This window comes from Ruegeria sp. AB10, assembly GCF_056542745.1.
Genome location: NZ_JBQGAI010000003.1, coordinates 1 through 57,671, shown reverse-complemented (window position 1 = coordinate 57,671; position 57,671 = coordinate 1). Strand labels below are relative to the sequence as shown.

Annotated in this window: 50 protein-coding genes and 1 tRNA gene (1 of these 51 running past the window's edge); 29 read left to right on the top strand and 22 right to left on the bottom strand. The window is 59.4% G+C overall.

Going from position 1 to position 57,671, the window contains the following annotated elements; translation table 11 throughout:
• Positions 1–204, bottom strand: partial view of a glycine C-acetyltransferase gene (locus ACR0NT_RS07650; RefSeq protein ID WP_170674334.1) — the beginning only. It extends 984 nt beyond the left edge of the window; the window shows 204 of its 1,188 coding nt (coding positions 1–204); the start codon lies at positions 202–204; its stop codon lies beyond the left edge, outside the window.
• Positions 205–312: 108 nt separating this feature from the next.
• Entirely contained in the window at positions 313–876 is a 564-nt protein-coding gene (locus tag ACR0NT_RS07645) for an XRE family transcriptional regulator (protein WP_170447314.1), read from the bottom strand.
• A gap of 117 nt (positions 877–993) precedes the next feature.
• Between ACR0NT_RS07645 and ACR0NT_RS07640 the strand changes: the two genes are divergently transcribed.
• Complete coding sequence (locus ACR0NT_RS07640) at positions 994–2,169, top strand: acetyl-CoA C-acyltransferase family protein (protein WP_170674333.1); 1,176 nt, start codon at positions 994–996, stop codon at positions 2,167–2,169.
• Positions 2,170–2,268: 99 nt separating this feature from the next.
• On the opposite strand, the gene ubiB is transcribed toward ACR0NT_RS07640, so the two are convergent.
• Entirely contained in the window at positions 2,269–3,798 is a 1,530-nt protein-coding gene (ubiB, locus tag ACR0NT_RS07635) for a 2-polyprenylphenol 6-hydroxylase (protein WP_170447310.1), read from the bottom strand.
• Positions 3,799–3,801: 3 nt separating this feature from the next.
• The gene (gene ubiE / locus ACR0NT_RS07630; protein ID WP_170447308.1) at positions 3,802–4,554 is read right to left on the bottom strand and encodes a bifunctional demethylmenaquinone methyltransferase/2-methoxy-6-polyprenyl-1,4-benzoquinol methylase UbiE; all 753 of its coding nucleotides are present in this window, start codon (positions 4,552–4,554) and stop codon (positions 3,802–3,804) included.
• Positions 4,555–4,721: 167 nt separating this feature from the next.
• Here ubiE and ACR0NT_RS07625 point away from each other — a divergent pair, with 167 nt between their 5' ends.
• The 7 genes from ACR0NT_RS07625 to recF all read left to right on the top strand — a co-directional run bounded on the left by ACR0NT_RS07625 (position 4,722) and on the right by recF (position 12,000).
• The gene (locus ACR0NT_RS07625; RefSeq protein ID WP_170447306.1) at positions 4,722–5,402 is read left to right on the top strand and encodes a hypothetical protein; all 681 of its coding nucleotides are present in this window, start codon (positions 4,722–4,724) and stop codon (positions 5,400–5,402) included.
• Positions 5,360–6,211 (top strand): bifunctional DNA-formamidopyrimidine glycosylase/DNA-(apurinic or apyrimidinic site) lyase, encoded by an 852-nt coding sequence (mutM, locus tag ACR0NT_RS07620; protein WP_170447304.1) that lies wholly within the window; start codon positions 5,360–5,362, stop codon positions 6,209–6,211. Before ACR0NT_RS07625 ends, mutM begins: the two co-directional genes overlap by 43 nt.
• Positions 6,212–6,277: 66 nt before the next feature.
• Positions 6,278–7,054, top strand: coding sequence for an enoyl-CoA hydratase (locus ACR0NT_RS07615; protein ID WP_170447301.1), 777 nt, complete (start codon positions 6,278–6,280; stop codon positions 7,052–7,054).
• Between the two features lie 227 nt (positions 7,055–7,281).
• Complete coding sequence (rpsT, locus tag ACR0NT_RS07610) at positions 7,282–7,545, top strand: 30S ribosomal protein S20 (RefSeq protein ID WP_058282200.1); 264 nt, start codon at positions 7,282–7,284, stop codon at positions 7,543–7,545.
• A 558-nt stretch (positions 7,546–8,103) separates the two neighbouring features.
• The gene (dnaA, locus tag ACR0NT_RS07605) at positions 8,104–9,495 is read left to right on the top strand and encodes a chromosomal replication initiator protein DnaA (RefSeq protein ID WP_170447300.1); all 1,392 of its coding nucleotides are present in this window, start codon (positions 8,104–8,106) and stop codon (positions 9,493–9,495) included.
• A 226-nt stretch (positions 9,496–9,721) separates the two neighbouring features.
• Positions 9,722–10,843, top strand: coding sequence for a DNA polymerase III subunit beta (gene dnaN, locus ACR0NT_RS07600; protein WP_170447298.1), 1,122 nt, complete (start codon positions 9,722–9,724; stop codon positions 10,841–10,843).
• A 59-nt stretch (positions 10,844–10,902) separates the two neighbouring features.
• On the top strand, positions 10,903–12,000 hold the full coding sequence (gene recF / locus ACR0NT_RS07595; RefSeq protein WP_170674331.1) for a DNA replication/repair protein RecF: 1,098 nt from the start codon (positions 10,903–10,905) through the stop codon (positions 11,998–12,000).
• On the opposite strand, the gene ACR0NT_RS07590 is transcribed toward recF, so the two are convergent.
• Entirely contained in the window at positions 11,997–12,563 is a 567-nt protein-coding gene (locus ACR0NT_RS07590) for a carboxymuconolactone decarboxylase family protein (protein ID WP_170674329.1), read from the bottom strand. The two genes, recF and ACR0NT_RS07590, sit on opposite strands and share 4 nt — an antisense overlap.
• A gap of 100 nt (positions 12,564–12,663) precedes the next feature.
• Here ACR0NT_RS07590 and ACR0NT_RS07585 point away from each other — a divergent pair, with 100 nt between their 5' ends.
• The 3 genes from ACR0NT_RS07585 (at position 12,664) to ACR0NT_RS07575 (ending at position 17,126) form a co-directional block, all read left to right on the top strand.
• Positions 12,664–13,236, top strand: a complete 573-nt coding sequence (locus tag ACR0NT_RS07585) for a TetR/AcrR family transcriptional regulator (protein ID WP_170674327.1) — start codon at positions 12,664–12,666, stop codon at positions 13,234–13,236.
• 102 nt (positions 13,237–13,338) lie between these two features.
• Entirely contained in the window at positions 13,339–15,756 is a 2,418-nt protein-coding gene (gene gyrB, locus ACR0NT_RS07580; protein WP_170674325.1) for a DNA topoisomerase (ATP-hydrolyzing) subunit B, read from the top strand.
• Between the two features lie 239 nt (positions 15,757–15,995).
• Positions 15,996–17,126, top strand: a complete 1,131-nt coding sequence (locus ACR0NT_RS07575; protein ID WP_170447288.1) for a hypothetical protein — start codon at positions 15,996–15,998, stop codon at positions 17,124–17,126.
• A gap of 660 nt (positions 17,127–17,786) precedes the next feature.
• On the opposite strand, the gene ACR0NT_RS07570 is transcribed toward ACR0NT_RS07575, so the two are convergent.
• From ACR0NT_RS07570 to ACR0NT_RS07550, 5 genes are all read right to left on the bottom strand, one after another.
• Positions 17,787–18,245 (bottom strand): hypothetical protein, encoded by a 459-nt coding sequence (locus tag ACR0NT_RS07570; protein WP_170674322.1) that lies wholly within the window; start codon positions 18,243–18,245, stop codon positions 17,787–17,789.
• Entirely contained in the window at positions 18,246–18,713 is a 468-nt protein-coding gene (locus ACR0NT_RS07565) for a hypothetical protein (protein WP_170674320.1), read from the bottom strand.
• Between the two features lie 31 nt (positions 18,714–18,744).
• Positions 18,745–20,979, bottom strand: a complete 2,235-nt coding sequence (locus tag ACR0NT_RS07560) for a hypothetical protein (protein WP_170674318.1) — start codon at positions 20,977–20,979, stop codon at positions 18,745–18,747.
• A gap of 268 nt (positions 20,980–21,247) precedes the next feature.
• Positions 21,248–22,321 (bottom strand): hypothetical protein, encoded by a 1,074-nt coding sequence (locus tag ACR0NT_RS07555; protein WP_170447278.1) that lies wholly within the window; start codon positions 22,319–22,321, stop codon positions 21,248–21,250.
• A 382-nt stretch (positions 22,322–22,703) separates the two neighbouring features.
• Positions 22,704–24,338: a hypothetical protein gene (locus ACR0NT_RS07550; RefSeq protein WP_170674316.1), complete on the bottom strand. Its 1,635-nt coding sequence runs from the start codon at positions 24,336–24,338 to the stop codon at positions 22,704–22,706.
• Between the two features lie 863 nt (positions 24,339–25,201).
• Between ACR0NT_RS07550 and nadA the strand changes: the two genes are divergently transcribed.
• The 12 genes from nadA to ACR0NT_RS07490 all read left to right on the top strand — a co-directional run bounded on the left by nadA (position 25,202) and on the right by ACR0NT_RS07490 (position 41,597).
• The gene (nadA, locus tag ACR0NT_RS07545) at positions 25,202–26,254 is read left to right on the top strand and encodes a quinolinate synthase NadA (RefSeq protein WP_170447274.1); all 1,053 of its coding nucleotides are present in this window, start codon (positions 25,202–25,204) and stop codon (positions 26,252–26,254) included.
• Between the two features lie 8 nt (positions 26,255–26,262).
• Positions 26,263–27,828 (top strand): L-aspartate oxidase, encoded by a 1,566-nt coding sequence (locus tag ACR0NT_RS07540; protein WP_170674315.1) that lies wholly within the window; start codon positions 26,263–26,265, stop codon positions 27,826–27,828.
• Positions 27,825–28,673 (top strand): carboxylating nicotinate-nucleotide diphosphorylase, encoded by an 849-nt coding sequence (gene nadC, locus ACR0NT_RS07535; RefSeq protein ID WP_170674313.1) that lies wholly within the window; start codon positions 27,825–27,827, stop codon positions 28,671–28,673. Before ACR0NT_RS07540 ends, nadC begins: the two co-directional genes overlap by 4 nt.
• Positions 28,674–28,758: 85 nt before the next feature.
• The gene (locus ACR0NT_RS07530) at positions 28,759–31,011 is read left to right on the top strand and encodes an ATP-binding protein (RefSeq protein WP_170674311.1); all 2,253 of its coding nucleotides are present in this window, start codon (positions 28,759–28,761) and stop codon (positions 31,009–31,011) included.
• A 101-nt stretch (positions 31,012–31,112) separates the two neighbouring features.
• A complete protein-coding gene (locus tag ACR0NT_RS07525; protein WP_170674478.1) occupies positions 31,113–32,216 on the top strand; it encodes a cytochrome c peroxidase in 1,104 nt (367 codons plus the stop codon).
• Positions 32,217–32,227: 11 nt separating this feature from the next.
• A complete protein-coding gene (locus tag ACR0NT_RS07520) occupies positions 32,228–33,415 on the top strand; it encodes a cytochrome c peroxidase (RefSeq protein ID WP_170674309.1) in 1,188 nt (395 codons plus the stop codon).
• A gap of 5 nt (positions 33,416–33,420) precedes the next feature.
• The gene (locus tag ACR0NT_RS07515) at positions 33,421–33,990 is read left to right on the top strand and encodes an arsenate reductase (azurin) small subunit (RefSeq protein ID WP_170447264.1); all 570 of its coding nucleotides are present in this window, start codon (positions 33,421–33,423) and stop codon (positions 33,988–33,990) included.
• A 14-nt stretch (positions 33,991–34,004) separates the two neighbouring features.
• Positions 34,005–36,686: an arsenate reductase (azurin) large subunit gene (locus ACR0NT_RS07510; protein WP_170674307.1), complete on the top strand. Its 2,682-nt coding sequence runs from the start codon at positions 34,005–34,007 to the stop codon at positions 36,684–36,686.
• 144 nt (positions 36,687–36,830) lie between these two features.
• Positions 36,831–39,038: a HEAT repeat domain-containing protein gene (locus tag ACR0NT_RS07505; protein ID WP_170674305.1), complete on the top strand. Its 2,208-nt coding sequence runs from the start codon at positions 36,831–36,833 to the stop codon at positions 39,036–39,038.
• Between the two features lie 15 nt (positions 39,039–39,053).
• Complete coding sequence (locus ACR0NT_RS07500) at positions 39,054–39,539, top strand: plastocyanin/azurin family copper-binding protein (RefSeq protein ID WP_170447258.1); 486 nt, start codon at positions 39,054–39,056, stop codon at positions 39,537–39,539.
• Positions 39,532–40,776, top strand: coding sequence for a molybdopterin molybdotransferase MoeA (locus tag ACR0NT_RS07495; RefSeq protein WP_170447256.1), 1,245 nt, complete (start codon positions 39,532–39,534; stop codon positions 40,774–40,776). Before ACR0NT_RS07500 ends, ACR0NT_RS07495 begins: the two co-directional genes overlap by 8 nt.
• A gap of 95 nt (positions 40,777–40,871) precedes the next feature.
• A complete protein-coding gene (locus ACR0NT_RS07490; protein WP_170674303.1) occupies positions 40,872–41,597 on the top strand; it encodes a response regulator in 726 nt (241 codons plus the stop codon).
• Here the strand turns inward: ACR0NT_RS07490 and ACR0NT_RS07485 are convergent.
• The 3 genes from ACR0NT_RS07485 to ACR0NT_RS07475 all read right to left on the bottom strand — a co-directional run bounded on the left by ACR0NT_RS07485 (position 41,594) and on the right by ACR0NT_RS07475 (position 43,799).
• Positions 41,594–42,112, bottom strand: coding sequence for a GNAT family N-acetyltransferase (locus tag ACR0NT_RS07485; RefSeq protein WP_170674301.1), 519 nt, complete (start codon positions 42,110–42,112; stop codon positions 41,594–41,596). The genes ACR0NT_RS07490 and ACR0NT_RS07485 overlap by 4 nt on opposite strands.
• Entirely contained in the window at positions 42,109–42,663 is a 555-nt protein-coding gene (locus ACR0NT_RS07480) for a helix-turn-helix transcriptional regulator (RefSeq protein ID WP_170674299.1), read from the bottom strand. The genes ACR0NT_RS07485 and ACR0NT_RS07480 overlap by 4 nt, the downstream gene beginning before the upstream one ends.
• A 119-nt stretch (positions 42,664–42,782) precedes the next feature.
• The gene (locus ACR0NT_RS07475) at positions 42,783–43,799 is read right to left on the bottom strand and encodes a Fe(3+) ABC transporter substrate-binding protein (protein WP_170447248.1); all 1,017 of its coding nucleotides are present in this window, start codon (positions 43,797–43,799) and stop codon (positions 42,783–42,785) included.
• A 760-nt stretch (positions 43,800–44,559) separates the two neighbouring features.
• Between ACR0NT_RS07475 and ACR0NT_RS07470 the strand changes: the two genes are divergently transcribed.
• Positions 44,560–44,808, top strand: a complete 249-nt coding sequence (locus ACR0NT_RS07470; protein WP_170447246.1) for a hypothetical protein — start codon at positions 44,560–44,562, stop codon at positions 44,806–44,808.
• Between the two features lie 59 nt (positions 44,809–44,867).
• On the opposite strand, the gene ACR0NT_RS07465 is transcribed toward ACR0NT_RS07470, so the two are convergent.
• The 4 genes from ACR0NT_RS07465 to ACR0NT_RS07450 form a co-directional block, all read right to left on the bottom strand.
• Positions 44,868–45,080 carry a hypothetical protein gene (locus ACR0NT_RS07465; RefSeq protein ID WP_170674297.1) on the bottom strand — a complete coding sequence of 71 codons (213 nt, stop codon included), beginning with the start codon at positions 45,078–45,080 and terminating at the stop codon, positions 44,868–44,870.
• Between the two features lie 25 nt (positions 45,081–45,105).
• Complete coding sequence (locus tag ACR0NT_RS07460) at positions 45,106–45,399, bottom strand: hypothetical protein (protein ID WP_170447244.1); 294 nt, start codon at positions 45,397–45,399, stop codon at positions 45,106–45,108.
• A 398-nt stretch (positions 45,400–45,797) separates the two neighbouring features.
• A complete protein-coding gene (gene ykgO, locus ACR0NT_RS07455) occupies positions 45,798–45,923 on the bottom strand; it encodes a type B 50S ribosomal protein L36 (protein ID WP_008755722.1) in 126 nt (41 codons plus the stop codon).
• Positions 45,924–46,013: 90 nt separating this feature from the next.
• Positions 46,014–46,088, bottom strand: a tRNA-Val gene (locus ACR0NT_RS07450).
• A gap of 150 nt (positions 46,089–46,238) precedes the next feature.
• Between ACR0NT_RS07450 and ACR0NT_RS07445 the strand changes: the two genes are divergently transcribed.
• Positions 46,239–47,099, top strand: coding sequence for an N-formylglutamate amidohydrolase (locus tag ACR0NT_RS07445; protein ID WP_170674295.1), 861 nt, complete (start codon positions 46,239–46,241; stop codon positions 47,097–47,099).
• A gap of 2 nt (positions 47,100–47,101) precedes the next feature.
• Here the strand turns inward: ACR0NT_RS07445 and ACR0NT_RS07440 are convergent, their stop codons facing one another.
• Positions 47,102–48,355, bottom strand: coding sequence for a DNA polymerase IV (locus ACR0NT_RS07440; RefSeq protein WP_170674293.1), 1,254 nt, complete (start codon positions 48,353–48,355; stop codon positions 47,102–47,104).
• 359 nt (positions 48,356–48,714) lie between these two features.
• Positions 48,715–49,431: an orotidine-5'-phosphate decarboxylase gene (pyrF, locus tag ACR0NT_RS07435; RefSeq protein WP_170447239.1), complete on the bottom strand. Its 717-nt coding sequence runs from the start codon at positions 49,429–49,431 to the stop codon at positions 48,715–48,717.
• Positions 49,432–49,583: 152 nt separating this feature from the next.
• Here pyrF and ACR0NT_RS07430 point away from each other — a divergent pair, with 152 nt between their 5' ends.
• Positions 49,584–49,904 (top strand): hypothetical protein, encoded by a 321-nt coding sequence (locus tag ACR0NT_RS07430; protein WP_170447237.1) that lies wholly within the window; start codon positions 49,584–49,586, stop codon positions 49,902–49,904.
• A 126-nt stretch (positions 49,905–50,030) separates the two neighbouring features.
• The gene (gene clpB / locus ACR0NT_RS07425; RefSeq protein WP_170674291.1) at positions 50,031–52,649 is read left to right on the top strand and encodes an ATP-dependent chaperone ClpB; all 2,619 of its coding nucleotides are present in this window, start codon (positions 50,031–50,033) and stop codon (positions 52,647–52,649) included.
• 46 nt (positions 52,650–52,695) lie between these two features.
• Here clpB and ACR0NT_RS07420 read toward each other — a convergent pair whose 3' ends face one another.
• From ACR0NT_RS07420 to ACR0NT_RS07410, 3 genes are all read right to left on the bottom strand, one after another.
• On the bottom strand, positions 52,696–53,616 hold the full coding sequence (locus ACR0NT_RS07420; RefSeq protein ID WP_480442839.1) for an alpha/beta hydrolase: 921 nt from the start codon (positions 53,614–53,616) through the stop codon (positions 52,696–52,698).
• Positions 53,617–53,676: 60 nt separating this feature from the next.
• The gene (locus ACR0NT_RS07415) at positions 53,677–54,492 is read right to left on the bottom strand and encodes a cyclase family protein (protein ID WP_170674287.1); all 816 of its coding nucleotides are present in this window, start codon (positions 54,490–54,492) and stop codon (positions 53,677–53,679) included.
• A 155-nt stretch (positions 54,493–54,647) separates the two neighbouring features.
• Positions 54,648–55,610, bottom strand: a complete 963-nt coding sequence (locus ACR0NT_RS07410) for a hypothetical protein (protein WP_170674285.1) — start codon at positions 55,608–55,610, stop codon at positions 54,648–54,650.
• A 246-nt stretch (positions 55,611–55,856) separates the two neighbouring features.
• On the opposite strand from ACR0NT_RS07410, the gene msrP reads away from it, so the two are divergent.
• Both msrP and msrQ read left to right on the top strand, forming a co-directional pair.
• The gene (gene msrP / locus ACR0NT_RS07405) at positions 55,857–56,759 is read left to right on the top strand and encodes a protein-methionine-sulfoxide reductase catalytic subunit MsrP (protein ID WP_170674283.1); all 903 of its coding nucleotides are present in this window, start codon (positions 55,857–55,859) and stop codon (positions 56,757–56,759) included.
• A 4-nt stretch (positions 56,760–56,763) separates the two neighbouring features.
• Positions 56,764–57,378, top strand: coding sequence for a protein-methionine-sulfoxide reductase heme-binding subunit MsrQ (gene msrQ / locus ACR0NT_RS07400; protein ID WP_170447225.1), 615 nt, complete (start codon positions 56,764–56,766; stop codon positions 57,376–57,378).
• Positions 57,379–57,671: the final 293 nt, after the last annotated feature.

The window sequence follows — 57,671 nt, the reverse complement described above, 5'->3', positions numbered from 1 at the left end:
CATTGCGCCCTTGGCGGCGTCGATCAGCGCCGGGTGATCGGCCAGGCCCAGGTAGTTGTTGGCGCACAGGTTGATCACCTGCTTGTCGCCGACCGTAATCTCACTGCCCTGAGGCGAGGTGATCATTCGTTCGCGTTTATACAGACCCTCGGATTCGATCTGCGCGAGGGTGTCCGTGATATGGGACAGGAATGCATCTGCCATGGCGGTCTCCGTTTATGTGAGTCGCGTGTCTAACATAACGGATGTAGTTCCCAAATGGGGGAAATACAATATAAAAGATGAAAATCCGTAAAAACGGATGATTTGATTTCAGGCGTTCTTGACGATCAGGAACACGCGCGCCGGGCTGTCGGCCACAATCGAATGGGCCACATCCGCCGCATAGCGGGCCGTATCGCCCTGTTTCAGATCGCGGGACGCAGTGCCCGAGGTCACGCGGACTGCGCCCTCCAACACCGTCAGTTGTTCCCTTGCGCCGCGCGCGTGGGGCTGGCTCGTCAGGGCACCGCCCGCGTCGAATTCGATGTCGTAGACCTCGTGCCCGCCGGCCTCTTCGGGCGGGGAGAGGATACGGATGCGGCAGTTCTGGCCCATATTGTCGATGCTGGGCACCTCGGCCTTGCGCAGCACTTCGATTTGGTCGGCGGTGTTGGCCTCTTCCAGCAGACCCGCGAAATCCACCTGCAGGGCGCGGGTCAGGTTCCACAGGGTCGAGATGGTCGGGCTGCTTTCGCCGCGTTCGATCTGGCTGACCATCGAGCGGGACACCCCGCTGAGATTGGCCACGGCTTCAAGCGACAGGCCCTTGGCCCGGCGCGCCTCTTTCAGGCGGGCGGGCAGGCGTGTCAGGATATCGTCAGTGTTGTCCGTCATGACGGAATTTCATGCGCCTTGCGGGGATGGATGTCAATTCCAACCGTGACGGGACGTCTCATAGGACAGGTCCATGCTGCAGGTGCATACTGCTGCCGAATCCCGGAGGAGACTGACATGACCGATATCGTATTGCTGGACGGTGCCCGCACCGCAATTGGAACCTTTGGCGGCGCGCTGGCATCGACCGCGCCCATCGACCTGGCGACCGTTGCCACAGAGGCCGCGCTGGAGCGGTCGGGTGTCGACGGTGCGCAGATCGGGCATGTGGTGTTTGGTCACGTGATCAATACCGAGCCGCGCGACATGTACCTGTCGCGCGTTGCCGCGATGCAGGCGGGGATACCGAACGGGACGCCTGCGATGAATGTGAACCGGCTGTGTGGATCGGGTGCGCAGGCGATTGTTTCGGCGGTGCAGTCCCTGATGCTGGGCGACGCCGAGTTTGCCGTGGCAGGCGGGGCCGAGAGCATGTCGCGCAGCCCATACATCGTGCCGCAGGCGCGGTGGGGGGCGAAGATGGGCGATGTGTCCTCGTTGGACATGATGCTGGGCGCGCTGAACTGCCCCTTTGGCACCGGCCATATGGGCGTGACGGCTGAGAATGTCGCTGATGAGCATCAGATCAGCCGCACACAGATGGACGAGTTTGCGATCACCAGCCAGACCCGCGCAGCGGCGGCGATCGAGGCGGGGTATTTCGACAGCCAGATCGCGCCGGTTCAGGTCAAGGTCAAGCGGGACATGGTGGATTTCAAGGTCGATGAACACCCCAAGGCCACCACGGCCGAGGCGTTGGCCGGGTTGCGGCCGGTGTTCAAGAAAGACGGTCGTGTGACGGCGGGCAATGCTTCGGGCATCAATGACGGCGCGGCTGCGATGGTTCTTGCCACGGCGGAGGCGGCCGAGAAAGCCGGGTTGAAACCCAAAGCGCGCATTCTGGGTTATGCCCATGCCGGTGTGCGCCCCGAGGTGATGGGCATCGGGCCGGTTCCGGCAGTGCGGAACCTGATGGACAAGACCGGCCTGTCGGTGGACGATTTCGATGTGATCGAAAGCAACGAGGCATTCGCGGCGCAGGCTCTGGCGGTGAATCGGGAGCTTGGGCTGGACGCATCGAAGGTGAACCCAAATGGTGGGGCGATTGCGCTGGGCCATCCGGTCGGGGCGACCGGTGCGATCATCACGCTGAAGGCGCTGTACGAACTGGAGCGCACAGGTGGATCCAAAGGGCTGATCACCATGTGTATCGGTGGCGGGCAGGGGATTGCTATCGCCATCGAACGGCTCTGAGCCGAAGCCGGGGCAGGGGGGGCTGTCTGCCCCCCATCGCGCCTTTGGCGCGATTCCCCACGAGGATATTTTTGGACAGATGAAGCGGGCGGGATGGCTTTAGCTGAGCGCGTTGAGCAGCAGAACCAGCGCGGCGCCAACTGCGGCACCGATACCGGCAGGCAGAGCCGCAGACCAAAGAGGTGAAGTCTGAGGATCATCCTTCTGGGTCTGGGCGATCAGGGCGTTTTCGACCAACCCCGGCAGGCGGGGGCCGAAGCGGGCCAGAACCCAGGCGGTTTTGCCGAAATCACGCAGGGCGGCACGCGGGCCGATGGATTGCTTGATGTAATCCTCGACCACGGGGCGGGCGACCTCCCAGATGTTCGTGTGTGGGTCAAGTGAGCGTGCGACGCCCTCGACCACCACCATCGTACGTTGCAGCAGGATCAGTTCCGTCCGGGTTTCCATGCCGAACCGTTCGGTGACCTCGAACAGGTAGTTCAGCAGGCGCCCCATCGAGATATTCGAAGCGTCCATACCGAAGATCGGCTCGCCCACGGCGCGCAGGGCGCGGGCGAATTCGTCGACATCCCTGTCGGCAGGGACGTAGCCGGCCTCGAAATGCACCTCGGCCACGCGTTTGTAGTCGCGGCGGATGAAGCCGAAGAGGATCTCGGCATAGACCCGGCGGGTGTATTCGTCGATATGGCCCATGATGCCATAGTCATAGGCGATGATATCGCCATTGGCGGCGACCTTCAGATTGCCCTGGTGCATGTCGGCGTGGAAGTAGCCGTCGCGCAGCGCGTGCAGCAGGAACAGGCGCAGGACGCGCTCGGCCAGATCGCGGCGGTTGTGTCCGGCGGCATCAAGCGCGTCGTTTTCACCCAGCGGAATGCCGTCAGCCCAGCTGAGCGTCATCACCCGGCGGGCAGACAGGGACCAGACCACAGGAGGCAGCCAGAACCCCGCGTCATCCTTGGTGTTGGCGGCGTATTCCGAGGCGGCGGCGCTTTCCAGCCGCAGGTCCAGCTCGCCGCGCACGACGCCATCGAAATGTTCGATCACGTCCATCGGACGCAGGCGGCGCGCGCCGGGGGCGAACAGCTGGACGATGCGGGCGGCGAAATAGAAAGCGTCCACATCCTTGCGGAACGCGCGTTCGATACCGGGGCGCAGAACCTTGACGGCGACATCCTCTCCGGTGCTGCTCAGCTTGGCCTTGTGGACCTGCGCAATCGAGGCCGCGGCGATGGGTTCGCTGAACTCCGAGAACACCTCCTCCACCGGCTGGCCCAGTTCCTTGGACACTTCGGCCATGGCCTCGGCGCGCGAAAAGGGCGGCAGCTTGTCTTGCAGCACGCGCAACTGGGCGGCCAGTTCATTGCCGACCACGTCCGGTCGGGTCGAGAGCACCTGACCGAACTTGATATAGGCCGGGCCCAGCGCCGTCAGCGCCCGCGTCGCGGGCGGCATTTCGGGGTCACCCTTGTAGCCCAGCCACTGAAACGGTTTGCCCAGGGCATGGGCCACGAAACGCAGGGCGCGGGGGGCCTCGAAGGCGTCCAGTACCACGTTCATGGCGCCTGTGCGTTCCAGCGTGGCGCCTGTGCGGATCAGGCGGATGATGTTGTGAGGGCCTCGCATGGATCAGATCTTCCAGCCGGAGTGCAGCGCGGCGATACCCATGCTGAGGTTACGGTATTTGGCGTTTTCGAACCCGGCGGTACGGACCATGTTCAGGAAGGTCTCCTGATCGGGGAACTTGCGGATCGATTCCACCAGATATTGATAGCTGTCGTAATCGTTGGCGATCAGCTTGCCCATACGCGGGATGACGTTGAAACTGTAAAGGTCATATAGTTTTTGCAGCCCATCATTGGGCAGCTGGCTGAATTCCAGCACCATCAGGCGGCCACCGGGTTTCAGCACGCGGAACGCTTCGTTCAGGGCCTCTTGCGGGCGGGTCACGTTCCGGATGCCGAATGAGATCGTGTAGACGTCGAACGTATTGTCCTCGAACGGCAGGGACATCGCGTCGCCCACCACCCAGTTCAGGCTGTCGGACATCTGATCGGCCTCGGCGCGCTGGCGGCCTTCGACCAGCATCGGCTCGGTCAGGTCCAGTACGGTGGCATGGCCATAGCCCGCGCGTTTGAGGAAGCGAAACGAGATATCGCCCGTGCCGCCGGCCACATCCAGAAGGCGCTGACCGGGGCGCGGGGCCAGCCAATCCATCATCGCGTCTTTCCAGACCCGGTGAATGCCCATCGACATGACATCGTTCATCACGTCGTATTTCGAGGCGACCGAGTTGAACACGCCCTGCACACGCCCGGCCTTGTCAGCCTCGCGCACGGTTTCGAACCCGAAATGTGTGGTCTTGTCGCTGTTGTCGGACATGAAAGGACGCCTTTGCCTGAGTTGCTCATCCTTATAGGCCGCGCAGCCGGGAAGACAATCGCGCGAAAAGGTAGCAGGGGGCGGCGAATTGACAGATGCGCCACAGATTTTCCTTAGTCGCCGCGTAAAACCACAGGCGGGTATTTATAAGGACCGGAGATTTCCTGTTGGCAAGCATTCTGACAGCCTTGTTGCCCGTCCTTCTGGTGCTTGTGTTTTTCGGATGGCGGATCAAAGCGGTCTTTCGCACCATCCGGCGCGTGTACCGCGCCGAAGGGCTGGGCGACAAACTGGACGCCGTGGCCCGCCATTTTCCCAATGATCCTGTGGACGAGGCGATCTCGCGTGCGGGCAGTGAACGGCCTGCGCAGCAGTCGCTGACGCGACTGACCTTTCGCACCACTCCGGGTTTGCTGGTCCTGATTGCGATTGCGCTGTTCAATGCGCTCAACATCTGCTTTTTCCAGCCCGAGCTGATGCCCGATGACAAGGTTTTCCCGGGTTTGGAGGCGGAAACAATACTATGGATCAAGCTGTCGCTGGTCGGGCTTGTCGTCTACACCCTGATCTATCATCTGGTGAACACGGTGACGATCGATGGGGCCGAATTGGTCACGACGGGTTGGCTGTTTCAACGGCGCTATTATGATTTGTCCGGGCTGACTAAAATCAGCCTCAGACATCACGGGACCTACGTGCTGCGTTTTTCAGATGGGAAGACGGCGCGGATTTTGAAATATGTCACCGGACATGATGAAATGGTGCAGGCATTTGAAAGCGCGCTGGCAGCAAATCAGGAGAGCACATGCCGGAACTTCCCGAGGTTGAAACGGTCCGCCGCGGGCTGATACCTTCGATGGAGGGTGTGGTGATCGAACGGGCGGATGTGAACCGTCCCGATCTGCGCTGGCCCTTTCCCGACCGTATGGCGGAACGGCTGACTGGGCAGCGGGTCGACCGGCTGCGGCGGCGCTCGAAATACATTCTGGCCGATCTCAGCAGCGGGGAAACCTTGCTGATCCATCTGGGTATGTCCGGGCGGATGACGGTGTCGGGCGATCCGCTGGGACAGTTCGCGCATGACCACCCGATGCCCGAAAAACATGACCACGTTGTGTTCCACATGGCCAATGGCGCGCGGGTGACCTTCAACGATCCGCGCCGGTTCGGCGCGATGGATCTGCTGTCGACCGCCACCGCCGAGGCGCACAAGCTGCTGTCGGTTCTGGGGCCGGAACCGCTGGGCAATGATTTTCACGAACAGCACCTGATCGAGGCGTTCCGTGGAAAAAACACCCCGGTCAAATCGGCGTTGCTGGATCAGGGAATCGTTGCCGGATTGGGCAATATCTATGTCTGCGAGGCGCTTTATCGCGCGGGCGTGTCGCCACGTCGCAAGGCCGGACAGATTTCTGACGCGCGCGTTGCCGCACTGGTTCCGATCATCCGGCAGGTGCTGCAGGACGCCATCGAGGCTGGCGGATCATCCCTGCGCGATTTCCGCCAAGCCGATGGAGAACTTGGATATTTTCAGCACAGCTTTGATGTTTACGGGCGCGAAGGCGAACCCTGCCGCACCGAGGGCTGCGGTGCGAAGGTCAAAAGAATCACCCAGTCCGGTCGCTCATCCTTCTATTGCGCGCAATGCCAAAGATAACTTGATCCAGCTTCCTCGCGTGATAAGGAATCGTATCTGAACGGAACAACCGGAAGCTTACACCTCATGGCTTTTGAGACGATCATCGTCGAAATCGAAGACCACGTCGCACTTATCAAGCTCGACAGACCCGATGCACTGAACGCGCTGAACGCGCAGCTCACGCAAGAGCTCAGCTCGGCGCTTGAAGATGCGGACCAGAACGACAAGGTGCGCTGCATCGTCATCACCGGCTCGGACAAGGCCTTTGCAGCTGGGGCGGATATCAAAGAGATGTCCGAGATGAGCTTTGTCGACGTCTATGAATCCAATCTGTTCGGCGATTTCAATGACCGAATCTGTGCGATCCGCAAACCGATCATTGCTGCCGTTTCGGGCTATGCGCTGGGCGGCGGGTGCGAACTGGCGATGCTGTGCGATTTCATCATTGCCGCCGACACCGCCAAGTTTGGTCAGCCCGAAATCAATCTGGGTGTCATTGCCGGATTGGGGGGCACGCAGCGCCTGACCCGCTTTGTCGGCAAGTCCAAGGCGATGGATATGAACCTGACCGGTCGTTTCATGGACGCCGAAGAGGCTGAACGCGCCGGTTTGGTCAGCCGGGTGGTTCCGGCCAAAAAGCTTGTGGAAGAAGCGATCGGTGCGGCCCAGAAGATTGCCGAGAAATCGCAGCTCAGCACGATGGCCGCCAAAGAGGCCGTCAACCGCAGCTATGAGGTTACGCTGAGCGAAGGCCTGTTGTTCGAACGCCGTGTCTTTCATTCCATGTTCGCAACCGAAGACCAGAAAGAAGGTATGGCCGCGTTCCAGGAAAAACGCGCCGCCCAATTCCGCGACAAGTAAACCGCGCGCCGGGGACCGGGATCAGGCGGGCCTGGCCCGCCTTTTTCATGCCGGTCATGTCTTGTGAAAGAATCGGCTTGGCAAAGCGCGCAATCTTGGATAACTAGCGCCGCTATACATGCGCGTGCGGCCCGCTTGGCCCGACTCACACCCGTGATTCTGATCCGGTGCGGATAATCCGTGACGCGTAACCGAACATAACCGTACCGAACGAAGGTCAGAAACACATGGCAAATTCGCCCCAGGCTAAAAAACGCGCGCGTCAGAATGACAAGCGTTTCGCAATCAACAAAGCGCGCCGTTCGCGCATCCGCACCTACCTGCGCAAAGTCGAAGAAGCGATCGCATCCGGCGACAAGGACGCAGCGACCGCAGCCCTGCGCGCGGCTCAGCCCGAGCTGATGCGCGGCGTCACCAAAGGCGTCTTCCACAAGAACACCGCCTCGCGCAAAATGTCGCGCCTGTCGGCCCGGGTCAAAGCTCTGGGCTAACCCCTGGGTTGACCTAAGGTCAACAATTCACGGCTGAATTGTTCATAAAAGCGTCACAATTCGTGGCGCTTTTTTTGTGCTGTTGCCGGAAAGCCGCGTCTTCACGAAGCCGAGAGATTCTTTCGGCCAAAGACCCGAGTCAACATCAGAGTTTCGTTGCCGTACGCCTTGGCCTCTTGTTACCACTAAGTCAGCGATTCACTCGCTTGGGGGGACAGGCTGTTTCATTGATCAAACTGACGGGCATCAGGATGGTCGCGAAACGAATGTTGGCAAACGGATACTGCCCGTTTGTTGATCTGCTATAGGTTTTCGGGTCACCGAAGATCTGAGCCCTGTCTAAAAATATGTTTGCGATGCGCAACCCTGCATGCGGGCGCCCTGTTTTCGGGTGTCCACCCGTCAGGCTGTGCTGAGTTTAGGGGACAGCCTCGCCAGACCCACGTGGTTTGGCGTGTGGGTATCCTATTGCGAGTGAAAAGCAAAAAATAACCGGGTAACCGGAACTGGGTAATAAGGCCGTCAGGCCAATAAAGAATGGGATGCGTGAGGCGCTTGATGACACAAGAGAAATGGGGACAACTGCGTAACAAATTGCTCAAGGCGGTCGGTAAGAACAACTACACCACCTGGATCGAACCTCTTGAATTTCAAGAGCTGCAGGATGGGGTGGCGGTGTTCTCGGTACCGACGAACTTCATGGGCAACTATGTGAGCCAGAATTTTGCGGATCTCATTTTGTATGAGATGAACACCGCCGGGGAATCAGTGCAGCGTCTGGCCTTTCGCGTCGCCGCCAATTCGCCGGTACGCCCATCCAACGAACCCGCACCCGCGGTTGTTCAGGACACGCCGCAACCCCAATCTTTGTCGCAACAGGCCGAGTCGGCAAACGATGCGCTGGAATCGATGCAGGCCGCGCCATTGGACGCCCGTTTCACCTTTGACAGCTTTGTGGTCGGCAAGCCCAACGAACTGGCCCACGCCGCCGCGCGCCGTGTGTCCGAAGGCGGCCCCGTCACCTTCAACCCGCTGGTTCTGTATGGCGGTGTCGGCCTGGGTAAAACCCACCTGATGCATGCCATTGCGTGGGAGTTGAAAACCAAACGGCCCGAGCTGAATGTCCTGTACCTGTCCGCAGAACAGTTCATGTACCGCTTTGTGCGGGCTCTGCGCGAACGTCGGATGATGGATTTCAAACACCTGTTCCGCTCGGTCGATGTGCTGATGGTCGATGACGTGCAGTTCATCGCCGGCAAGGATTCAACCCAGGAAGAGTTCTTTCACACCTTCAACGCGCTGGTGGACCAGAACAAGCAGATCATCATCTCGGCCGACCGCGCCCCGGGCGAGATCAAGGATCTGGAAGATCGCGTGAAGTCGCGCCTGCAATGCGGTCTGGTCGTTGACCTGCACCCGACCGATTACGAACTGCGTCTGGGCATCCTGCAGAACAAGGTGCAGCAGTACAGCAGCACCTATCCCGACCTGACCATTGCCGATGGCGTGTTGGAATTCCTTGCTCATCGTATCTCGACCAACGTTCGCGTGCTGGAAGGTGCCCTGACCCGTCTGTTCGCCTTTGCCTCGCTGGTGGGGCGTGAGATCGACATGGAGCTGACGCAGGATTGTCTGGCTGACGTACTGCGCGCGTCCGAGCGTAAGATCACGGTCGAAGAGATTCAGCGCAAAGTGTCGGACTATTACAACATCCGCCTGTCCGACATCATCGGCCCCAAGCGCCTGCGGTCCTATGCCCGCCCGCGTCAGGTGGCGATGTATCTGTGCAAGCAACTGACCAGCCGCTCGCTGCCCGAGATCGGCCGCCGATTTGGCGGGCGTGACCACACCACGGTCATGCACGGCGTCAAGCGCATCGAAGAGCTGAAAACCACCGACGGCCAGATTGCCGAAGACGTGGAAATGCTGCGCCGCGCGCTGGAAGCCTGAGGCTTACCTCAAGCCCCTCAGGAAATGCCCCGGACCTTCGCGCCCGGGGCTTTTTTGTGCGCAATTATCCACGGTCGCCGATGAACTGTGCCCGCCGGGCCACGCGCCCCTTGACGCAATGGGAGTTCCAACCCAGAAAACCGTAAAAAATCCTTGTGCCTCAGGGTGGAACCGCTAACGTGCCAGTCCCGCCCATGTCGGTACGCAAGTCAGAGGAACTGAGGGTATGAAGATCAGCATCGAACGCGGCACCCTTCTCAAGGCCGTTTCCCAGGCCCAATCTGTTGTCGAACGTCGCAACACCATTCCGATACTGGCCAACGTGCTGATCGAGGCCGAAGGCGATCAGGCCATGTTCCGCGCCACCGATCTGGATATCGAAGTGGTCGACAAGGCCCCGGCGCAGGTGGAAAAGGCGGGCGCGACGACTGTCGCGGCGACGACCCTGCATGAGATCGTGCGCAAACTGCCCGACGGGGCGCTGGTCACCCTGAGCGCCGACAGCGCCGCAGGCCGCCTGACGGTTGAGGCGGGCCGGTCGAACTTCTCGCTGGCGACCTTGCCGAAAGAGGATTTTCCGGTGATGGCGTCCTCGGAGTATCAATCGAATTTCACGGCCTCGGCTGCGCTGCTACGGCGGCTGTTCGACAAATCGAAATTTGCCATCTCGACCGAAGAAACCAGGTACTACCTGAACGGTGTCTACATGCATGTGGCCGACGGATCCGAAGGCGGAAAGGTGCTGCGCTGTGTGGCCACCGACGGCCACCGTCTGGCCCGCATCGACGCCGATCTGCCGGATGGTGCCGCGGACATGCCCGGCGTGATTGTGCCGCGCAAAACCGTAGGCGAGCTGCGCAAGCTGCTGGACGATGATGAGATGGACATCGCCGTTTCGGTCAGTGAAACCAAGGTGCGTTTCGCGACACCCGACATCACGCTGACTTCGAAAGTGATCGACGGCACCTTCCCCGACTACACCCGCGTTATTCCGCAGGGCAACACCCGCCAGCTGGAAGTGGACGCAGCCGAGTTTGCGCAGGCGGTTGATCGGGTGGCGACGGTTTCGTCGGAACGCTCGCGCGCGGTGAAGCTGCAACTGGATGCGGACAAGCTGGTTCTGTCGGTCAACGCACCCGACAGTGGCGCTGCCGAGGAAGAACTGGCCGTGGCCTATGGCGATGAGCGGTTGGAGATTGGTTTTAACGCCAAGTATCTGCTGGAGATTGCGTCTCAGGTGGATCGCGAAAACGCGGTGTTCCTGTTCAACTCGGCCGGTGATCCGACCCTGATGCGCGAAGGCAATGATCAGAGCGCGGTCTACGTGGTCATGCCGATGCGCGTCTGATCGCGCTGGCGCGCGATGCCTCCGGCGGGAGTATTTTTTAAAAGATGAAGGGAGGGGTCATGGGATTGGCCCTGACCGAGCTTACGGTCTCGCATTTTCGGTCTCATAAGCTGGCGCGGTTGTCCTTGGATGGGCGGCCGGTGGCGATTCATGGGCCGAACGGGGCCGGGAAGACCAATATCCTTGAGGCGGTTTCTCTGTTTTCGCCCGGTCGCGGGATGCGGCGGGCCAGTGCGGCCGAGATGACCCGGAGGCCCGAGGCGCTGGGTTGGAAACTGTCCGGCTTGCTGAGCGCGCAGGGGCAGAATTACGAGATCGAAACGTGGTCCGAGGGCGGTGCGGCGCGCCAGGTTCGGATTGACGGCAAGGCGGCCAGCCAGATCGATCTGGGCAAGCTGGCGCGGGTGGTCTGGTTGATCCCCTTGATGGACCGGCTTTGGATCGAAGGAGCTGAGGGGCGGCGGCGGTTTCTGGACCGGATTGCGCTGAGTTTTGATCCTTCGCACGCTGAAGCCTCGCTGGCCTATGAAAAGGCGATGCGGGAGCGAAACCGGCTGCTGAAAGAGCAGGTGCGCGATGCCCATTGGTATGCCGCACTTGAGGGGCAGATGGCCGAGACCGGTCATCGTATTCACGCAGCGCGGCTGTCGGCGTTGGATCATCTGCGGACAGCGCAGGAGCTGGCGGAAACTGCTTTCCCTTCGGCCGATCTGGAACTGGTTCAGACCGAAGGGGAGATGCCGGAGACGGCCGAGGATTTGCGCGAGGCGTTGAACGAGAGCCGATTCCGCGATCTGACGGCGGGGCGTACGTTGGTCGGGCCGCATCGGTCCGATTTGTACGGGGTGTTCGCGGCCAAGGGGGTTCCGGCCAAGGATTGCTCGACCGGAGAGCAAAAGGCCTTGCTGGTGTCCCTGATCCTGTCGAACGCGCGGGCGTTGGCGGGGATGGTGGGGGCACCTCCGATCGTGTTGCTGGATGAGGTGGCCGCGCATCTGGATGCGGGGCGGCGCGCGGCGCTGTATGATGAGATTTGTGCGCTGGGCGCTCAGGCCTGGATGACGGGTACCGGGCTTGAACTGTTTTCGGAATTGGGCGACCGGGCCCAGACCTTGGTTGTCACCGAAGGCGATGAGGGCTCGGTCGTGACGGCTTAGGCCGGTTCGCTGACTTTGCGCTCCCAGAGGAAGCCGCGCATGACCTCGTCCACCGGGGTTTGCGCCATGTGGTTGACGTAGTTCGACATGGTTTTCTGCGCCAGACCCAGCACCACGTCCAGAACCGCGCGGTGCGAGTAACCGGCGTCGAAGAAGGCCTGCAACTGATCTTCGGTCGGGTTGCCGCGGGTTTCCATCACTTGCAGGGTGAAGGTGCGCAGCGCCTCAAGCTTGGCGCTTGGCAGCGGGGTTTCATTGCGCAGGGCCTCGGTGATCTCGTCCGAGACCTTCATCATCTTGGCGATACCGGTATGGGCGGGCACGCAGTAGTGGCATTCGTTTTCCACGTTGATGGTCTGCCAGACGACGGTTTTCTCATCATTGTCGAAATCGGTCTGCAGGAACAGGCCGTGCAGAACCTGATAGCCTTCCAGATGCTGCGGGCTTTCGGCCATCACCTTATGCAGGCCGGGCAGACGGCCAAAGGCGGCCTGAGATTTCTCGAGCAGCGGTTTGGACCCTTCGGGCGCGGTTTCGAGGTCATGAGACGGGAAATTGGCCATGTCGGAACTCCTGTTTCTGGCGCGATGAGTCGTATTTAGGGTTTCTTGAGTGATCGCTCAAGTATATATTTGAGCGAACGTTCAAGAATTGGTGAAGTTGATGCCCCGCAAACCTTCCTATGACCGCGATGCGCTGATCGCGCAGGCCCGTGACATTTTCTGGCGTCACGGCTGGGCGGGAACGTCACTGAAAGATCTGGAGCGTGAGCTGAAACTGAAGCCAGGCAGTTTCTATGCGGCGTTCGGGTCGAAAGATGCGCTCTATGCGCTGGCGCTGGAGCGCTATGCGCAGGACGGGGTTGCGAACATGAAGGCGCTGGCGCAGGAATTGGGTCCGCTTGGTGCGCTCAAGGCGCAGCCGCATCGTGTGGTCGAGGCGTTTGGCCTGCCGACCAAAGCCTGCATGTTGGCCAAGACCTATGCGGAATTGCAGGCCAGGGATCACGATCTGGCCGGACAGGCGCGCACCCATATGGTCGAAATGAAAACCTGTTTCGCAGAGCTGTTTCGCCGCGCACAAGAGGCCGGAGAGATCTCCCCGGACCGTGACCCGGATCGCCTTGCAGCGCGCTATCAGTCCGACCTTCTGGGGCTGCGGTTGTCCGCCGAACGCGACGACGTGAACGCGGCGGAAATTGCTGCGGATATTGCGGCGGACCTCGATCGGCTTTGATCGGTAAATAAAGCCGACCAGGACCACAAAATGTTGGGGGACCGCGTGACAATCCCCACCAGAAAACGTATAAGTTACCAAAATAATATAGGTACTAACGGCATGTCCGAAGACGCACAGGCACCACAGGAATACGGCGCTGATTCCATAAAAGTTCTCAAAGGCTTAGAGGCGGTTCGCAAGCGTCCCGGTATGTATATCGGTGACACGGACGATGGCTCGGGTCTGCACCATATGGTGTACGAGGTTGTCGACAACGGAATTGACGAGGCGCTGGCCGGTCATGCCGACCATGTGACCGTGAAGATTCACGCCGATTCCAGCGTCTCGGTCAGCGACAACGGCCGCGGAATTCCGGTGGACATTCACCCCGAAGAGGGTGTCTCGGCTGCCGAGGTCATCATGACCCAGCTGCACGCGGGTGGTAAGTTCGACAGCAACTCGTACAAGGTGTCGGGCGGTCTGCACGGTGTGGGTGTCTCGGTCGTGAACGCGTTGTCGGATTGGCTGGAATTGCGCATCTGGCGTGCGGGCAAGGAACATGTTGCGCGGTTTGAAGGCGGCGAGACGGCCGAGCATCTGAAAGTGGTCGGAGAATGCGGTGACCGCACCGGAACCGAGGTACGCTTTCTGGCCTCGACCGATACGTTCTCGAATCTGGAATATTCCTTTGAAACGCTGGAAAAGCGCCTGCGCGAACTGGCCTTCCTGAATTCGGGTGTGCGGATCATCCTGATTGATGAACGCCCCGCTGAGCGGCTGGAAACCGAGCTGTTCTATGAGGGCGGCGTTAAGGAATTCGTCAAATACCTTGACCGGTCCAAGACCCCGGCGATGCCCGAACCGATCTATATCAAGGGTGAGCGCGACGATATCGGCGTTGAAATCGCCATGTGGTGGAATGACAGCTATCACGAGACGGTGCTGCCCTTCACCAACAACATCCCTCAGCGTGATGGCGGGACGCACGTGGCCGGTTTCCGTGGTGCTCTGACCCGGACGATCAACAACTATGCGCAGTCCAGCGGGATTGCGAAGAAGGAAAAGGTCAGCTTCACCGGCGATGACGCGCGCGAAGGTCTGACCTGTGTGCTGTCGGTGAAAGTGCCTGACCCGAAATTCTCGTCCCAGACCAAAGACAAACTGGTTTCCTCCGAGGTGCGCCCGGCGGTCGAAGGCCTGATGAACGAAAAGCTCGCCGAGTGGTTCGAGGAAAACCCGAACGAGGCCAAGGGGATCGTTGGCAAGATCATCGAGGCCGCGCTGGCCCGTGAGGCCGCCCGAAAGGCGCGCGAACTGACCCGCCGTAAGACCGCGATGGATGTGAACTATCTGGCCGGTAAGTTGAAGGATTGCTCTGAAAAAGACCCGTCCAAGACCGAAGTCTTCCTGGTTGAGGGTGACTCGGCCGGTGGCTCTGCCCAAACAGGTCGCGATCGTCTGACTCAGGCTGTTCTGCCTTTGCGCGGGAAAATCCTGAACGTGGAGCGCGCGCGGTTTGACCGGATGCTGTCGTCTCAGGAGATCGGCAACCTGGTGATGGCGCTGGGCACCGGCATTGGCCGCGATGAGTTCAATATCGAAAAGCTGCGCTACCACAAGATCGTTATCATGACCGATGCGGACGTGGATGGCGCACATATCCGGACGCTGCTGCTGACCTTCTTCTATCGGCAGATGCCGGAACTGATCGAGGGCGGATACCTTTATATCGCACAGCCGCCGCTCTACAAAGTTTCGCGTGGCAAATCAGAGGTTTATCTGAAGGACCAGGCGGCGTTGGATGACTACCTGATCAACCAGGGCGTAGAGGGCGCGGTACTGAAATTGGGCTCGGGCGAAGAGATCACCGGGCAGGACCTGACCCGCGTGGTGGATGAAGCGCGGCAATTGAAACGCGTGCTGGATGCTTTCCCAACTCATTATCCGCGTCACATTCTGGAACAGGCTGCGGTCGCAGGTGCATTTGTGCCGGGTGCGGTCGATGCTGACCTGCAAGGCGTGGCCGACAAGGTCGCCGCCCGTCTGGACCTGATCGCGCTGGAATATGAGCGTGGCTGGCAAGGCCGGATCACGCAGGATCACGGTATCCGCCTGGCCCGTATCCTGCGCGGCGTCGAAGAGGTGCGCACACTGGACGGCCCGATGCTGCGTTCCGGTGAGGCGCGCAAGACCGGCAGCTTTACGCAAAGCCTGCAAGAGGTCTACAACTCTCCCGCCACACTGGTCCGTCGTGATCGCAGCCAAGTGATCCACGGCCCGCTGGACCTGCTGCGCGCCATTCTGGATGAGGGTGAAAAAGGCCTGTCTTTGCAGCGGTATAAAGGTTTGGGCGAGATGAATCCGGATCAGTTGTGGGAAACAACGCTGGACCCGGACGCCCGCACGCTGCTGCAGGTACGCGTGGACGATATGGTCGAGGCGGATGATCTGTTCACCAAGCTGATGGGCGACGTGGTCGAACCACGCCGCGAGTTCATCCAGCAAAATGCACTGAGCGTCGAGAATCTGGATTTCTAGCCCGGTGTGGGTTTCCCCTTGATAAATTGCCGCGCTATCAAGCTTCAAAACACGAATGCGATATTGCATCCGCAATCTCAGGCACCGGTCCATTGATCCTACATGCCGAAGCCGGAACCAGACCCCCGAGCAACGTCAGTAAGTTCGTTCATTTCTTAGCATCTGGGTTTCAAGCCAGCCGTACAGGCAAGTTCGGAAAAACGAAAATTCCGAAGACCGTTGAAGACGCGGTTCGACTAATGGCGCCGGTCGAACCACTTTTGGCAAACTGGCCGCACGGTTTCGAAGGCTATGTGAAGAAGCTGCTGCATGAAGGTGATCCTGAAGCCACTTCCGCTCCGGAGCGGCTTGGCAATTGGTATCAGCGCCTAATGCGGTTTCGGGAACCCGAATACGATGTGTTTAAGGATGCGGTAGCTCGCGTGATTGAGAGAGAATTCAATGGCTTCCATCCGGGTCAATTGGCTTCTAATTCATCGAGAGAATGGTTGCCCGCAACGGAAGCCGCGCGACAACTCGGGATTTCTGCACAGCGCCTCGTTGCGTCAGTCCAGAAAAAAGAGATCGCCGGTAAGATCAGTCAACGTGGATTTGGGCATAGTCAAACAGTCGTTCCCAAATTCGAAGTTATTAACATTGCGGCAGATCGACGGCGCTTCTGGAGCGCGGCAGAAACATGTGACTACCTGGGAGTTGGACGTACTCAATTCCAATTTCTCAAAGAACTTGGTGTGGTTGGTGAAATTTTAGCTTCAGAGCGGCCACCACTCGTGGATGGCCAGTTTCACTCGAATTCTGTGGAGGATTTTGTCCGTAAGATTAGAGCGACGGCCACCGATATTTCGGGAGAGGCAGTTTTGTTCAAAGAGCTTACGCTTAAACGAACAACCGACAAGATGGCGCTAAAGAAACTCATTCATCTGATCTGTGACGGTTCTGTTGCTGCTGCATTGGAAGATCAGGATGTCAAACTCGGTGATTTCAGGTTCCAGAAATCAGACGTCGAAAACGTTCTGCGCTCTGAACGGCACTCGTTGGACTGGACTGCAAATGATATCGCGAAGTTAACAGGTTGGAAGGCTCAAGCGGTGACACATTGGTGCAAGCTGGGCCTGCTCGGATCTCGCAAGGTTCCGCATGGTCCAAGCGAGGCTTTCTTGGTCAGACCACAGCAGCTTGCAATCTTTCAAAGCGAGTACATGCCCGTAGCTACACTGGCTAGGTCAAGAGGAACGACGTCCCGAAAGCTCCTGTCTGATTTTGAGAGCAAAGGGATTGAGACACATGGCGCGCAAATGGAAGGTAAGACGATGCGAGGACACCTGGTAAAATTCAGTGATTTGGCTTCGCTGCTGTCTGAGGCCGCCTAGTGCTCGCCCACGCCATCCGAATAGAACACCACTGAGACACGCTGTCCAATTACGAGTTCGTGGTCGCGTGAAACCTGCTCAGCTTCTTCGATGACCTTCGCAACCGGTTCGGCATCAAGCTCGCTTGCGGGCTTTTGATTTGCTTCGGTGAGCTGCTTTGGCTTGGAACGCAGCCAATCAGGGAGTGAAAACAATGAACAAGTCTTGGATTAAGGACACTTAGTCTAATAGTGATACTGCGGGCATCGTCCTTCAAGACGTCACCGGAAGAAACATTCGTTTTCCTGAAACTGTCGGAAGTTCGCACCGGTTTTGTGGCAGAAAGCCGGGATTTCGAGATTTAACATAAGTCGCGATTGTGAAGCGTTTACGCCCTCGGCGCCCAATCACCCGCTGCGTCCGAACATCGGCCAGTCGCGTATATTCCGTTAGCGCCAGCCCTAAGCCTAAAGTACAATATGTTTCACCGCGCACTAAGGTCAGCTCTGCGCAGAAAGCGTACTTTGCAAACTAAAGCGGGCGCCCCTCCTATTATGTAATGCTGACTGCGCTGACGGATCAATTCATCCAATAATTTCTTTCCTATTGAAGCGAAATCGAGGCGACTTTGCCAAAAAAACGCCGATCTCAGTATGAATCTACGAACTCTGCTCACTTCCGCTACAGCTTCCCTTCCATCAAGGGCTGAATGACGTACACCCACAGAAGATAGATGATAGCGCAAACGGCAATTATCTTCAGGACAAAGTAACCAAGTCGGAAAGCGAAAAATATTGCGGGAATTGTGAAGTAACCGAAAGCAGAACCCATTGCCGCCAAAACCAGTAATTGTTCTGTTCCGTTTTGGGCGCCTGTATCGGCTCCCAGTAGGCAAAATGAGATAGCCCCAATGAGAGCCAACAAAAGGTAAACGGTTTTTGGAATTCTAAGGTAAAGGCGTTCAAAAAGCTGCTCTATTGCATCAAGTTTTGCCGGTGCAGTTTCTTCTTTTGTAGTTTCTACTTTGTCACCAGTCCTTGGAGGTGGATCCTGAACCCAATAACTACCTAACCCGGCGCATCTATTGCACGTGCCGTTAAGACCGGAACCATGACAAATCTCACAAGTTTGGTATCCCATTTAAAACCCCGGACAACCCGCTGCTTTGATCTTTCCAATGGCAGCAGAAGAACCGGCCAAAGAATAAACGCCAAGATCCCAATCTTCCCACCAGATCTGCGCAGTTGATCCTGCTTGCAGCGCTCTTACGAGAGGAAGAACACCAGGGCGTCCCCCTGTTGAGCATTGATTGGCTTCACACGAAACAGGGACGTTGATGCGAGACACCGGGTTGCCGTCTATTACAAATCCAAGGAAACCGCTGTTAGCCTGACGCATGGAACTGGGTCGAATGTCCGGTTGGACAACTATTCCAATCTCTCCGCTGTTGCCACAGTCTACAATTAAGGTCGAGCCATCAGACCCCGCCACGGAAGCCGAGCCGGCGGGGCCGCCACTTGGTGAATAAGTCCAATTGGCCAGAGCCGGAACGGGTAAAATTACTGTCGCGCAAAAAAGGAAAGTTTGAAGGGTTGCGATCCGAGTCATCTTTAATTCTCCTGACAAAACCAGAAACGTGTCACTCCAAAGTACGGCTGACCGGCCAGACGATTATTTTGTTTTCGTCCAGCTTTTGGTCCGGGGCAGTGTGCATCGGATGCCAACTGGGGCTGATCGTTGTGAGGTGACCGCCCACCGTCACATTCAGTACGTTCGCCACCCATTCTATCCGAGCACCCTCTGGCACACGCAAAATCAGCCGGTCATTTGAATCTCCAAACCCTGAAAACGCGATGCGCCGCTTCAACCCTGTGATCACCGGCGTCAGGAATACCCCTGAATCAATAGTGACGATATCGGGCACGCCGTCTGGCGCGGCTATGAATTCAATCGATAGCCCGTCAAGTTGGCAAAGGATTGCAACGTCGTTGCCTGGTCCAAGAGTGACCGATCCATTGCCGGTGAAGACATAGGCTGTATCGTTGCCAGCACCCAAATCAATTGAGCTGTGCGAAAGGATACCGTGTTCGGAATCTTCATCTATCGACTTTAAGATGACAGTTTCATCCTGGCCGCCATATCGAACCTGCAAGGCAGTATGCTCATCCAGATTTGGCAGGTTTTCCGGGCTCGCGCGGCTGGCCGGTAAGCTGGATTCGTCACATACAAGCGATGGGGGCGTGCTATCCGGTGTTGTTCCGGCGAGTGTTCTGGCGTTTGACCAACTTTGTTCCGGAAAGGCAAGTTTTTCCGCCGGAACAACTTGTGTCGCTGCTTTGCGAACCTCTATATCGTTCAGTAACGGTTCCGGCGGCAAAACGCCGGTTTGAACTGCCGCCTTCAATACAGACGAATCCGGCACGTTCCCGTGGTGCAGCCTGACCAGCAAAGGACCGTATGTAACATCGGTGCTGTACCCACCGGCCGACGGCTCGACCACTGGTGTAAAGGGTGCGGGCGGCAATATCAGGCGATCCGTTTCCGGTTGAAACTCTGAAACGGAAACCCGTCGAAAAAATCCCTCAGGAATGTCAGCCAGAACGCCTTCTGCAATAACAAGCGTATCCGGATCTTCGTCCATTGCGGCATCCCCATTCCCAAGAGAAATACCCGCATCGATATCTTCGACCGAACACAGCACAACGAGATCCGAACCACGGCCAGCAATCAAGGAACTATCTGGTGCAACGTCGTAAAGCCACAACTGGTCCTCGCCGCCGCCAGCCAGCAATTCGTGCCCCTGCCCATCGCCGACATGAACGATCTGATCATCGCCATCCAGCCAGGTGCTTTCCCGCGTGTCATGGCTTTCAGGCGTTGGATCGACTTCGGCGGTATCACGTTCACTAAATTGCCGGATCGACGCGCATGTCCCATTCCTGCTGATCTCCAGCCCGATTTTCCGGTAAACAGACGGATCCGCGGCGTGGTCGCCATCGTGATGATCATCATGTCCGTGCTCGGCATGTTCATCAGATTTATGGACCATAGCGCCATGATCTTCGCGTTGCCGGACTGTCTGCTCTGCAACCACGGCCAACAATTCCAGAGTTCCCGGTGGGTCTGATTGCACCACCTCTGTTTTGATACCTGTGGTCGGATGCGGTGCGGTCTCATCGGTTATCTGGATATCAAGCTGAATTGGACCGGCTTGAACGAGTGTTCTCCACGATGAGTCTTCTACTATCTTCGGTGCAACCGACGTTGGCGACCGGAGAATGATACGATCCGAACGGGCGTCAAAGCCGGAGATCATTATCCTTGCGCCGTAGATTTCAATTGGACGACCACCCAGATTGACTTGATTGGTTCCAATTGCCTCTGCCGAAGTGAAGGCGCTGGGATGAATGACGATCAAGTCGGGAACGGAATCCGGAGCCATTTCGCCGCCACTTGCTCCAATTAGGTTGATCGTGCTGACAAGAGAGCAGACATGGATCGTATCGCTCCCGTTCTCTCCGAGAGCATTGCCATGTGGTGAAGGGTTGACGACGAAAATTGTATCGTTGCCATCTCCGGCAGAGATGACGGCTTCCTCCCCGGGACCCAGCAATACGGTATCATTTTCCTTGCTGTAAAAGTGTTCTGATAAGGGCATGCCAAACTGGAACTCTGAAAGGGACTCGCGATCCATTTCTGAGCTGATGCTCGACGAGGGGCTATCGAAGTCTGGTGCCATAAATTGTTCAAGACATGTAGCGTTTTCGTTCGGAAAACCCTCTGCCAACGCCTCAGAGCGCGCACCTACAAAAAGCGCAAACGCGGATATTGCGATCACTGTAGAAATCAATGTGGAACCAGTTGCGCTAAGCACTTTTACCCCCCAAAACCGCCAACTAACTGCCAGATCCACGATTTTCTGGGGGTGCATCTAGCTTAAAGAACTAGGTCAAATCGGTTCATTGGTTCCGATGCGAATAGACAATTTTTCGCAATGTCTTCGGCCTAGTCAAATGTCCCAGAACAATAGGACGAAGGTTAAGATGAGGTACGATTCGCATCAAGTGATGGCAAAAATAGGTTCCACAGAAGCACCATACTGTCCTGGTGAAAAGTGGATCGTATTGGCCACGCGGTGCCCTCTACTCGTACCAATCACAATAGATGCTATCCGTCCCAACGCTGCATGACCGGTAATCTTGAGTCACTCGCCAATTGGAGCCATCCACTTGTACTGATACCCATCGCGGACCCGTGAGAGTTATCATAGTATTTAAGAACGCGGTAAGGGGCGCCAGCCTCTTGTCGCCGAAGAGCATTCGGCCAGAGAACTGGCAGAACACGAGGCCGTCTTTTGCCACAAAGCAGTCATGCAGCTTGAAGTCCTCGTATTCAAATCCCGCATTCTCGGCGCCTAGGAGTAAGCTGTAAACGCCCACTGAAAGCCCATAATACTTGGACAGGGCGAGTTGCAGCTGTTCAGAAGTAGGCTGGAGGCCGATGGGTTGACCATTAGCAACTTCCGCAACACTAGGTGGCGGCGGTTCGTAGTTCGGATCGCTCATAGCGCAGTGTTGAAGAAGTGGTCGCAAATCTGCTTCGTATCCACTCAGGTTTGCCCCACCGCCGAGCCTTAAGTACTTCTCACCTTCTTTGAGTATCACTTGTAGGTTTCCGGTCGGCCCAAGGCTGGATGCGACCTTACCGTTTGAGGGTACTTCAACCGAAATTCTGAACATCGTTGATGGACCATTCGCCTCATCCAGTGTCGGGACGGCCCCGAGTATCGTTGCTCCGTCTGGCAAAACTGTATCCAGACCGATTGAGCTGGAAATGAGTTCCACATCTGAAACGTACCCCGACTTGATAAATTCAGGCACGTCGTCAGTCCCATATGGATTTACAACAAAGGTCATTCGAAGCACGCCCGGTGCCGAGCAATCAAACGTGGAAGCCAGAAAATCTCCGTATTTCCAGTTATTCTCTTTTCGGTAGGCAACCACGGGTATGCCGCCGATCGAAAGCAGCGTTACTGACACAGGCACGCTTCTGCTAAGAACTAGGTTGGTTCCTCCAGCTTCCGCTCGTTGAACGAGGTCGCTCAGATAGTCCATTGTAGCGCGGGCTTGATTGGCGTTCTGGGCCGAGGTTGGTGAAGCGACCACAACAATTGCCAGCCATGCCAACACGATGATCCTGTGAGATGCGACATGCATAAATGACCCCCTGACACCAAAAACAACTTTTTCGATGTAACGATCTCACTCGACCTGAGTTCAGGCAAGCCCGGCTTCGGAGAATGTCCTTTCAAGTGCGAGGATGCCTTTGTGCAAAAAATGCCATTTCCTTGATGGAATATTCGTTTCAAGTCGGTTTCAGCATAAAACGCCGGGCAACGCTGAACTTGAACACTTCTGCAATTTTTATAAGCAATACTAATGCGATTGCGCTGAAGAACAATCGCGGCTGGCTGGAGCGACCGATAATCGAAAAATGAATTCTTATCTGACCTCTAAACAAACCATCTGCTGCCATCGACAAAGCAAAAGGGCCAAGAGACAGCGCACTGAATCCCCCAATAAACTCAACGTTCCAATGTTATGAGTTCTGCCTGCAATAGCAGGATGCCTTGATTGGCACCTCGGCGCGCGCGGCGGCCTTGTCCAGTTGCAAGTTGATGTGGGCAGCTTCGACCGTTTCGCCACGTCGGGTGAGACATTCGTGCAGGCCATGCAGGCTCCAGACGTTGCCCGGATGCTGACAGGCCCGGCTAAGCGTAGCATCCAGACCAAGGTCTGCGCGGTAAACGGCTTCAGCTTCTTCCATATGGCCCTGTTCAAGAAGAAGTGCGCCCAGTGCATGACGGGTGGGTTGCATCCATCCCCAGGGCTCGTCGTAGGGGAGGTTATCGTCGATCTCGACAGACTTTCGCAGATGGTCAAAGGCCGTTTCGTGCTCTCCTTTGTGATAGGCCAGCTCACCCAGCATCATTTGCTCGGCGACCTTCAGAATGTCCTGGCATGTGTTGTTGAACAGCATTCGGGTTTCCGGAACTCTAGCCAGAGCATCATAGAATTTGGATTTTTCATTCTCGGCGTCGGCGACCTTATGCAGGTTGGCCAGGGCAACCGTCCTTGCATATCGCATCATAGCGATGGTCACGCTGTATAGCTCTTCATCCTCTGGCAGATTCTGATCGAGAATATCTTGCCAGCGTCCAAACCTGATCAGCACATGCTGCTTCATAGGAATGAAGCCCTCAAACCAGTCAGCCATCGGTCGAAGAGTGTCTGACGGCAAGGTGTCGATCAGTTCTTCGGCTGCCTCGATTGCCGCTGAAGGCTGCCCCAAGAACATCGCTCCGTAGATTTTGAAGTGATAGTTGTGGCACCGATAGACGGAATAGAAGTTGTCGGGCCCTTCGCGCCTCAGAAACTTCCGATCCGCCAATATGGCTTGGTGATTGCGCAGCACTACGTTCATGTAGTCTCCACACAATACGTCGATGTGGGTCGGCATGTGCAGCAAATGCCCGGCCTCGGGCACCAGTGTGCTGAGCACATCGCCGTGACGGAGCGCCCGCTCGGGGTGGGGCGACATTTCCATCAGGTGAATGTACATGTGCAATAGCCCCGCGTGCGCCCATGCTCCGGGAAGTGTGTCGAACGCGCTTTCGAGCACGGAAATAGCCTCGAGCGTATCGGCGCCCTCGGCGGGCTTTCCGGTCGGCAGGTCCCAAAGCTGCCAAGGCGTCCGGTTCATGAGCGACTCGGCCAGGATCGCACACACGTCCAAGTCCTCACTGAACTCGGCGTGAACCTTTCGCATCGCATCGGCGAAGGCATCATTCCAGGGGCTGAAATCTTCGATATCAGATGAGTCCGGGTAACGCGCTGGAATTGCTTCGATGAGCGCACGTTCAACTGGTGTCAGCCGGTCCTTTAATGACGTGGCAGCAAGAATTGAGTCCTTTGCCAAGGTGATACAGTCAGGCTTCTCGTCTTCTTCGAATGTTTCCCATGGCTTGTTGTAATTCGGTCCAATACAATACGCGATGCCCCAGTACGCCATTGCGCAATCTGGATCGGCAGCCACTGCTTTTTGAAAGCACACAATCGCTTCTTCGTGGTTGTACGCGTAGGTCCATGCCAAGCCCCGGTCACACCAAAGCTGAGCTTCATCCGATGATGTCGTAATTTTCCGGCTATAAGTCCCGAGGTCATAATATTCCATAGTGGTATCCCCCAAGTATAAGGGAAGAGATTACCACAATGGCCCGATTTTCTATACAGGTGTGACACCAAGGTCTGCGCTAGGTTTTGTTTGCTGCAAAACGCATCTCCACCCAAAATGTTCAAATTTGAAACCAAGCACTGTTGAGAGAAAATTGGCGCCGCGTTGCAACCCGCCACGATGAGCGACCACCTACGCGCCTACCGAGTCGGCGAAAAAGCCGCATGAAACGCCTTTCAATGAGCTTACGCTACTGCCGCTGAATTTAAATTTTTAGCACTACTGCACGAGTGCGAATAGATTGCGTTTTTCGAAGAAGGTTGATTATTGCCGGAAATGACGCGCTCCAAATTGAAAATATGGGCCTTAAGTTGACTGAACCTCGTGGATACCGCCTATAGTAGAGCGAGTGTTTGGTGCCGCGCAAACTTTTGGGCGGTATCCCCAAATTTTCCAAAATAAAATCAGTGATGCTGGCGTAGCGTTTTGAGCGCACCTACACCCGGTGTGAGTGGCGCAAAGGGGCGCATGTGCGGGCATGGGTTTTCCTTTGAGTTGAAGTCAAAGCTATGAACGGCAGATCTGCACCTTGTGGTGCGGGGCTGCGGTTCGGTTTCTTACCCGGTCGAAATCTATGAAACCCCGGCAGGATACGCCCTGCCGGTCAATTCTTGAGGTGGCCGCAGTGATCGTGCGTGCCGCTGCGGGATGTCCGGGGTGAGGCCCGAAAGTCGTGCGGTTGGGCGCTGTATTTCCGCCGATGCAGGTAATATCGGAACATTCTTCTGATCTGAACGGTGGTAAATCCGCCACAAACCTCATATGAACAACGCCACGAGTTCATCAGGCAGAAAAACAGTCCCGTGTTCGACCTACCCGCGCAGCGCGCGCATCTCTCCAAAAAATATGATCTGGCCCCGTCGCCCGAGCTTGCCGCAAGCATGAGCGATATCTACGACCGCATGTCCCGCGTGGTCTCGCCCGTGGATTGGGCGATCTACGCGCCTTATGTGAAGGCGATCAATGATCTGAAGGCCGAGCGGAACGCGGTCATTCTGGGCCATAACTATATGACGCCCGAAATTTACCACGGCATTTCCGATTTTGGCGGCGACAGCCTGCAACTGGCGATCAAGGCGACCGAGGTCGAGGCGGATGTGATCGTGCAATGCGGCGTGCATTTCATGGCCGAGACGTCCAAGATTCTCAGCCCCCAGAAAACGGTGTTGATGCCGGATATGGAGGCCGGGTGCTCGCTGGCGGAATCGATCACTGCCGAGGGCGTCGATGAAATGCGCCGCCGTTATCCCGGCGCGCCGGTGGTGTCCTACGTGAACACGACAGCCGAGGTCAAAGCGGCCTCCGACATCTGCTGCACCTCGTCCAACGCGGCGCAGATCGTGGCCGCGCAAGACAGCGACACGGTCATCATGACCCCGGACCAGTATCTGGCGCAGAACGTGGCCCGCGACGTGCCGCAGAAGAACGTGGTCTGGTGGGAAGGGTCCTGCATCGTGCACGAGCAGTACTCGGCCCGCGACCTGCGCGATTTCCGCGAATGGAACCCGGGCACGCGGCTCATTGCGCATCCCGAATGTACGCCGGATGTTGTGGCCGAGGCCGATTTCTCGGGTTCGACCAGCGGTATCATCAAATACGTCACCGATGAAAAGCCGGAAAAGGCGTTGCTGATCACCGAATGTTCGATGGCGTCGAACATCGCCGATCAGTTGCCCGAGGTCGAATTTGTCGGCCCCTGCAACATGTGCCCTTACATGAAGAAGATCACGCTCGAAAAGGTGCTATTCGCGCTGGATACCATGACCGGACAGGTCGAGGTGGACGCGGACGTGGCAGACAAGGCGCGCCTGTCGGTGCAACGCATGATCGACCTGTCGCGTAAACTGGGTATTTGATCGACGACATGCAAACCGTTGACACGCCGCGTGTGGTCATCATCGGCGCCGGGCTGGCGGCGGTTTACACCGCGCTGAAACTGGCCCCTTGCCCGGTTGTGATGATTTCGCCCGAACCGTTGGGGTCCGGGGCAAGCTCGGCTTGGGCGCAGGGCGGTGTCGCGGCAGCGATGGCGCGCACGGACAGCCCCCAAGCCCATGCCGAGGACACCATGCGTGCTGGCGCCGGGTCGGCCCTGCGCGAGGTGGCCGAGTTTGTCACCCGAGCCGCGCCGGAACATATCTATGATTTGTCCGACCTTGGCACAGGGTTCGACCGCACCGCCGACGGTGGATTTGTGCAATCGCGCGAGGCCGCGCATTCGGCGGCGCGGGTGGTACGGGTCAAGGGCGATCAGGCCGGGTCCGAGATCATGCGTGCGCTGATCGAGGAGTTGCGCCAGACGCCCTCGGTTCAGGTGATCGAAGGTGCACAGGCTGTTGGGCTGGAAAGTGATGGCACCCAGGTTACCGGCGTTTTCCTGACCCATGCGGACACGGCCACCGCGCCAACCGTTCTGTTGCGCGGTGCGGCGCATGTTCTGGCCACCGGCGGGTCGTCTGGCCTCTATGCCCAGACCACCAACCCGGCGCGTGTCCGGGGGCAGGGGATCGGCATGGCCGCCCGTGCCGGTGCGCGGATCGCCGATGCCGAGTTTGTTCAATTTCATCCCACCGCAATCGATGTGGGTGAAGACCCGACGCCATTGGCAACTGAGGCGCTGCGCGGTGAAGGCGCTATTCTGATCGACCGTGATGGCCACCGCTTCATGTCCGACATCCACCCCGATGCCGAACTGGCCCCACGTGATACGGTTGCGCGCGCCGTCTACCAGCAGGCGCAGGCGGGCAAATGCCCCGCTTTGGACACGCGCCAAGCCATCGGGGTAGAGATCGCCACGCAATTCCCCGCCGTGACCGAGGCCTGCCTGCGTAATGGTGTCGACCCCGCGTGCGACCCGATTCCGGTGACCGCCTCGGCGCATTATCACATGGGCGGGGTCGAAACCGATCTGGCAGGGCGCAGTTCTCTGACGGGGCTTTGGGTCTGTGGCGAGGCGGCCTCGACCGGGTTGCATGGCGCGAACCGCTTGGCCTCGAACGGATTGCTCGAGGCGCTGGTTTTTGCCCGCTCTTGCGCGCGGGACATTGCAGATGAGATGACCACGCAGGCGGCGCCCGAGGTGAATGTCCACCTGACCTCCGGCGACGACACCGCGTTGGATCAGGATGTGGCCACCCTGCGCCGCACCATGACCGAACATGTCGGCGTGGTGCGCGACGAAACCGGCCTGCGCCGTGCCCTGACGCAGATCGCAGCGCTTGAGGCCGCGCACGCAGGGTCCGAAGTGTTCCTCAACATGACCGCCACCGCCACCCTGATCGCCGCCGCCGCGCTGCTGCGCGAGGAAAGCCGCGGCGCGCATTACCGATCCGATTTCCCGGACCTTATTCCCGGCCCCGGCCAACGCTCGGCCCTGACCCTGACCGAGGCACTGGCCCTGCGGGACCGCATTGCAAAGGATGCAGCATGACCTATCCGGCTTTGCCCGACATGATCCTTGAACCCATGGTGCGCGCGGCGCTGATGGAGGATCTGGGCGCCAATGGCGACATCACCACCCTGACCGTGATCCCGGCGGATGCGACTTATAACGCCCGGCTGAACGCGCGCGAGGATGCGGTGGTATCTGGCATGCAGATTGCCGCGCTGGCATTCCGGCTGGTCGATCCCGCGCTGCAGGTCACGACACATATCAGGGACGGCCAGCGGTGCTCCAAGGGTGATACACTGATGGAGATCAAAGGCAGCGCCGCCTCGATCCTGTCGGGCGAGCGGGTGGCGCTGAACTTTGCCGGGCGTATGACCGGTGTGGCGACCGCAACGGCGGCGCTGGTGGCTGAGATCGAAGGCACCAAGGCGCGGATCACCTGCACCCGCAAGACCACGCCCGGCCTGCGCATTGTCGAAAAACAGGCGGTGCTGCATGGCGGTGGTTTCAATCACCGTTTCTCGTTGTCCGACGCGATCCTGATCAAGGATAATCACATCGCCGCCGCCGGGGGCGTGCGGGCGGTGCTCGAGGCCACCAAGGCTCGCGCTTCGCACATGATGAAGGTCGAGATCGAAGTGGACACACTAGACCAACTGGCCGAAGTGCTTGAGGTCGGCGGCGCGGACGTGGTGCTGCTGGACAACATGCCGCCCGAGACCCTGAAACAGGCGGTTGCGCTGGTGGATGGCCGGATCGTGACCGAAGCCTCGGGCAATATCAGCCGCGACACGGTGGCCGCCGTTGCCGCGACCGGGGTGGATTACATCTCGTCCGGGGCGCTGACCCATTCTTACCGCACCATTGATATCGGGCTGGACTTCTAGGCGTTTCAGCCCGAACAAAAGTGGCGCGCGCCTGCAAAACGTGACACACCCTAGGCCTGAAAGATGTTCAGGTCAGGATGCAGGCATGAAGGACGTTCCCGAAGTGGTCGAGGGTTATCCAAGGCGGTCGCTTGCCGTGGCCTTTGCAATTGGCATCGCGCTGGTGACCATCCTGTCGGTGTTTCTGTATATGTCGCGCGAAACCGGCAACCGCATTGGCGAGATGCGGCAGGCCTGGCATAGCTACTCGGTCGAAACCACGCCGCGCGGCTACTGGATTTCCGACATCCGTGCGGATTTCGGCTATGGCGGTCTGATCCACAATTTCAAGAACTATGTGCTGCGGCAGGACCCGGATTACGGCCCGATCCTGCGCCAGCAATCGGCCCGCTTGCTGGGAACGATTCAGGCCTATCGCAACTCGGACCCATCGCAGGTGGAATTAGACGCCTTGCGGCAGATCGAAGACGTTGCATTGGAATATACCGGCAACATCCCCTTGATCGAAGAGGGTATCGCCGCAGGCCAGACCGCCGAACAGATCGATACCCGCGTCCGGGTCGATGACAGCGGCGCGCTGGCGGCTTTGGCAACGCTGGAAACCCTGTGGGTCGAAGAGCGGGACCGTAGCCTCTCGGGCATGGTACGGGCGTTTTCGGATGGCGAGCGGCTGGTGCGCAACTTCTCGGTTCTGCTGGTGGGGCTGATTATTCTTGTCGGTGTGATCGCTATCCTGACCACCTTGCTGATCACCAACATCCTGCGCACCAACAGGCGTCTGAAAGCGGAACTGACCCTGCGCGAACAGGTCGAACTGGCCGAACGGAAACTGGCCCGTGCGGTCGAACAAAGCCCGACCTCGATCCTGATCACCGATACCGACCTGAATATCGAATACGCCAATCGCAAGTTCTTTGACCTCAGCGGGTACACGGCGGATGAGGTCTATGGCCATACGCCCAAAATGCTGCAATCGGGATATTCCGGGCAGGGCGTCTACAAGGACCTGAAGGACCGGCTGAAACGGGGCCAAAGCTGGTACGGCGTGTTCCGGAACCTGCGCAAGGATGGCGCCCATTACTGGGTCTCGACGGCGATTTTTCCGCTGGTGGATCAGAACGGTTCTGTCACCCATTACATAGGCATCGGCGAAGATATCACCGAGACCCGTCGCACCCGTGAACAGTTCGCCCAGGTGCAGAAGATGGAGGCGGTCAGCATCCTTGCAGGCTCGGTCGCCCATGATTTCAACAATGTGCTGATGAGCGTCATCGGCAATGCCGATCTGATCGAACTGGATGCTGACGGGAACGAGGACGTCCAGACCTCGGTCAGTCATATCCGCATCGCGGCACGGCGGGCACAGGCGCTGGTGCGCAAGATGCTGACCTTTGCTCGCCAGCGCCCCCGCAACCCACAGCGCGGCGATCTGGTCAAAGCCACGCAAGAAGCGCTGGAACTGATCAAGGTCTCGGCCCCGCCCAGCATTGAGACCCGCTTTGACATTGAGATCGACGCGGCCTTTTCGGATTTCGACACCACCTTGTTTTTCCAGACCCTGCTGAACCTGTGCCACAACGCGTTCGAGGCGATGGGGGACAAGCCGGGCGAGGTGGTCCTGCGGATCAGCCGGGCAGAGGACGACGCACTGGATGACAAGCCGGACGAGGCGGTCGGCGTGATCCGTCTGGACGTCTCAGACACCGGGCCGGGGATGAGCGACGAGGTGCAGCAAAAAGTGTTCGAGCCGTTCTTCTCGACCAAACCGGTGGGCAAGGGCACCGGTCTGGGGCTGACCATCGTGCATAACAGCGTCGAGGAATCCCACGGCCGGGTCGAGCTGCACTCGGAGCCCGGAATGGGCACCCGGTTCAGCCTGTTTTACCCGATGATGCCCGCGCTCAGCCCCGAGCAGCAGGCCGAGCTGCGCGCGGTGACAGGGGATGAACATGTGCTGCTGGTCGATGATGACGAAAATGTTCTGTATGTCACGCGCCGGCTGCTGACCCGCTATGGCTATCGGGTCGAGGCCTATTCCGATCCGCAGCGGGCATTGGAGGCATTCCGCGCAGCACCGGACAGCTATGATGTCATCGTCACGGATCTGATGATGCCCGGCCTGAAAGGCACCGACCTGATCGGCGCGGCGCGGTCCCTGCGCTCCGGGATGCCGACGATTCTGGTCAGCAGCTATTTCGATGACGCGGATACTCCGGATGCGGCTGATTCAACGATCCGTGTTCAAAAACCGGTTGAGGTACAGGACCTTGCGCGGATCATCCGCGGGTCGATACACGGGAATTTGAAACAAAACTTAACATCTCTTCACAGACCTTAACCTGGATCAAATCACCACGAAACAACTGCCCCCTAAGGTTAGCTCAGCCGGTCTTCGGCCAACCGAATGACCGGAATAGCGAAAAAAGGGGCTTTCAGATGATGACCAAAGCCAGAACATGGTTCTCGGCGCTGTCGACAGTATCATTGCTGACGATCTGTGCTGCGTACCCGGTTCACCAGGCCCAGGCGGACCAGCCGGGCCCGGTAGAAGCCATTGAGTTCGACCCTGCCAAGGCGGCGCTTGGCAAACGTTTGTTTTTTGATCCGCGACTGTCCGGCGATACCGAGCTGTCCTGCGCCAGCTGCCACCAGCCGGAATTGGGCTTTACCGACGGGCAGGCCCTGTCGGACGCCTACGCAGGCAGCCTGCATTTCCGCAACGTGCCGACGCTGATCAACAGCGCCAAGCGCGCGGCCTGGTTCCATGACGGGCGGATAGGTACCAACCTTAATGATGTGACCCGCGAAAGCATCACCGAGACCTATTCCATGAACATGGACATGCGTCTGATGCAGGAACGCATCAAGCAGGACCCGGTCTATGTCGAGATGTTCGAAGCCGCCGGATTTGGCGAGCCCTCGAACGGCGGCGTGCGCAACGCGATCCCGGAGTATCTGAAAACCCTGATTTCGCGTGGTGCGCCCTTCGACACCGGCGAGATGTCCGACGAGGCCAAGGCGGGCTATGAGCTGTTCAACGCCAGCGGCTGTAACTCGTGCCATTCGGGCGAACGGTTCACCGATGACCTGCCGCATAATATCGGCGTCGGCGACAACCCGGACATCTGGGCGGACCCGGAACGGCACATCACTTTCGTGACCATGATGAAGTTCCTCGGCGTCGAGAACTACATGAACCTGCGCGCCGATCCCGGAGCGTATATCCGCACGCACACTGCCGACACGTTCGGTACCTTCATGACCCCCACGCTGCGCGAGCTGACCTATACCGCGCCGTATATGCACAACGGCTCGATTGCGACGCTCGAAGATGTGGTGGCCTTCTATAACGCCGGTGGCGGTGACGATGAAAACAAGGATCCGCGCATCAAGCCACTGAACCTTTCCGAGACCGAGCAAGCGCAACTGGTGGCCTTCCTCAAGGCGCTGTCCGGTGAGCCGCTGACCGGCCCCGACTTCGTCGCCGAGGACATCGATACGGACTATGCGCCGATCGAAAACTGGCAAGACGCGACAAACTGAGGAGTGGACCCATGAAAGACCTTAAGTCTTACCTTTCAGGTACAATCGCCACCGCTGCTCTGGTTGCCGCCCTTGGTTCGCACGCCTTTGCAGAAACCAGCATGGAGATTGAGGCCGGCATCGGCGGGGCAGACCCCGACCCCGATGCGCCGCTGGTGGCGCTGGGTGAGCCCCCAATTCCGCTGGACAACCCCCAGACCGAGGCCAAGATCGAACTGGGCAAGATGCTGTTCTTCGATCCGCGTCTGGGCGGCAACCCGTCGACCCCCTGTTCGGCCTGTCACATGCCGGATGTGGGCTGGGACGTCGAAGCACCGATCTCGTTCGGCTATCCGGGCACAACCCACTGGCGCAACAGTCAGACGGTTGTGAACTCGGCTTATTACGGAAAGCTGTTCTGGGCGGGCTCGTCCAAGAGCCTTGAGAGCCAGGCCAAATCCGCCGCAGGCGGTGCGGTTGCCGGCAACGGTGAATCCGACATGATGGAGGCGCGACTGGCCTTTGTCCCCGAATATGTCGAACGCTTTAACGACGTCTTCGGCGATCAGTGGCCGCGCATCGGCAACGCATGGCGGGCTATCGCCGCGTTTGAACGCACCATCGTTCAGACCGACACGCCCTTCGACAACTACCTGCGCGGGGATGACGCGGCGTTGACCGAGGAACAGAAACGCGGGCTGGAACTGTTCACCGGCAAGGCGCAATGTTCCGAATGCCACAACGGCGCGCTGCTGTCGGATGAGAAATACTACAACACCGGCGTACCCGCCTATGATGGTTGGCAGGACGATGGTCTGGCGCAGGTCACCTTCCGGTATGAGCTCTATGCCAAAGGCTCGACCGAAGAGATGTATCGCCACACCAAGGACGACCCCGGCTTCTATTTCCGCACCAAGGAAAAGGCCGACAAGGGCAAGTTCCGCACGCCAAGCCTGCGCTACACCCTCTATACCGAACCCTACATGCATAACGGCATGCTGGAGACGCTTGAGGATGTGGTCGAATTCTACAACCAAGGCGGTGGCGAGAATGAGTTCGCAGCCAATAAATCCCAGCTGATCCAACCCCTTGGTCTGAACGACCAGGAGAAATCGGATCTGGTGGCCTTCCTGAAATCCCTGTCCGGCGACGAGATTCTGATCGAAGAACCTGATCTGCCGGATTACCAGCCGCTTCCAGCGGTTGCAGCAGAGGAGTAAGCGTCATGAAAGATCATAACGCAACCGGATGCAGCTGTTCGGGCGAGGCCAAAAAGGCCTGCACCGTGAACCGCCGCCAGTTCCTGTTCGCCTCCGGTGCCACGACCTTTGCCGTGATGGTGGCGATGCCCACCCGCCACGGTCAGGCCGAACAAGTGCCTGCCCTTGTGTCCACCTATCCGCGCAAGCTGATCGGCAAACTGTCCGAACTGGAACAGGATGTCCCGGTCGAGTTCTACTACCCGGATGAAGGCGACTATTCGGACTCGATCCTTGTGAAAACCGGCGTGGAAAGCGGCGGCGGCATCGGTCCGCAAAAGGACGTTGTGGCGTTCAACCTGACCTGTACGCATCAGGGTGGATCGCTCTACGACACCTACAAAGCGGATCACAAGGTGCTGGGCCCATGCCCGCTGCACCTGTCCACCTATGACGTGACACGGCACGGCATCCTCGTTTCGGGGCAGGCCTATCAGTCGCTGCCGCAGGTCCTTTTGGAACTGGACGGTGATGACATCTACGCCGTTGGCATGTTCGGCCTGATCTACGGCCGCTACGACAACCTGATTGCATAAGGGGAAACGGAAACATGGCAACCCCGTATTACGTACCCGAAACCAACGTCCCGCTGCCGCCCAAAGGCGCCGAGGTTATCTCGACCGCCTGCGACTACTGCATCGTGGCTTGTGGTTACAAAGTCTACCGCTGGCCCGTGACGGCCAAACCCGGCGGCCCCACCGCGGACGAAAACGCATTTGGCGAGGACTTCCCCGTTGCACCCTTGGGTGCATGGGTCGCACCGAACCAGCACAATATCGTTCTGCACAAAGGTCAGCCGCACCATGTGGTGATCATCCCTGACAAGGACACGCAATACGTCAACACCGACGGCGATAGCTCCTTGCGGGGCGGGTGTATCGCGCAGAAATGCTATAACCCGCAGACGCCCACGCGGGACCGTCTGAAGACACCGCTGATGCGGATCTATGGCACCTTGATGCCGGTTCCGTGGGATCTGGCGCTGGATGTGGCGGCTGAGGTGGGCAACCACGTCATCGCCAAGCACGGCACCAATGCTTATGGCGTGAAGACCTTCAGCTATCAGTATATCGAGAACACCTATGCGATCTCGAAATACGCGCTGCGCCATATCAACACCGCGAACTTCACCTTCCACGACACGCCGTCTGACGTGACTTCGACCCCCGGTTTCCGGGATGCGGGTTTCGACAACTTCGGCCCGTCCTACGAAGACTGGCGGGATGCGGAAACCCTTCTGGTCTGCGGCACCGACCCGTATGAGACCAAGACCATCCTCTATACCCAGTGGATGATGAAGGGGATGCAGAATGGGCAGAAAGAAATCTATCTGATCCCGCGCCGCTCTGCCGGTGTGGCCCATGCTGAGAAGATGGGTGGCCTGCATATCGACGTTCTGCCCGGCACTGACCTGCTGGTCGTCAACGCCATCGCCCGCGTTATCGTGGAAAATGGCTGGGAAGACAGCGACTGGATCAAGAAATGGGTCAACAACAAGTGGGAAAGCTCCTCGGGCTTCGGTCAAGGCACCCGGAACACGCCATGGCAGTGGCGCACGACCTGGGGCAAGTTCCAGACCAAAGGCTTTGAAGACTGGAAAGAGTGGCTGCTGTCGCAGGACGAGTTCTCGCCCGAGAACGCAGCGGCCATGGCCGAAATCGACGTGCAGAAAATCTATACTGCTGCCGAATGGCTGGCCAAACCCAAAGCGGATGGCACACGGCCCAAAACCTCGGTCATGATCGAGAAAGGGTTCTATTGGTCCAACAACACCGGCAACACACAGGCGATCTCGGCTCTGGGCATCATCTGTGGCTGTGGCGGTCGTCCGGGTCAGGTCATTGGCCGGGCCGGTGGTCACCAGCGGGGCGGCGTGAAGGGCGGGAAATACCCGCGCAACAAATCGCCCGAGAAACTGCCAGGTCGTCGTCGCCGCGCCATGGATACCGACCGGTACCTGATCGCAGGCCATACCCGTATGGCCCACGTGATCGGCACCACCTGGATCCAGTCCATGTGCGGCAGCCAGCAACTGGCTGACAAGTTCGAGGAACTGACCGTCCGCAACCCGCACCAGATCGCCAGCTTCGACAAGCAAGAGATGATCGACACGCTGAAGGCCCGCGCCGACAGCGGCGGTATGGTGGTGATCAACCAGGACATCTATCTGCAAGACCCGATCGGCAACCGCTACGCCGACATCGTGTTCCCCGCAGCGACCTGGGGCGAAGAGGACTTCCTGCGCGCCAACGGTGAACGCCGTCTGCGCCTGTACCAGAAGTTCTATGATGCCCCCGGTGCGGCGAAACCTGACTGGTGGATCATCGCGCAACTGGCACAGCGGATGGGCTTTGACGGGTTCGATTGGCAGAACTCGAACGAGGTCGCGGAAGAGGCCGTGCGCTTTACCCGCGGGTCGCGCAAGGACTTCCACGCGGTGCATCGTCTGGCCAAGAAAGAGGGCAAGACCCTGCACCAGAAGGTCCGTGAGTTTGGCACCGACGGTGTGCAATGCCCGGTCATGCTGGATGCCGATGGCGTCACCCTGATTGAAACCAAGCGTCTGCACGACACAACCCGCGAACTGCCCGAAACAGGCGCAGCTGGTGCGGATGTGTTCAACAAGAAGCTGACGCATTTCAACAGCCAGACCGGCAAGTGCAACATCCAGAAATCGCCTTGGGGCCTGTTCTCGGACTATTGGGAATGGCTGAAACCCAACAAGGAAGAAGGCGAGCTTTGGGCGACCTCCGGTCGGATCAACGAACGCTGGCAGTCCGGCTTTGACGACCGCCGCCGCCCGTATATCGTGCAGCGCTGGCCGGAAAACTGGGTCGAAATTCACCCCGACGATGCGGCCGAGCGTGGCATCGAAAGCGGCGACTATGTGATGGTCTATTCGGAACGCGTTCCGGGCAACAAGACCACGCTGCTGGGTGTGGAAGGCGACGACTTCCAGTTCTCTAAACTGATGGAGAACGGGCATATCGAGCTGACCAAAGCGGCGATCACTGCCGTGGCCATGGTCACGCCCGCCATCAAGAAAAGCGTTGTTTACATGGACTTCCTGCACATGCAGCAGCCTGCGAACGCGCTTGAGGGCCGGATCGTCGACTGGATCAGCGGCAACTACAACTACAAGATGGGCGTTGCCAAGCTGCGCAAACTGGGGCCGAGCCCCTACAAGACCTCGTTCCGGACGATGTCCTTTGCACCGCGCGACATCGCCTGATGTCTTTCCGGGGGGCGGTCGCCATGCCGCCCCTCGGGTCTGGTCCCACTGCAGAAGGGACCACATGGAAGGCAGGCTTCGGTTGGGAAACCTGTCTTCCACTTTCACCCAACCTGTCCCAACGCAAAACATGGCAGACCCGATATGACACTGAAATCTGATACCGCCCTGCGCGATGAGGCCGCTGGCCTGTTTTCCGAATACGCGAAATCCGACTATGACGTGATCCGTTTGCGCGCCATTCAGGCCCTGACCGCCATTGGTGCCGCCAACAGCCCGGCCTTGGTCGAGGCGCTGCTGGACGATGACGAAGACGTCCGGCAGGACGCGGCCCAAGCGCTGGGTGCGCTGGGCGTGCAGGACGCCGCGCCGCAACTGCTGGAAAACCTGATCCACGATCCCTGCGGCGAAGTCAAACTGGCCTGCGTCACCGCTCTGGCCGAGTTGAAATCCGAAGACGCCGCGCCTTACCTGCGCACCCTCGTCACCGGACGCGGCGAGGGCATCACGTGGGACGAAGACGAGCTGCACCAGGACGAATGGGACGACTGGTTGGACACGCAGGTCGCCGCCATCAAGGCGCTGGGTCGCATGGGCGACGCGGCCGCGATTGAACCCATCGTCGTGGCCCTGATGGACGAAGACGGGCAGGAACTGGGCGATGTGGCGTGTGAGGCGCTGGGCCGGATCGGCCAGCCCGCCGTGCCGACACTGGGCGTGTTCACCCAATCCTCGAACCGCCGCCTGCGCCACCGCGCCCTGCGCACGCTGGCCACCATCGGCGGGGCCGAGGCCGAAGCCATCCTGCGCAAAGCCACCACTGACAAGGACGGGGCCGTACGCATGATCGCCTATCAGGCGCTGATGCCGAACGACCCGGCGCTGGTTGAACAGGCGCTGACTGACGCGGTCGAAGACATCCGTATCGCAGCCCTGAACCAGTCCGGCTTTTCGGAACCCGAACTGCTGGACCGCATGATGCGCGACCCCGGCGCCAAGGTGCAACTGGCACTGCTGGATCGGCTGGACCGCGACACGCCGATAACGGACCAGGAGGATCTGCGCTGGCAGGTGCTGGATTTCCTCGCTACCGGCCAACAGCCCGAAGTGTCCGCTCAGGCGCTGGGCCTGCTGGCGGCACTGGCCCCGGAACTGGTCACCGACCGTCTGAACGCTCTGTTTTCTGTCGATGCGGACGATCTGAAAGCCGAGCGTATCCAATGGGCCATCGTCGATGCGCTGGCGACCTCGCCCCTGCGCGAGGCGGCAGAATGGCTGCAACGCGCCTGCCGCGCGCCGTTCCGGTCGGTGCGGCTGAAGGCGGTTGCGTCTCTGGCGATGATCGTCACCGATGCCGACCGCCCGCATGTGAACCAGCAGCAGGGCCGCGAATTGCTGCTGTCCTTTGCGCTGGCCCCGATGCCCGTGGCCGCCGACGAAGCCCCCGAAGAAGAGACCCCGCAAACCGACATCGCCGCGCTGGAAGAGGCCGGGCTGGATGTCTCGGACGGCGGCGAGAACGGCCCCACCTCAAGCCTCGGCGCGATCCTTGGTCATGACGCCATCGCGGCGGAAATGACGCAGGAAGCGCAAGAGGATGAGGTGCAACCGCTGACCCCCCGCGAACAGGCGCTGCTGGCCAAGGCCACCCGCCACCCCAAACGCCGCCGGGTGGCTCTGGATGACAATGCCGAAGCGCTGGAGCGGGAAACCCGCCTATCCGCCATCCGTCTGCTGGGTGAGGTGCCGGGGATGCAAATCATGCTGGCCCAGATTGCACAGGACTCTGAGACCGAAATCGCGCAACAGGGTTTCTCGGCGCTGGCCGCCGCTGTCACCCGCAACGGTGTGGAGCTGGAACAGGATCAACTGGTGGACCTGATCACCAAGGGCCTGTCGCACACCGACTCGTCCCTCTCGCTTCAGGCCCTGAAACTGCTGCAACAGGCCGATCTTCCGCCGCAGGACAGCCTGCGCGGCAAGCTGCGGGCGATGGTGAAAACCGGCGATACCGCCTTCCGCATCGATGCCATGCACATTCTGACCCGCTGGGACGGCACACCGGATGTCGCGCGCAGCCTGCTGGATGATGTCTCGGCCCCCGTGCGTCAGGCGGCGATGCGGCTGTTGTCGGAAACCGCGCCCGATCAGGCCGGTGCCGCCATCGTGCCCTTCCTGATGGCCAACCCCGAACAGCGAATCGTGACCTATGTCAATGACAGCGCGCCTGCGGTGGTGTCCATTGGCCGCCAATTGCTGACCGAACTGCGCGACGAAGACCGCCGCGCCCAATGGCCGGTGATGATCAGTGCATTGGCCGACCTGCTGGGGACCGACTCCCGGGCGGCGTGAACCCCGGAGGGACAGATGAACATTTCGCTGAAACTGAGTGCAGCGATTCTGGCGGGCGCCATGGCCTTTGGCCCCGCCGCGCAGGCCGAGGACATTCCCGAGGTCGCGGTGGTGCACCAGATCATCGACCTGAACGCCGACACTCCGGCCCACGCCTTCCGGTTCGAGCCCAAGTTCCTGCACGTCCCCGCAGGCGCAACCGTGCGCTTCAAGGGCTCGACCGGGCGGCATACCGTGACCGCCATCACCCGTATGATCCCCGTCGGCGCGCGCAGCTTTGAGATTCGCGGCAAGCCCGAGATGGACCTGACCTTCGAGAAAGAGGGTGTCTATGGCATCCGCTGCCGCGTACATGGCCGCCACGGCATGGTCATGCTGCTGGTGGTCGGCGACCCCAGTTCGAACCTCGAAGAGGCCAAGGCCTACCTGCCCAAGCTGGGTGAGGCCGAGCAGGCCGGTTTCGAAGAACTCTTCGCCTATATGGAGGCCCAAAATGGCTGATGGATGCGCCTGCGACCGCCACGCCCATATGTACCTGACCGTCGACGACGCGCTGCGGCGCGGGCTGTCCGTTGCTGACCCCCTCACGGACACCGAAACGCTGCCGCTGACGCAGGCCATCGGTCGGGTACTGGCCGAGGATTGCACCAGCAAGGTCGATATGCCCGCCTTCGATAATTCGGCGATGGACGGCTATGTGCTCCGAACCGCCGATCTGGGTGAGGGGCCGCTGTTTGAGCTGCCCGTCGCCGGGCGCATCGCAGCCGGAGACAGCGGCGTGCATGATGCGCCCCAAGGCAGCGCCCTGCGCATCTTCACCGGCGCGCCGGTGCCGCCCGAGTTTGATGCGGTGCTGATGCAGGAAGATTGCGACGCGACCCCCGACCGCATCCGTTTCAGCCGCCGCCCCAAACCCGGCCAGCACATCCGCCGCGCAGGCGAAGACCTGCAAGCCGGCGCGCCCATCCTGCGGCGCGGTTGCGAGATCACCGCGCGCGAAGCCGCCGCGCTGGCCTCGTCGGGATACGGAGAAGTCAAAGTCTACCGCAAGCTCAAGGTCACCATCTTCTCGACCGGCAGCGAACTGCGTCAGCCCGGTGAACCCCTTGGCCCGGGCCAGATCTACAACTCGAACCGCTATATGCTGCTGGCGCTGCTGGACAAGCCGTGGATCGACCTGACCGACCGCGGCCCGGTCGAGGACAAGCCGGCGCTGCTGGAACAGGTCCTGCGCGAGGCCTGCGAAACCTCGGATCTGATCATCACAACCGGCGGTGTATCGGTCGGCGATGAAGACCACATGCCGCGCCTGTTTGCCGAAATCGGTGGCCAGACCGATGTAATGAAGGTGGCAATGAAGCCGGGTAAACCGATCATGTTCGGCCGCCGGGGCAATGCGCTTTATGTCGGGCTGCCGGGCAATCCGGTCTCGGCTTATGTGACATGGCAGATCATCGGGTCGCATATGATGGCGCGCCGGGCCGGTCTCCACCACGCTCCGCATGCGCCGGAACAGGCGGTTCTGGCCGAACCGCTGGAGCGTCGCGCCGGACGTCAGGAATACCGGCCCGTTGTGATCGAGGGTACATCGCCCGATGGCACCCCCCGGCTGCGCCTGATGGCACCGTCCTATAGCGGCCGGGTTGCGTTGCTGGCGCAGGCGGATGGCCTGGCCATCATCCCGGCTGAAACCGAGGCGCTGCCGCAGGGCCATGGGCTGCAGTTTCTGCGGTTCTGACCGCGATGAACAGGCCAGCCGCATTCTTGCAACAGCCGGGCGGCAGCGGCTACAACGGTTCTGCACCAGCTCAACACGCCCGCCTGGACTCGATTATGGTTAAAGAACATATCCTTGTCGTCGATGATGACCCGCAGATCACTTCGTTTCTGCAGCGCTACCTTGAAAAACAGGGGTGCCGGGTCAGCTGTGCCGCAGACGGCAATGCGATGGACGCGATTCTGGAGAAATCCGAGATCGACCTGGTCCTGCTGGATATCGGCCTGCCCGGGCGCAACGGGTTCGACATCACGCGCGAGTTGCGGGTGAGTTCCGACATTCCGATTATCGTTCTGTCCGGCCGGGATGAGATCTTTGACCGGGTCGTCGGGTTGGAGTTCGGGGCCGATGACTACATCACCAAACCGTTTGAGGCGCGCGAGGTGCTGGCCCGCATCCGCACCGTTCTGCGCCGCGCCCGCCCCGAAGAGAAAGGCGCCAATGGGGCCGAGACGTCTCAGGTCAAGTTCGGCGATTGGGTGTTGAATGTGAATGAACGCACCCTGATGGCAACCGGAGCGTCCGAGGCCACGCCTCTGACGACCACGGAATTCGATGTGCTGCTGGCTTTTGTGACGAACCCGCACATGGTGTTCTCACGCGATCAGTTGCTGGACAAGGCGCGCGGGCGTGAGACCATTGTGGGCGACCGAACCATCGACGTGCATGTGGCAAGGCTGCGCAAGAAGATCGAGCCCGACCCCGCCGCGCCGACCTTTATCAAGACGGTGCATGGCATCGGTTATTGCTTTGCCGCCAATGTGCGCAAAAGTTCGGCCTAGCTGAGGTCCTTGAACATGTATGTCGTAGGCTCCAACTGGTTTTCGAACGGGTTGCGGCAATAGTTCGGAATCTCTCCGGCGATCTGGAATCCCATGTTTTGGTACAGGATGCGCGATGGGTCAGAGCTGCGCGTATCCAGCACCAGCAGCGTCCGGCCCAGTTGGATGGCGCGGTCCTGCAGCGCGGCCATCAAAGCACGCGCTAGCCCCCGGCGCCGGGCCTTTGGGTGCACCAGCAGCTTGGCCACATCGGCGCGATGCGGTTGGTTGGGCATCGCCGCCGGGATCAACTGCACCGTGCCCAGCACACGCCCGCTGTTGCGGGCCACGAACAGCTCCAGCGCGCCGGTCTGCAAGTCCGGCCGCACCCGGTTCTGCCAATAGGAGCGGGCCTGATCCGGCGGGAAGGGGTGGATGAACCCGATGCTTGCACCATCCTGCACGCAGGCGTGCAGGATGTCCGTCAGATCGTCCAGGGCGCCGTCAAAACCGCTGTTGTCCAGACGTACGATCATATCAGCACCAGCAGATACCGCGCCCCGCGGGCGGGTGTGGTTTCGAACCGGGTCGGGCCGGACAGATGATAGCGCAGGCAATCGCCGCCATTCAGGTCATGCGCGACCCCGTCCACCGTAAGCGTCAGGGCGCCGTCCAGCATGATCAGGTGATGTTCCTGCCCGGGCTTGGGCGGCGTGTCATAGGTAATCACCGTGCCGGGTGGTAGATGGCCTTCCAGAACCTCGGCGCTGAGACCGGTGGCCGGCGGAGACACCGACCGGCGGGTAAACCCGGTTTCGGGATCGCACCATTCCGGTTGCCGCTCGAAGGGTACGCGCGGGTCGAAACTGTCCTCGACCATCATCAGCAGGCGGGACATCGGCAGGCCATAGGCCGCACACAACCGCCCCAGTGTTTCCGCGGTGGGGCTGACATCCCCCTTTTCCATCCGCGAGAGGGTGGCCCGGCTGACACCGCTGCGCTCGGCCAATTGGTCCAGCGACCAACCATGACCCCGGCGAAGTTCGTTCAGACGGTTGGCAAGGCGGTTTGAAAGATCGTCCAGCATAGATCAGATACGGGAAAGTTATTCATTTTTGGGATTATTGATTAAAAGTAAATGTTGCGCAACAAGAAAGGGCGCAGAAGCCTCTGCGCCCTGTCCTTTGATTTGGATTGTTGTCCGGATCAGTTCCAGCCAACTTCGTTGAAGATTTTCTGCGCCTCGGGCAGGTTCTTGGCGACCTCGGACAGGTTCACCTCATCGGCCTTGAACTCACCCAGTGCCTTGACCGAGTCCACAAGTTCCACGCCTTCGACCGCCGGGAATTCGTCATTGCCCGCCGAGAAGTATTTCTGGGCCGAGTCGCTGGCTAGGTATTCCAGGAACAGGATCGCGTTTTCCTTGTTCGGAGCGTTCGCGGCCACACCTGCGCCTGACAGGTTCATATGCGCGCCGGTGCTGTCCTGGTTGGGGAAGACCCAGCCAATCGAGTCGATGTCAGCGGACACGCCTTTGACGTCTTTGCGGATGGCGCGGGCAAAGTAATAGGTGTTCGACACGGCGATGTCGCACTCACCCGAAACGATGCCGCGCAGCTGGTCGGTGTCGCCGCCCTGCGGGTCGCGCGCCATGTTGGCGACGATGCCTTCGGCCCAGGCCTTGGCGGCCTCGGGGCCTTCGTGGGTGATGATCGAGGCCAGCAGGGTCTGGTTATAGGTGTTGCTGGACGACCGGATGCAGATCAGGCCCTTGTATTCCGGCTTGGCCAGATCGGCATAGGTGGCTGGCGGATTGGCCACGTTTTCCTTGTCGAAAAAGATGATGCGGCCGCGCTGGGAAAAGCCGAACCACTCATTATCGGTGTCCTGCAGGTTGGCGGGTATACGCTCTTCCAGAACGGCGCTGTCGACCGATTGCAGGATGCCCGCATTCTTGGCGCGCGCCAGACGCGAGGTGTCGACGGTCAGCAGGATGTCTGCGGGCGAGTTTGCCCCTTCGGCTTCCATCCGGGCGATCAGCTCATCGGCCTTGCCCTCGATGCGGTTGATGGTGATACCGGTCGCCTTTTCGAAATCACCGTACAGGTTTTCGTCGGTGTCGTAATGGCGCGAGGAATAGAGGTTCAGTTCCCCCTCGGCAGCGGCAGAGGTTGCGATCAGGGCCGTCAGGGCGGCGGCAACGCAGGTAGAGGATTTCAGCATCATGTCTCCCAACTTTGAAAGCTGTGGCAGAATATTTCTGACTGAAACGGTCAATGATACGATTCCGAGGGGGATGCAAGGAAATCCGACAAAATTAGTTGGTCAAATGGTCGCTGTCTGGTGGCGCCAAGTGCGCGAACCGCTTGAGGGTTGGGTTGGTAGCGGCTGCCACAAGCGCGTTCCGTGAAAGCCTGCCATGTGTATAAGGGTATCCAGAAGGGACCCAAGAGCGTCAACGCGGATTTGGTCCAGGGTTTGTATTTACCAAGACACGTAAACTTTATGGTAAATCCGCGCGACCCCGGGTTTCAGACATAAATTCGTCACATTCATTTACAAGGGATACTATATGTAGTGGGTTGGTAACGTCGGGTGTTGGGCGTTCAACGAGTAAGAAAGTGTTGTGAAGTGAGTATCGAGTTTTTTATTCCGGCCCGTGCAGCGTCAGGCGCTGTGTGTTCGCAGGGGCTTGATCAAGGCCGCACCGGATTGCAGGCCGCTTTGAACCTTGCGGGCAAAAGCTTACCTTCGAATCTTGCGAATGAGCGTTCCCCTGAGTTGAACTTTTCCGATCAGGCCAACAAAGCACCTCTGTTGGCAGGCTGGATATCCCAACACACAACCGAGTCAAATGACACGTCCCTCGTGCGGGTATCTGATGTTGCAGTAATACGGGTGGGTTGACCCGCAATCGACCGTCTCCGATCGTGCGAGCGGGGAGTAAATAAACGAGTGTTTGAGAGTAAATAGGGTAACGATCATGAAAAACCTTCTGGCAATTGCGCTAACCATCCTTCCCGGCCTGAGCTGGTCGATGACGGAAGAGCAGGACATCGCAAATTGGAAAACCGCATGTGCCACTGCAGGCGGCGAACACTTTGTAGACTTTATTCGCGCAGGGAACGCAGAGCGGACGCCACATGTGATTTATGTTTGTGAGCGTGCAAACGGGACGCAGGCTGTCAGAATTGTCCCTGCGGTACCGTTGCTCACAACGCCCAGAGGCTAAGTCCTGACCGAAGACCGGAGGAGGCGCTGCAATACAATACGGCCCCGCGGTCTTGTGGCTTATTCAACTGGAGCTGACGGCCCGGACGCCAGCGCAATTTGTTTCAGCCCGCAAGCTCCGAAAAGAGCGGCGCTGAACATTTCACAGGTTTCCTCGGCGAGCGTCACGTAGTGCCCATTTTCCATTTCATGAAACCACATAAAGGCCGCGATCATCTCGAGACCTTTGTTTTGCAAACGCAGTATCTCGGCGTGGACAACAGGGGCGGGCAATTCACCCGCCCCGGCACAATGTCTTTTACTCGGTCGTGGTTTGATTTTTTGTCAGGTAGTAGGCCGCCCCGGCAGCCCCCCCGCCAAATATGAACATTGCAAGGAACACCGGACCCAAACCACCCTTCATACTTATGAGTCCGGGGTCAGTGAGCAGATAGATTAGGTAGTCACCGAAACGTATGTGTCCAAAATCCCAATCCGACTGAAAGTAGTAACTCATCGGTAATGCAAAAATCACGCCACAAATACCCGCCAGAATCACCTTGCCTTTGGGGCTCAGGTTTTTCAGGTCGAACCCCATTTCCTTTTCAGCCATCCGTACTCTCCTTTTTTATTAAACTACAACAGCTTACAGTTGCGTCTGCAGGGCACACTATTCGAGTTCTTGCTGCGATCAATTGGGGTCCGGGAAACAATCATCAGTTGTTTCCCGGCTGCCACTATCCCGACACATCCGGCCCTATGGCGCGTTTTGCAGCTTCGGATTTCGCAGGTCTGACCTCATGGCCTTTTGGTGCTGATCGCTGGAAAAAGGTGCGCGGGCGCTCTGCGGCCTAGCTCAGGCAAGCGGGTTGCTCTTACCCGAGGCGATCTTGTGAACCGGCCGAATAAGATGTCAGTGCTCAGGAGAATCTGCTTGGCCTGCACGACAGGCATTCCAACAAAAAAACCGCACCCGAAGGCGCGGTTTCTTTAAACGGCTATGTGCAGTTCTCAGCCCTGACGAGCTTTGAACTTGCGCTGCGTCTTGTTGATCACGTAGACGCGGCCTTTGCGACGCACAATCCGGCAGTCGCGGTGCCGGTTCTTGAGCGAGCGGAGCGAGTTCTTGACCTTCATTGGTCTGTCTCCAATCTGCGGCGCCTTCATCAAAGACGTGGCCAGCGCCTGGGTTAGCGGGTGTCCCGGACCCCCGGAACAGCGAAACGATGGTGGGCGGTACAAGGATCGAACTTGTGACCCCTTCGATGTCAACGAAGTGCTCTACCGCTGAGCTAACCGCCCACTTAAACCTTTGCGTTGCCCTGCCCCATAACGAAATGGGGCGCGGAACCCCGCGCCGGTAGCGGGGTCTATAAAAGGAGTCGCAAAGGGGTTCAAGGGGTTTGGTAGAACTATTTTCCGGTCTATGTTGAAACCGAACAAGGAGTCATCATGCAGAATACGCCCTATGTATTGGATATGCCCGCCAGCCGCACGTCCTGCGTGGTGTTTTCCTCTCCGCATAGTGGTCGGAACTACCCTGAATCGATGCTCAATCGCACGGTTCTGAGCGAGAATGTGATTCGATCCTCGGAAGATGCCTTTGTGGATCAGCTGTTTTCCGCAGCGGCCGATTTTGGCGCGCCGATGATCTCGGCGGTGATGCCGCGCGCCTATCTGGACCTGAACCGCAGCGCCGAGGAGCTGGACCCGGCGCTGATTCAGGGTGCGCGCCGGTCCGGGCATAACCCGCGTGTGGCCTCGGGGCTGGGGGTGATTCCCCGCGTGGTTGCCAACGGGCGTGCGATTTACCGCGGTAAGCTGACGATGGATGAGGCCCGCCTGCGTATCGACACCTGCTGGCGGCCCTATCATGCCCGCATCAAATCCCTGCTCGCCGAATCGCATGACGCATTCGGGCAGGCAATCCTGGTCGATTGTCATTCGATGCCGCATGAGGCCGTTGCCATGGTCAGCAACCCAAGGACCAGACGACCGGATGTGGTGCTGGGTGACAGGTTCGGGGCGTCGGCTTCGGTTGAAGTGGTGGACCGGATCGAAGCGGCTTTTGTTGCCGCCGGGCTGAGCGTGGCGCGCAACACGCCTTTTGCCGGGGCATACGTGACCCAGACCTATGGCCGCCCCACCCGTGATCAGCACGCGGTGCAGATCGAGATCGACCGGGCGCTGTATATGGATGAGGCCCGAATCGAGCCGAATGAGAACTTTGCCGCGTTTCAGGAGATATTGCGCGCGGTCATCCGGGACATCGCCGGTATCGGCGAGGGTTCTCTGCGTCTGGCCGCCGAGTGACCTCAGCGCAGAGCCCGGCCCTTAACAATCGCATCGCTACCGAAACGACGCCGGATTTCATCGGTGGCGCGCTCGGCCTGTGATCTCTGGGTGGCGCCGGGGTCCAGCAGGTCGCCGGAGATGTCTGCCTGATCCTCGGGGCACAGATCGGACAGGCCAACACCCAGCAGGCGGTAGGGGCCTTGATCCCCGACCTGATCGAACAGCCCTCGGGCGGTGCGATAGATTCGGTCGGCGATCTGCGTCGCGTCCCGCAGGGACAGGCGGCGGGTGATGATCTTGTGATTGGCGCGTTTCAGTTTCAGCGTGACGACCCGCCCGGCCAGAGCTTTGGCCTTGGCGCGATCGGCAACCTTTTCCGACATCCGCCACAAGTGACCGTCCAGAATGTCCAGGCTGGCGGTGTCTTCGAAAAACGTGGTCTCGTTGCTGATCGACTTCATCGGCTCATGCGCCGAGACACGCCGCTTGTCCTGCCCGCGGGCCAGATGCCACAGGCGGTATCCCATCGACCCGAACCGCGCGGTCAGCGCCTCCTGATCCCAGCGCAGCAGGTCGGAAAAGCTGCGGATACCGGCGCGGTCCAGCGATTCCTGTGCGGCCGGGCCAATGCCCCAAATCAGCCGTACCGGCTTGTCATACAGGAAATCCGCCGTTTCCGCCTGACCGATCACCGAAAACCCGCGCGGCTTGTCCAGATCCGAGGCCACCTTGGCCAGAAACTTGTTGTGCGACAGCCCGATCGAGCCGGTCACGCCCAGCTCATCCTTCATCCGCTTCACCAGCCGTGCCAGCATTACGGCAGGTGGCGCACCGTGCAGGCGCTGTGTGCCGGACAAGTCCATGAAGGCCTCGTCCAGCGACAGCGGCTCGACCACAGGGGTCAGCTCATCCATCATCTTGCGGATCTCGCGCGAGACTTCGGCATAGACCGACATGCGCGGCTTGATCACCACCGCCTCGGGGCACAGTTGCAGGGCCTTGAACATCGGCATGGCCGACCGGACACCGCGAATGCGGGCGACGTAGCAGGCGGTGGACACAACGCCCCGCTTGCCGCCGCCAATGATCACCGGCTTGTCGGTCAGCTCCGGATTGTCGCGTTTCTCGACCGAGGCATAAAAGGCGTCGCAATCCATATGTGCGATGGACAGGTCGAACAGTTCCGGATGTGTCTTTACCCGCGGGCTGCCGCAGGCAGGGCAGCGCCGTTCATCGGTCAAAGTGGTCAGGCAATCTCGGCAGAGACCGGGCATGTAATGTTCCCGCCTTCCGTGCGATCCAGTCAGCGGCTTACTTATACCAGCCCCGGCTGCGGCGCAAAGTGCCGGCGGGTGCAAAGGTCACAACGCTGTCCTAAAGAAGACCCCCCGCAAAGTGGCGGGGGGAGGTGACGGACCTCAGGAAGAGATGGTCCGCGGGGAGTATCACAGCCCCAGAATCGCGCAAAACCACCGATTTCGATAGGACCCAGGTCACAGAAGGAAATCTCGAGTTTTTCATGTGTGTTTTTAGGCACAGGGACGATTTGGCGCGGATCAACGGGAAAGTGACGCAAGGTCAACTGGTTGGCGGCGCTTTTGGGCGCAAGAACCCGCCGATTTGGCGGGGTGCCTCAGTGCTGTGTCAAGGAATTTAACTCGTCAAGAACCGCCTGCGCCGCCGCTTTCGGGTCCTCTGCCTGATAGATCGGGCGTCCGACAACGATGTGATCTGCACCGTCGCCAATGGCGCTGGCCGGGGTTGCAACGCGTTTCTGATCGCCCAAAGCAGCCCCTGCGGGGCGGACGCCGGGGGTGACGATCAGACGGCCCTCGGCTTGCGGCAGGGCGCGGATCAGGGCGGCTTCTTGCGGGCTGGCGATGACGCCATCGGCCCCGGCCTCAAGCGCGCGGGCCGCACGTTCGACCACCAGATCCTGCACGTCGCCCTGTTTCAGCAGGCTGGCATCCAGGTCGTCGCGGTTCAGCGAGGTCAGGATGGTCACCGCGAGAATCTTAAGGTCTTTGCCCGAGGCGCCCTCTTTTGCGGCGCGCACCACATGCGGGTCGCCATGCACGGTCAGGAAATCCAGATCGAACTGCGCCAACCCCCGCACGGCGTTTTCCACCGTATTGCCGATATCGAACAGCTTCATGTCCAGAAAGATGCGCTTGCCGTGGTCCTGCTTGAGCTCATTGGCCAGGGCCAGCCCGCCTCCGGTCAGCATCCCCAGCCCGATCTTGTAAAAGGATACCGCATCGCCCAGCCGCTCGGCCATGGCCAGCCCTTGCAGGGCGTTTGGGACATCAAGGGCAACAATCAGGCGGTCATCGGACGCGGGAACGGTCATGGGGCAAGCTCCTTTTTGGCAAACGTCTGCGTCCTAACGGGTTCGGGCGCGTCTGTCCATGCGGGACCGAAGGGTGACGGGAATCAAGCCGCATAAACCGGACTGTGCTATGGTGCCGGTCATTCAGATGCGTATTTCAGATGGGGGGGAATATGAAAGCACGGATTGTAGTGGGGCTCGTTCTGGTTTTGGCGGCCTGTCAGGACATGCCGCTTGAGACCGAGGCAGCGGACACGTTCGTGGTATCGCCGACCAATGATGATCTGCGCCTTGTACGCGGCTACCGGTCCACAGATGACGATTGTCAGCTGACCGGTGAAACCGCCTTTACCATAGATTTTCTGGATGATGCGGCGGACCTTGTATCCTGCCCGACCGGCAGTGAAGCGGCACAGTCCTTGGTCGAGATGTATGGGGCGCGGCAAGTGGCGAATACCGGGGGTTACACGGTCTATTCGGTACCTCGGCGATAAGCTCGGATTCTATGGTTTAGCCTCTTGAACAGACGAAGATATTTCCCAGATTGAATGTGAGGCCCAGACCAGCACGTGCCGCCAAGCGGGCGTAGACATCCTGGGCGCTTAGAGAAGGAGACCACTATGGACTTAAACAAGTTCACCGAGCGGGCACGGGGATTCGTGCAGGCGGCGCAGACCATTGCGCTGCGCGAGGGGCACCAGAGGCTGGAGCCCACACATATATTGAAAGCATTGATGGATGACGATCAGGGGCTGGCCAGCAACCTGATCACACGCGCGGGCGGCGCGCCCAGCCGCGTGGTCGAGGCGCTGGATGCCGCCATGGCCAAGATTCCGAAGGTCAGCGGTGACGCGAGCCAGGTGTATCTGGATGGCCAGACCGCCAAGGTTCTGGATGAGGCGCAGAAGATTGCCACCAAGGCGGGCGACAGCTTTGTACCGGTCGAGCGCGTTTTGATGGCGCTGTGCATGGTGAAATCCAAGGCCAAGGATGCGTTGGAGGCCGGTGCCGTATCCGCACAGAAACTGAACGAGGCGATCAACGACATCCGCAAGGGTCGCACCGCTGACAGCGCGAGCGCCGAGGAAGGTTATGACGCGCTCAAGAAATACGCGCGCGACCTGACTGAGGCTGCGGCTGAGGGCAAGATCGACCCGATCATCGGGCGGGATGAGGAAATCCGCCGCTCGATGCAGGTGCTGTCGCGCCGGACCAAGAACAACCCGGTTCTGATTGGGGAACCCGGCGTCGGTAAAACCGCGATTGCCGAGGGTATGGCCCTGCGCATCATCAACGGTGACGTGCCGGAATCGCTGAAAGACAAGAAGCTGCTGGCGCTCGACATGGGCGCGCTGATTGCCGGTGCGAAATACCGTGGTGAGTTCGAAGAACGCCTCAAAGCCGTTCTGACCGAAGTCACCGAGGCCGCTGGTGAGATCATCCTGTTCATTGACGAGATGCACACGCTGGTTGGTGCCGGTAAATCCGACGGCGCGATGGATGCCGCCAACCTGATCAAGCCTGCGCTTGCCCGGGGTGAGCTGCATTGTATCGGTGCAACCACGCTGGATGAGTATCGCAAATACGTCGAAAAAGACGCGGCCCTTGCGCGCCGGTTCCAGCCCGTAGTGGTGGCCGAACCGACGGTCGAGGACACGATCAGCATCCTGCGCGGCATCAAGGAAAAGTACGAGCTGCACCACGGCGTACGGATTTCCGACTCGGCGCTGGTTTCGGCGGCGACCCTGTCGCATCGCTATATCACCGACCGGTTCCTGCCCGACAAAGCCATCGATCTTGTTGATGAGGCGGCGTCGCGTCTGCGGATGGAGGTGGATAGCAAGCCGGAGGAGTTGGACCAACTCGACCGTCAGATTCTGCAGATGCAGATCGAGGAAGAGGCGCTGAAACTTGAGGATGACGCGGCATCGAAGGATCGTCTGGACACCTTGCAAAAGGATCTGGCCGATCTGCAGGAGAAATCCGCCGAGATGACCGCCCAATGGCAGGCCGAACGCGATAAGCTCGCCGGTGCGCGGGATCTGAAAGAACAGCTCGACAAGGCGCGGGCTGATCTGGAGATCGCCAAGCGCGAAGGCAATCTGGCCAAGGCCGGTGAGCTGTCCTACGGCGTCATCCCCGAACTTGAGAAAAAGCTGACCGAGGCTGAGAACGCCGAAAGCAACGCCATGATGGCCGAGGAAACGGTGCGCCCGGAACAGATTGCCTCTGTTGTCGAACGCTGGACTGGTATTCCGACCTCGAAAATGCTGGAAGGTGAGCGTGAGAAGCTGCTGCGGATGGAAGACGATCTGCATTCCCGCGTCATCGGTCAGGATGCGGCGGTGACCGCCGTGGCCAACGCCGTGCGCCGTGCGCGAGCAGGCCTGAATGATGAAGGCCGTCCGCTGGGTTCGTTCCTATTCCTCGGGCCCACCGGCGTGGGTAAGACCGAGTTGACCAAGGCTGTGGCGAACTTCCTGTTCGACGACGACAATGCGATGGTCCGCATCGATATGTCCGAGTTCATGGAGAAACACGCGGTCGCCCGTCTGATCGGTGCCCCTCCGGGCTATGTCGGTTATGACGAAGGCGGTGTGCTGACCGAAGCCGTGCGGCGCAGGCCCTATCAGGTCGTGCTGTTTGACGAGGTCGAAAAGGCGCACCCGGATGTGTTCAACGTGCTGCTGCAGGTTCTGGATGATGGCGTTCTGACCGATGGTCAGGGCCGCACCGTGGACTTCAAGCAGACGCTGATCATCCTGACGTCGAACCTCGGCTCTCAAGCGCTCAGCCAGTTGCCCGAAGGCGCGGACAGCGCACAGGCGCGACGAGATGTGATGGATGCGGTTCGGGCGCATTTCCGGCCGGAATTCCTGAACCGTCTGGACGAGACCATCATCTTCGACCGTCTCAAGCGGGCCGACATGGATGGCATCGTCGATATTCAGATGGCACGTCTTCAGAAACGTCTGGCCGCCCGCAAGATCGAGCTGGCCTTGGACGATGGCGCCAAGGAATGGCTGGCGAACGAAGGCTATGATCCGGTCTTTGGGGCCCGCCCGCTGAAACGCGTGATCCAGCGCGCCTTGCAGAACCCGCTGGCCGAGGCGCTGCTGGCCGGTGAGATAAAGGATGGCGAGACCGTTCCTGTCACCGCCGGGGCCGAGGGGTTGATCATCGGTGATCGGCTGGGGACGTCGGAACGGCCCCGCCCGGATGATGCCGTGGTGCATTAACGTACATCTGAAAACGAAAAAGACCCGCCATCTCGGCGGGTCTTTCTTATGTCCCGGCAAAGTGCCGGTTCAGGAATTCTGCGATTTCTGTCAGGGACGCATCGGCCTCGGGGATATCCGGGTAGAACTCGAAGACATGCCACATGCCCTCCCAAATGCGCAGGGTGCAGTCCGCACCCGCCTCGCGCAGGAGGTGGTACTGACGCACGCAACCGCTCAGCAGGTGATCGCGGGTTCCGCTGGTCAGGAAGACGGGCGGAAAATCGGCGTCGAACGGACCGTAGATCGGTGAGATGTCAGGGTGCGTCGGGTCGGCGTTCTGGGGCACGTAGCAGGACCGGAAAAACTCGATTTCCGACTGGTTGAGGAACGGGTCGCGGTCAGCCTGTCCGCTGTCTCCGGGGTTGAGTACATCGACAAACGGCGACAGCAGGGCCAGCGCCTTTGGCTGCGGTCCATGAGATGCACGCAGGCGGTGAAGCGCCGCCAGTGCCAGATTGCCGCCAGCGGATTCTCCGCACAGGCAAGCGCCCGGCGTTTCATCCAGAACCGAAGAGATCACCGCAGTACAGGCATCAAGCGCGGCCGGGTAAGGGTGTTCCGGGGCCAGCGGGTAGTGGGGTGCAATCACCACAGCCCTGGTTTTCGCGGCGAGTGAGGCGGAAATCGGCAGGTCCTCGAACGGGCTGCCCAAGGTGAACCCGCCGCCGAACAGATAGACAAGTTTGCGGCCCGCGTGCGGCTCTGGCGGCGTGATGACCATGCAGTGCACGCCTGCGATGATCCGTTCGGACAGGGTGACGCCGGTTTTTTCAAGCACCAACGCGCATCCCCGTTCGCTTTCCTTGCGCAACATGGCCCGAATGTCGTCCAGAGGCTGGCTCAGATCGCGGCTCGGGGCCTGGGCGGCAAAGGCCTCGGCCTCGGGGCTGATCAGGCCAAAGGTGGGGGAGGGATGGTCTTTCATCATAGTAGTAGCTTGAGAGGGGGCAAAAGACCCGCCTGCAAAGGCGGGTCAGAAACGGCCTTATATCAGTGCAAATATCCGCGCCGGACCGCCCGTACCGCCGACATGTTTGGACGCGCCGATGACCAGCGTGGCACCGGCGGCCGGCACCCGGTTCAGACCGGCCATGTTTTCGATCCCGAAGCGGCCGGATGGCAGCCACGCATAATGCGTGGCGAAATCCTTTGAAATGCCGTGGTCCAACGACAGCGTGTCCGATGCGATCGACCGCGCGCCGGTTTCCTCCATCAGCATCTGCGCGGCCTCGACGTGGAAACCGGGGTAATGCTGTGCTTCACCGTCAAATCCGCGATAGGCATCGCTGTCGACCTTGGCGGCCCAGCCGGAATAGAGCGCAACGCACGCACCGTCCGGAATATCGCCATTGGCCGAGATCCACGCCTTCAGGTCATCTGGTGTCAGCAGCGTGTCTGCGTCCTCGGCTGCGCGCGCCGCGATGTCCACGACACAGAGCGGTGCCACCAGATCCGAGATCGGGATTTCGTCCACCGAGGCCCCGTCTGCCGAGAAATGCAAAGGTGCATCAATATGCGTGCCGGTGTGTTCGTTCACCACCATCCGCAGCATGTTGACACCGTGGTCCGCGATGTTGAAAATCTGTTCGGTCGCGTATCCCGGCTCTCCGAAAAAGGTTGGGAAGTCGGGGCTGATTGCGTGGGTCATATCCTCGACCCCGCTATGACCTGCGGCCAGCGCCGGGGGCGCGGCGGTTCCGGTTGCGGCGGCGGCTACGCCAGTGGCAGCAGCGGCTTTGAAGAAGTCCCGCCGCGACAGCATCCGATCCTTGACGGCGTTCATTACGCAAATGTCACACATTCGTCTTCTCCCTCTGAGGGTCTTCAACTGTTGGGATGGGCAGGCCATCCGCTTTTCGTCTTCAGTACCTGGGAGTCAGCCTGCGTTTTTGTCGCATGCGTTGTAAAGCCCGGGATGGCCGCAGCCCCGCCGGTAAATGCGTGCGCAGGACGGGTTCAGTAATGGCCTGCCTGGCGGCTTTTGCGCAGGGCGCGCAGGTCATCCGCGCTCATCCGTGGGGTGTCCTCGGGCTCATTTTTGGGCTTTTGATTGGCCTCGATCACCTCGGCCAATTTCGGAGCCGTGTCGCGCAAACGCAGATACCCCAGTACGCCACCGGCGCATTGCAGGCTGAAAGCCCATGTCCCAATCAGCATGTAGAGTACGAACAGGCCAAGCAGCGACCAGAGAGGCCGGATCGAGGCCATGCCCTTGGTCATGTCTTCAAGCTCCTGCAGCTCAGCCTGCAAGGACCCGAAATAATCCATGGCGATCATCAGCGCGATCAGAAGTGCGTGCAGGACGAACATCCCGACATAGCTGAAGATCGTCAGCGCAAACAGCGGGCCGAACGACGCCCGAAAATGCCGGAAGGGGGTATAGTGCATACCGTCCGGGTCCCGCCCGATCGAGGCGGATGTGATCGGCACAAGCAGGCTGGCCCGGATCGAGCACACCGACAGAAAGACCGCAAGCAACCCCAGCAGCCCCGGAAGGGCCCAGGTCGGGTCGACATATTCAAGCGCCAGCTCGGCGACTTCGCTCTGTTGCAGAATGTCCGGTGAAATCACGAAAAGTGATGCCGCAACGATCACGCCAATGATAAGCGTCACGCTTACGCCCTCGACGGCACCATAGATCACCGCAGGGGTGAACAGACCCTTGATGCCTGTGCTGGGCTTCACGCCTTTGACCTGCAACCCCATCCTTGTCCCAAGCAGGGTCGGAACGACGCTGGAAGAGGCCATGATCAAAAAGGTCACAATGAACGCAAATGGCGGGAAGATGAGGCCCAGCAAAAACCCGACCAGGGCGCCGACCAGGTTATAGAGGGTCAAACCGATCAGCATGACCGGCAGGACAACGGCCAGACGCCAGCAAATGGACAGGGACAAAGGGAAGGCTTTGGCAAACAGCACTGAAATAATCTCTGATCGGTATTCGTTTATATGTCGACGTATCGAAGCCGCGCAGGCTGTGCCAGTTCTTTTCAGAAGGGATTGTCAAATGCAGGGCGGCAATGTGTCATTTTGGAATCGCCGCGACGGGCTGCGGTGTCTGATACGTTACAATCTCGTCTCTCAATCGTGACGCCTGTTTCCTTGGCTCTGTGCTATCAGCGGATTACCTCACTCTCTGAGGATATTTGACGACTGGAGACATATATGGCGCATCGCTGGACCAATACACTGACACAGGCCGACGTCACCCCACGGGCGGCGTTTCTGAACCGGCGCCAGGTCATGGCCGGGCTGGCGGGTGTCGGGCTGGCAGGGATGACGCGGGGGGCTGCTGCGCAGGAGGCACTGGAGCCGAACACCTGGGAAGAGATCACCTCGTACAACAACTTTTATGAGTTCGGGACCCGCAAGGAAGATCCGGCCAAATATGCCGGTGCCCTGACCACCGAACCATGGAGCGTCAAGATCGACGGGCTGGTCGACAATCCCGGCGATTACGATTTCAGGGATATCATGTCCGAGATGACGGTCGAGGAGCGCATCTATCGATTCCGCTGTGTCGAGGCCTGGTCGATGGTGATCCCGTGGAACGGGTTCGAGCTGGCCGATCTGCTGAACATGGCAGGTGTGCAGGACAGCGCCAAATACGTGGCCTTTGAAACCGCCCTGATACCCGATGAGATGCCGGGCGTGCAGTATCCGATTCTGGACTGGCCCTATCGCGAAGGCCTGCGTCTGGATGAGGCGATGCACCCGCTGACGATCATGGCCACCGGTATCTACGGCCGTCCGATCCCGAACCAGAACGGCGCGCCTCTGCGTTTGGTGGTGCCATGGAAATACGGCTTCAAGTCGATCAAGTCGATTGTGCGGATCACCCTGACGGATGTCGAACCGCCCACCAGCTGGAACATGTCCAACCCGCGCGAATATGGCTTTTATAGTAATGTGAACCCGAACGTGGATCATCCGCGCTGGTCGCAGGCCTCGGAACGTCAGATTGGTGGTGGCCTTTTTGCCAAGCGGATCCCGACCCTGATGTATAATGGGTATGAGAAAGAGGTCGCAGGCCTGTACGAAGGTATGGATCTGTCGGAATACTATTAAACCCATGCAGCGGTTGAATCAGATATTGCGCCGCATCCCCGTCTGGGCGGTATATCTGCTGGGGGTGCTTCCGGCCCCGTGGCTGTTCTATCAGGCCCTGACCGGCGGTTTGGGCGTTGAGCCGATCGAGGCGCTGGAACACCGGTACGGAGAGTTGGCGCTGCAGTTGTTGATTGCCGTGCTGGCGATTTCCCCGCTGCGGCGATTGCTTGGGCTGAACCTGCTCAAGTTTCGCCGGGCTCTTGGTGTGCTGACATTCACCTATGTCACTCTGCATCTGCTGGTGTGGCTGGTTCTGGATGTGCAGGTGCCCAGCCAAATCTGGGCCGATATTCTCAAACGTCCCTATATAACGGTTGGCATGGCCGCGTTTGTCCTGATGTTGCCGCTGGCGGTGACGTCCAACAATCTGTCTGTGCGCAAGCTGGGCCCCCGATGGCGCAGCCTGCAGCGGCTGGTCTTCCCGGCGGCAGTGTTGGGAGGGGTGCACTATGTCATGCTGGCCAAGGGATTTCAGATCGAGCCGCTGGTCTATTTGTCCCTGATCGTTGGCCTGTTGCTGCTGCGTCTTCCGTTTGCAGGCCTGCTGACTCGGCCGCGTGAGGCCGATTCCGCCTGACTCGTCGCCGAGTCTGTGGGTAACCCTGTGCAAAAGCCGAGATTCGGGGTAGGGCCTGTACGGGAATGCGTGATTGGCTCAATCTGACACAATTCAACATGTTGTTTTGTTTGATAAAAAATTGATTTTGCGGTTTTTTGCTAGTTTCTCGATTTTTCTGCTTGCGGCTAGTGCTGGTTATACTTAGAACCCCCTTCACCGGCGCTGCTGAGGCGGTGCTGACGCATCGGAGAGACGATGGAGACGGGCCGGAGAGACGGTTGAGACGCATCGGAGAGACGGTGGGCATCTTG

Coding starts and splice junctions, on each gene's coding strand:
- ACR0NT_RS07645 (WP_170447314.1), bottom strand. CDS start 876: ATGACGGACAACACTGACGATATCCTGACACGCCTGCCCGCCCGCCTG.
- ACR0NT_RS07640 (WP_170674333.1), top strand. CDS start 994: ATGACCGATATCGTATTGCTGGACGGTGCCCGCACCGCAATTGGAACC.
- ubiB (WP_170447310.1), bottom strand. CDS start 3,798: ATGCGAGGCCCTCACAACATCATCCGCCTGATCCGCACAGGCGCCACG.
- ubiE (WP_170447308.1), bottom strand. CDS start 4,554: ATGTCCGACAACAGCGACAAGACCACACATTTCGGGTTCGAAACCGTG.
- mutM (WP_170447304.1), top strand. CDS start 5,360: ATGCCGGAACTTCCCGAGGTTGAAACGGTCCGCCGCGGGCTGATACCT.
- ACR0NT_RS07615 (WP_170447301.1), top strand. CDS start 6,278: ATGGCTTTTGAGACGATCATCGTCGAAATCGAAGACCACGTCGCACTT.
- rpsT (WP_058282200.1), top strand. CDS start 7,282: ATGGCAAATTCGCCCCAGGCTAAAAAACGCGCGCGTCAGAATGACAAG.
- dnaA (WP_170447300.1), top strand. CDS start 8,104: ATGACACAAGAGAAATGGGGACAACTGCGTAACAAATTGCTCAAGGCG.
- dnaN (WP_170447298.1), top strand. CDS start 9,722: ATGAAGATCAGCATCGAACGCGGCACCCTTCTCAAGGCCGTTTCCCAG.
- recF (WP_170674331.1), top strand. CDS start 10,903: ATGGGATTGGCCCTGACCGAGCTTACGGTCTCGCATTTTCGGTCTCAT.
- ACR0NT_RS07590 (WP_170674329.1), bottom strand. CDS start 12,563: ATGGCCAATTTCCCGTCTCATGACCTCGAAACCGCGCCCGAAGGGTCC.
- ACR0NT_RS07585 (WP_170674327.1), top strand. CDS start 12,664: ATGCCCCGCAAACCTTCCTATGACCGCGATGCGCTGATCGCGCAGGCC.
- gyrB (WP_170674325.1), top strand. CDS start 13,339: ATGTCCGAAGACGCACAGGCACCACAGGAATACGGCGCTGATTCCATA.
- ACR0NT_RS07575 (WP_170447288.1), top strand. CDS start 15,996: ATGGCGCCGGTCGAACCACTTTTGGCAAACTGGCCGCACGGTTTCGAA.
- ACR0NT_RS07570 (WP_170674322.1), bottom strand. CDS start 18,245: ATGGGATACCAAACTTGTGAGATTTGTCATGGTTCCGGTCTTAACGGC.
- ACR0NT_RS07565 (WP_170674320.1), bottom strand. CDS start 18,713: ATGACTCGGATCGCAACCCTTCAAACTTTCCTTTTTTGCGCGACAGTA.
- ACR0NT_RS07555 (WP_170447278.1), bottom strand. CDS start 22,321: ATGCATGTCGCATCTCACAGGATCATCGTGTTGGCATGGCTGGCAATT.
- ACR0NT_RS07550 (WP_170674316.1), bottom strand. CDS start 24,338: ATGGAATATTATGACCTCGGGACTTATAGCCGGAAAATTACGACATCA.
- ACR0NT_RS07540 (WP_170674315.1), top strand. CDS start 26,263: ATGCAAACCGTTGACACGCCGCGTGTGGTCATCATCGGCGCCGGGCTG.
- nadC (WP_170674313.1), top strand. CDS start 27,825: ATGACCTATCCGGCTTTGCCCGACATGATCCTTGAACCCATGGTGCGC.
- ACR0NT_RS07530 (WP_170674311.1), top strand. CDS start 28,759: ATGAAGGACGTTCCCGAAGTGGTCGAGGGTTATCCAAGGCGGTCGCTT.
- ACR0NT_RS07525 (WP_170674478.1), top strand. CDS start 31,113: ATGACCAAAGCCAGAACATGGTTCTCGGCGCTGTCGACAGTATCATTG.
- ACR0NT_RS07520 (WP_170674309.1), top strand. CDS start 32,228: ATGAAAGACCTTAAGTCTTACCTTTCAGGTACAATCGCCACCGCTGCT.
- ACR0NT_RS07515 (WP_170447264.1), top strand. CDS start 33,421: ATGAAAGATCATAACGCAACCGGATGCAGCTGTTCGGGCGAGGCCAAA.
- ACR0NT_RS07510 (WP_170674307.1), top strand. CDS start 34,005: ATGGCAACCCCGTATTACGTACCCGAAACCAACGTCCCGCTGCCGCCC.
- ACR0NT_RS07505 (WP_170674305.1), top strand. CDS start 36,831: ATGACACTGAAATCTGATACCGCCCTGCGCGATGAGGCCGCTGGCCTG.
- ACR0NT_RS07500 (WP_170447258.1), top strand. CDS start 39,054: ATGAACATTTCGCTGAAACTGAGTGCAGCGATTCTGGCGGGCGCCATG.
- ACR0NT_RS07495 (WP_170447256.1), top strand. CDS start 39,532: ATGGCTGATGGATGCGCCTGCGACCGCCACGCCCATATGTACCTGACC.
- ACR0NT_RS07490 (WP_170674303.1), top strand. CDS start 40,872: ATGGTTAAAGAACATATCCTTGTCGTCGATGATGACCCGCAGATCACT.
- ACR0NT_RS07485 (WP_170674301.1), bottom strand. CDS start 42,112: ATGATCGTACGTCTGGACAACAGCGGTTTTGACGGCGCCCTGGACGAT.
- ACR0NT_RS07480 (WP_170674299.1), bottom strand. CDS start 42,663: ATGCTGGACGATCTTTCAAACCGCCTTGCCAACCGTCTGAACGAACTT.
- ACR0NT_RS07475 (WP_170447248.1), bottom strand. CDS start 43,799: ATGCTGAAATCCTCTACCTGCGTTGCCGCCGCCCTGACGGCCCTGATC.
- ACR0NT_RS07470 (WP_170447246.1), top strand. CDS start 44,560: ATGAAAAACCTTCTGGCAATTGCGCTAACCATCCTTCCCGGCCTGAGC.
- ACR0NT_RS07460 (WP_170447244.1), bottom strand. CDS start 45,399: ATGGCTGAAAAGGAAATGGGGTTCGACCTGAAAAACCTGAGCCCCAAA.
- ykgO (WP_008755722.1), bottom strand. CDS start 45,923: ATGAAGGTCAAGAACTCGCTCCGCTCGCTCAAGAACCGGCACCGCGAC.
- ACR0NT_RS07445 (WP_170674295.1), top strand. CDS start 46,239: ATGCAGAATACGCCCTATGTATTGGATATGCCCGCCAGCCGCACGTCC.
- ACR0NT_RS07440 (WP_170674293.1), bottom strand. CDS start 48,355: ATGCCCGGTCTCTGCCGAGATTGCCTGACCACTTTGACCGATGAACGG.
- pyrF (WP_170447239.1), bottom strand. CDS start 49,431: ATGACCGTTCCCGCGTCCGATGACCGCCTGATTGTTGCCCTTGATGTC.
- ACR0NT_RS07430 (WP_170447237.1), top strand. CDS start 49,584: ATGAAAGCACGGATTGTAGTGGGGCTCGTTCTGGTTTTGGCGGCCTGT.
- clpB (WP_170674291.1), top strand. CDS start 50,031: ATGGACTTAAACAAGTTCACCGAGCGGGCACGGGGATTCGTGCAGGCG.
- ACR0NT_RS07420 (WP_480442839.1), bottom strand. CDS start 53,616: ATGAAAGACCATCCCTCCCCCACCTTTGGCCTGATCAGCCCCGAGGCC.
- ACR0NT_RS07415 (WP_170674287.1), bottom strand. CDS start 54,492: ATGTGTGACATTTGCGTAATGAACGCCGTCAAGGATCGGATGCTGTCG.
- msrP (WP_170674283.1), top strand. CDS start 55,857: ATGGCGCATCGCTGGACCAATACACTGACACAGGCCGACGTCACCCCA.
- msrQ (WP_170447225.1), top strand. CDS start 56,764: ATGCAGCGGTTGAATCAGATATTGCGCCGCATCCCCGTCTGGGCGGTA.